Raw genomic sequence first — 54591 nt, 5'->3', positions numbered from 1 at the left:
ATCGGGAAAGCCCTTGAGGCCATCGACGACGGCCAGCATGATATCCTCGACGCCGCGATTGCGCAGTTCGTTCATGACGCGCAGCCAGAATTTGGCGCCTTCATTCTGCTCCAGCCATAGCCCAAGGACCACCTTGGTGCCGTCGGCCATGACGCCCAGGGCAATATGGATCGCCTTATTGCGGACCATCCCCTCGTCGCGGATCTTGACCCGGATCGCATCGAAGAAAACCAACGGATAGGCTGGGTCCAGAGGCCGCTGCTGCCAGGCCGCAACCTCCTCCAGCACAGCGTCGGTGATCGTGCTGATCAGGTCGGGCGAGGCCTCTATGCCGTATAGTTCGCGCAGATGCCCGGTGATCTCACGGGTGCTCATGCCGCGCGCATACATCGAGATGATCTTGTCATCGAAGCCGGGAAAGCGACGCTGATACTTGGCGATCAGTTGAGGATCGAAGCTGCCCGCTCGATCACGCGGAACCTCGATCTCGATCCGTCCACCGTCGGTCGTCACCGTCTTGCGGCCATAGCCGTTCCGGCTGTTGTTCCCTTGCTCCTCCTGGCCAAGATGGTGATCCATCTCCGCGTTGAGGGCGCGTTCGGCAAAGGCCTTCTTCAAAGAATCGAGCAGGCCGCCTTGGCTGAGTGCCGCTGCCGCGTCAGTGCCGGCCAGCAACTGATCGAGAATGGCGTTCGGTATTGAGGGTTCTTTCCGTCGTGACATATTGGGTCTCCTTGTTGCCCATTATGCCTCGCCGCACACGAAATTCCTGACAGTCCCGACTAAGTAGGGTTTCGTTCCGGTCCATCTAGGGCGGCAGGAACAGTCCACGCAGAAGGCAAATCTGAAAAGTTGCCCCACAGGTTCCACTTTCCATTGGCCGGATCAAACGATGCCAGTCCCCATCGGGGCGGATCAGGCCAGCCGAACCAATCCCGATCAATCAAAAACAAAACTTCATTGCTGAATTCGGCAACGAACTCCATTCCCATCTTTCGCGCCCAATCGTGGTCGTCTCCGAGTGCAGATACCGCGGGCCAGTCGTTTAAGCCCGCGCGCCGCCAAGCAAGCGGCCAGCTTGCGCGTTCGCGAAACCCCTTCTTCATGGAATGAGATCGCAAAAAGCCCGACCTCCATGGGTTTGATTCCCAGAACATTATCGAGTTGGTTCCTCGTGCCCAATCGCCTCCTTTATGCTCCGAAAGCCGACAGGCCGCCACCCACCCTTATAGTGCCTTCTCACCCACCCCCAGGCGAATTATGGCCGCCCGCTGGGACCGGCCCGCCGCTTTGGGCGTGGGCGTGGTCGGGGTTGTTGTCCCATTCGATATGATAGAGATCGAAGCGCCGGTCGCGCAGGTTGCGGACGGTGCCTTCGGCGCGGGCCCAGCTGAGGTCAGCCAGGTTGACGTCGGCCATGGTCAGGGTTTCGACATTTTCGGATGATTCCGCCGCAATCCCGTCCCGCGCGAAGGGCAGGTCGCAGGGAGTCAGGATGGCGCTCTGGGCATATTGGATGTCCATATTGTCGACATTGGGCAGGTTGCCGACATTGCCCGACATGACGACATAGCATTGATTTTCGATCGCACGGGCCTGCGCGCAATAGCGCACGCGCATATAGCCGGCGCGGGAATCGGTGCAAAAGGGGACGAAGATGATGCGCGCGCCCTGATCCACCAGGCGGCGGGCGAGTTCGGGAAATTCGCTGTCGTAGCAGATGAGGACGCCGATCGGCCCGCAGTCGGTCTGGATCACGTCCAGCGCGTCACCGCCCTTGATATTCCACCAGAAGGCTTCGTTGGGGGTCGGGTGGATTTTTTCCTGGGTGTGAAGCGATCCGTCGCGGAGCGCGACATAGGCGATATTCTGGATGTCGCCATCATCGGCGCGGGTCGGGTGGGAACCGCCGATGATGTTGATATTATATTCCAGCGCCATGCGGCCCAATTCCTTGGTCAGGCGGGGCGTATAGTTGGTGAGTTTGTCGATCGCTTCCATCGGGTTGAGCTTTTTCGTCTCGAACGACAGGAGGGGCAGGGTGAAGAGTTCGGGAAAGACGATGAAGTCCGAGCGGTAATCGGCGGCGACATCGACGAAATATTCGATGTTGCGGATAAACTCGTCAAAATCCTGCACGGCGCGCGCCTGTAGCTGGCAAGTGGCGAGGCGGACGCTTTCGACGCCGCGCGGGACGCGCATTTCGGGCGCTTCGTCCGGGTCGACATAGGGATTGCGCCACACCAGATGCGCAGCATGGCCGTCCGACTGCTTGTCCTCCGGCAGGTAATTTTCGAGGACGCCGAGCGGTTCGAAGCCGTTTTTAAGCTGGAAGCTGACCACCTGGTCGCGGATCTTGCCCTGCACGACCTTGTCGAGATAATCTTTCGGTCCGTCCACCTTGCGCTTGGTGCGCAGATAGCCGGGCATGCGACCGGCGATGACGATGCCGTGCAGGTCGAGTTGTTCAACCAGTTCCTTGCGCTCGTCATAGATGCGCTGGCCAATGCGCAGGCCGCGCAGCTTGGGATCAACCGCCATTTCGTAGCCATAGAGCCATTCGCCCGCCGCGCTGTGGCGGGTGCCAAAGCCGTTGGCGGTGATTTCGTCCCAGTCATGGGGGGAGAAGGCCATCGACTTGCTGACCCGCATGGTCGCGCAATAGCCCACGACCTTATTGTCGTAGAGCGCGACGAAACAGCCATCGGGGAAATTGTTGATCTGGCCCCGGACTGTCGCGGGGGAATAATTGGGCAGGCCCGGATAGACGCGGGCTATCAGCCGCAGGATGGCGCGCACGTCGGACGGCACGGCGGTGCGGACTTCCAGGCGTTTGCGGGCTGTCGTTGTCATCTGCGCGTCTCCTGTAAGGTCAGTCCCGAACGGAGAGAGGTTTCCTTCCGGTCGGTTGGCCAGTCGTGAAAAAGGCGGCTCCGTTGCACGGCGCCGCCTCGTTCCGTTTGCGAATTGAAAGCCTCAAGCAGCTATCAGTTCCATGTCGCCATTTCGGCTTCCAGATTGACGCGGATCGTTTCGAAAAACTGTTCCGTGGTCATCCATGCCTGTTCCGGGCCGATCAGCAGCGCCAGATCCTTGGTCATCGCGCCATCCTCGACAGTCTTGACGCAGACGCGCTCCAGCGTTTCGGCGAATTTGGTGACGTCGGGCGTGCCGTCGAACTTGCCGCGGAAAGCAAGTCCCTGGGTCCAGGCGAAGATCGAGGCGATCGGGTTGGTCGAGGTCGCCTTGCCCTGCTGGTGCTGGCGATAGTGGCGGGTGACGGTGCCGTGGGCGGCTTCGGCCTCGACCGTCTTGCCATCGGGCGAGAGGAGCACGGAGGTCATCAGGCCGAGCGAGCCGAAGCCCTGCGCAACCGTGTCCGACTGGACGTCGCCGTCATAATTTTTGCAGGCCCAGACGAACTTGCCGCTCCACTTGAGCGCGGAGGCGACCATGTCGTCGATCAGGCGATGTTCGTACACGATGCCCGCCGCCTTGAACCGATCGGCAAATTCTTCGTCGAACACCTGCTGGAACAGATCCTTGAAGCGGCCGTCATAGGCCTTCAGGATGGTGTTCTTGGTCGACAGGTAGAGCGGCCATTTGCGGTCGAGCGCGTAGTTCATGCTCGCCTTGGCAAAGTCGATGATCGACTGGTCGAGATTATACATGCCCATGGCAACGCCGGCGGCCGGGAAGTTGAACACTTCCTTTTCGATCTTTTCGCCATTGTCGCCGTCCCACACCATGGTCAGCTTGCCGGCGCTGGGGACCAGGAAGTCGGTCGCCTTATACTGGTCGCCAAAGGCGTGACGGCCGATGACGATCGGGTCGGTCCAGCCGGGAACGAGGCGGGGGACATTCTTGATGACGATGGGTTCGCGGAACACGACGCCGCCCAGGATGTTGCGGATGGTGCCGTTGGGCGACTTCCACATCTGCTTGAGGTTGAATTCCTCGACCCGCTGTTCGTCAGGGGTGATGGTGGCGCACTTCACGCCGACGCCATATTCCTTGATGGCATTGGCGGCATCGACCGTAATCTGATCATTGGTCTCGTCGCGCTTTTCGACGCTCAGGTCGTAATATTTCAGGTCGATGTCGAGATAGGGGAGGATCAGGCGTTCGCGAATCCATTGCCAGATGATCCTGGTCATTTCGTCGCCGTCAATTTCCACGACCGGGTTTTTCACCTTGATCTTCGCCATGCGCCTGTTCGCCTTCTTCATTCTGGGTGGATTTGCAAAACGCCCTAGGCAAAGCGCGGCCAATGTTCAACCGTTCTGGCGGGGATTCTGGCGTTCCGGGCAGGCAAGGATACATAGCGCGGCATCGGTCGTTGTCAGGGCGAGGGTCTCTCCCTAAAGACGGTGGCTATGGAAAATAACGAGATCACGATTGCCGCCGGCGGCAATGTAAAATGGCGCTTCCCCCAGGTTCATCCGGAAGGCGTGAAATTCGGCCTGATCGCTGCGGCTATCACGGGCGTTTTCTTTCTGATGGGTTGGGAAGTGGTCGGCTGGCTGATGCTGATCGTGACGATGTGGGTGCTGGCCTTCTTCCGCGATCCGGTGCGGGCGGTGCCGCAGGATGAAGGCGCGATCATTGCGCCCGCCGATGGTCTGGTGACGCTGATCCAGAAAGTGCCGCCGCCGCGCGAGATGGCCGGGGCGGCGGGTCTTGGCGATCAGCCGTTGATCCGCGTGTCCATCTTCATGAGCGTGTTCGACGTCCATATCAATCGCACGCCGATCGGCGGGACGATCAAGTCGGTGGTCTATATTTCGGGCAAGTTCCTGAACGCTGACCTGGACAAGGCGAGCGAGGATAATGAACGCCAGCATATATTGGTCGAGCGGCACGACGGGCTGCGGATCGGCTTCACTCAGATTGCGGGTCTGGTCGCGCGGCGGATCGTGCCGTTCGTCAAACCCGGCGACATGGTGGCGGCGGGGCAGCGCATCGGCCTGATCCGCTTTGGCAGCCGGGTGGATGTCTACCTGCCCGCCGGGACGGCGCCGCGCGTGATATTGGGGCAACGAACGGTGGCGGGCGAGACCATATTGGGTCAGGTCGGCGACCGCCGCGTCATTGCGGGCATCCAACAGTGAGGCAGCGCCGCGCCGTGCCACGGGGGTTGCGCCGGGGAATCACCCTGCGGATGGTTGCGCCCAATGCGGTGACGGCAATGGCGCTGTGCTTTGGCCTGACCGGCGTGCGGTATGGCATATCGGGTGAATGGGAGCGGGCGGTCCTGTCCATCCTGTTCGCAGGCGTGCTGGACGGCCTGGACGGGCGAATCGCCCGGTTGCTGCGTGGCGAGAGCCGCTTTGGCGCGGAACTGGATTCGCTGTCCGATTCGATTGCGTTCGGCGTGGCGCCTTCGCTGATCCTGTATCTATGGTCGCTTTATGCGATGCCCAAATTCGGCTGGATTTTCGCTCTGGCCCATGCGCTGTCCTGCGCCCTGCGGCTGGCGCGGTTCAACGCCAATATCGATGTCGATGTGCAGCCGCACAAGTCGGCTGGCTTCCTGACCGGCGTGCCTGCGCCCGCTGGCGCAGGGTTGACCTTCGTGCCGCTCTATCTGTGGCTCGTGACGGGGGAACCGATTTTCCAGGCCTGGTATGTCGTGGCGCCCTGGACCGCGTTCATCGCCTTCCTGATGATTTCCAACATTGCGACCTATAGCTGGTCGGCCTTGCGGTTGCGCAAGCGGATCAGGCTGGAAACGATTGCCCTGGCCGGATTGCTGGCCGCCTCGCTGGTGACCGATCCCTGGCTGACGCTGCTGCTGATCTGCGGCATATATGTGGCGCTGATCCCGTTCGGCATCCTGTCCTACGCCAAGGTCCGCCGTCAGCGCGAGGCCAATCCCGGCCCAGCCTGAATATCGTCAAGCGGCGAGCATGCCGTTTGGCAGGGCGCGGTTGGCGCTGCGCGCGGAGGGGATGACGCGCGGGCGGCGGATACGGACATGATAGACGGGCGCGTCCTGCGGAATGGGCTGGAACAGCAAGGCCGCCACCATTTTGTCATGATAGTGGAGCAGCATCCACGCGATCGTGCCGATGGCCATCATGAAGGCCAGGGTAAACAGGGTCACTGCAACGAATGTGAACATGGAGATCACTTTCTATCTTGCCATTTGCACGGCTTGTCCCACAATGACGGTCCAAACGGCGGCTAAGCCTATTTGTTCCGCTTGTTCACGTTATGTTCCTATCTTTGGGGCAAGTCAACCCCTTGCGCAATGTTTCGCCTGCCGTTAAAGGCGTGCCCTATTCCACATGGGAATCGACATATCCGGTGCCGGCGGGGTCTTTGAGGCTCCTTCCCGGTTCCTGATTCCCAGAGGCACAACCGGAAGGAGAATATCTTATGGCGGCACCTGTCGTCACCATGCACCAATTGATCGACGCTGGCGCGCATTTCGGCCACCAGACGCATCGCTGGAACCCGCGCATGAAGCCGTACATCTTCGGCGAGCGCAACGGCATCCACATTCTTGACCTGTCGCAGACCGTGCCTTTGTTCGGCCGTGCGCTCGACTTCGTGTCGTCGACCGTCGCTGCTGGCGGCAAGGTGCTGTTCGTGGGCACCAAGCGCCAGGCGCAGGACCCGATCGCCGACGCTGCGCGCAAGTCCGGCCAGCATTTCGTCAACCATCGCTGGCTGGGCGGCATGCTCACCAACTGGAAGACGATTTCGGGTTCGATCAAGCGTCTCAAGACCCTTGAGGAAAAGCTGTCGGGCGACACCCATGGCTTCACCAAGAAGGAAGTGCTCCAGATGACTCGCGAGCGCGAGAAGCTGGAACTGTCGCTGGGCGGCATCCGTGACATGAACGGCATTCCCGACGTCATGTTCGTGATCGACGCCAACAAGGAAGAACTGGCGATCAAGGAAGCCAATACGCTGGGTATCCCGGTCGTTGCGATCCTCGATTCCAACGTTTCGCCCGACGGCATCGCTTTCCCGGTTCCCGCGAACGACGACGCCAGCCGCGCCATCCGCCTGTATTGCGAGGCCATTGCCGCCGCCGCCACCAAGGGCAACCGTGGTGCGCAGCAGGCTTCGGGTGTCGACCTGGGCGCGATGGACGAGCCGATGGCTGAAGAGGTTGTCGCCGAAGCCTGAAGGCGTCGCACAACCGTAAGACTGACAGGCTAGGGCGCGCTCTTTGGAGACGCGCCCTAGTGCTTGTTCAAGACCCGCTTGTTTGAACCACAAATATATTAGGAGCCGAAACATGGCCGATATTACCGCCGCCACCGTCAAGGAACTGCGCGACCGTTCGGGCGCCGGCATGATGGATTGCAAGAAGGCGCTGACCGAAACCAACGGCGACATCGAAGCAGCGACCGACTGGCTGCGCGCCAAGGGCCTGGCCGCTGCGCAGAAGAAGTCGAGCCGCACCGCGGCCGAAGGCCTGGTCGGCGTCGCCGTTGCCGGGACGAAGGGCGTTGCCGTCGAAGTGAACAGCGAAACCGATTTCGTCGCCAAGAACGAGCAGTTCCAGGATTTCGTCCGCACCGTGTCGACCATCGCGCTGGAAAGCGGCGTGAGCGATGCTGAAGCGCTGCTGGCGGCATCCTATCCGTCGGGCGGCACCGTGTCCGAAAAGCTGGTCGCCAACATCGCGACCATCGGCGAAAACCAGAATGTCCGTCGCGTCGCGCATGTGTCGGTGAACCAGGGCGTCGTCGTTCCCTATGTTCACAACGCCGCCGCACCGGGCCTGGGCAAGATCGGCGTGCTCGTCGCGCTGGAAGGCGACGCGCCTGCCGACACGATGGAAACGCTGGGCAAGCAGATCGCGATGCACATCGCCGCTGCCTTCCCGCTGGCGCTGTCGGCTGCCGACATCGATCCTGTCCAGTTGGAGCGTGAGCGCGCCATCGCGACCGAGAAGGCCGCCGAATCGGGCAAGCCCGCCGAGATCATCGCCAAGATGGTCGATGGCGCGGTGGCCAAATATGCCAAGGAAAATGCGCTTCTGTCGCAGCTGTTCGTGATGGACAACAAGACCCCGATCGCCGACGTGGTGGCCAAGGCCGCCAAGGAAGCGGGCGCGTCGATCACCCTGACGAGCTATGTCCGCTTCCAGCTGGGCGAAGGCATCGAGAAGGAAGTCAGCGACTTTGCCGCCGAAGTCGCGGCAGCGGCTGGCGTTGCCTGACGCATAGTCGGTTCGCTTTGGCGCGTCGGTCGGGAAACTTCGCTCGACAGACGCGCAGCGAACGGACAAGGGGGTGGCGTGAATCGCCAAAACCCCGCTTCACATACTGGCGCGCACTGCTAAGGTGCGCGCCATTTCCTTGCCCAGAGTTGGGCCCCGACCAGATGGAATTTGCCCCGCATGACCCGGCCATCCTTCAAGCGCATATTGCTGAAATTGTCTGGCGAGGTGCTGATGGGGTCGGGCCAGTTCGGGATAGACCCCGAAACCGTCGATCGGGTCGCAGGGGAGATCGCCGCGGCCAAGGAAGCCGGGTTCGAGCTGTGCGTCGTGGTGGGCGGCGGCAATATCTTCCGTGGTCTTGCCGGAGCGGCCAAGGGCTTTGATCGCACCAGCGCCGACTATATGGGCATGCTGGCAACCGTCATGAACGCGCTGGCGGTACAGAATGCCCTGGAGAAGATGGGGTGCGACACGCGCGTCCAGTCGGCAATTCCGATGGCGTCGGTGTGCGAACCCTATATCCGGCGCAAGGCGGTGCGGCATATGGAAAAGGGCCGGATCGTCATCTTCGCGGCTGGCACGGGCAACCCCTTCTTCACCACCGACACGACCGCCGCCCTGCGCGCGGCCGAAATGAATTGCGACGCGATCTTCAAGGGCACCAGTGTCGATGGCGTCTATAATGCCGATCCCAAGAAGGTGCCCAGTGCCACCCGATATGACGAAATCAGTTTCGACCGGGTGCTGAACGACAATCTCAAGGTCATGGACGCCAGCGCGATTGCGCTGTGCCGTGACAATCATATTCCCATCGTCGTGTTCAACATCCGCGAAACCGGCAATCTGGCGACTGTGCTGGCCGGGCAGGGTGTGGCGACGATCGTACAAAATCAGGAGAGCTGATCACATGGCGCAATATGACAAATCGGACCTGGAACGCCGCATGGCCGGCGCGGTCGAATCGCTCAAGGGTGATCTTTCGGGCCTGCGCACCGGGCGTGCCAACGTGATGCTGCTCGATCCGGTGACCGTCACCGTCTATGGCGCATCGATGCCGCTCAATCAGGTGGCGACCGTATCCGCGCCCGAACCGCGCATGTTGTCGGTGCAGGTGTGGGACAAGACCAATGTGGGGCCGGTGGACAAGGCGATCCGGTCTGCGGGGCTGGGCCTGAACCCCATCGTCGATGGACAGACGCTGCGCCTGCCGATCCCCGACCTGACCGAGGAACGCCGCAAGGAACTGGCCAAGCTGGCGAGCAAATATGCCGAAGCCGCGCGCATCGCGGTGCGCAACGTGCGGCGCGACGGCATGGACAGCCTGAAGGCCGACGAGAAGAAGGGCGAAATCAGCGAGGACGAACGCAAGCGCAAGGAAGCTGAAGTCCAGAAGCTGACCGACGGCGTGATTGCCGAGCTGGATGCGACCTTCGCGGCCAAGGAAAAGGAAATTCTCGGCCAGTAAGCCGGGATGTTCCGCCCATGATCCGCGCAACCCCCACCGACTGATGGCGACGCAAGTCCGGCCCGATCTGTCCCAGGCCGCGCCCGCCCATGGCGCGCGCCATGTCGCCATCATCATGGACGGCAATGGTCGCTGGGCGAAGAAGCGGCTGCTGCCGCGGATCGCCGGTCATCGTGCCGGGGTGGAAGCGGTGCGGCGCGTGTCGCGCGCCGCGCGGGAGATGGGACTGGAGTGTCTGACGCTCTACGCTTTCTCGTCGGAAAACTGGAAGCGGCCCGCCAGCGAAGTCGCGGACCTGATGGGGCTGCTGCGCCATTTCATCAAGGCGGATCTGGACGAATTTCATGCCAATGGCGTGCGGTTGCGGATCATCGGCAATTACAAGGTGCTGGAGCCTTCGCTGGTCGCGCTGATCGATGAGGCGGTGGCGCGCACCGCGGGCAATAGCGGGCCGATCATCGCGATCGCGCTCAACTATGGCGCGCAGGATGAGATGGTGCGTGCGGTCCAAACTATGGCGCAGCGGGTCTCGGCGGGCGAGATTGCCGCCGACGCGATTGGCGTGGGCGATATTGATGCGGCGCTCGACACGGCTGATCTGCCGCCGCTCGACCTGCTGATCCGCACGTCGGGTGAGCAGCGCCTGAGCAATTTCATGCTGTGGCAGGCGGCCTATGCCGAGTTGTATTTCACTGACATGCTGTGGCCCGATTTCGACGCCCAGGCGCTGGCGCAGGCGCTGGATGCTTTCCGTTTGAGGGACCGCCGTTTCGGCGGGCTGTGAGCGGCATGGGCAGTGAATTGCGCACCCGCGCCGTCGTGGGCGTCGTGCTGATTGCGGTGGCGCTGGGTGCGTTGCTGTCTGGCGGACTGCTGTTCTGGGCGCTGCTGTCGGTGGCGGGCGTGCTGATGCAGGCCGAATGGGCCGATTTGAGCGGCGCATCGGCCGATCACAAGAAATTGTCGATGTACGCCGTTTCGGTGCCGCTGGCGATATTATGCCCGCTGGCCGCTGGCCTGTCCTGGTTTGCGATCGGCCTGCTGGTTGCGGCTTTCCTGTTCGTGATCGGGGCGACCCGATCCGTCCGGCTGGCGCTGGGTGTGCTGTATGTCTGCCTGCCGGTCATGGCGCTGCTGTTCCTGCGCGGGCAGGGGCCGAACATCTTTGGCCTGACGCTGGCGCTGTGGGCGCTGGCCCTGGTGTGGGCGACGGATATTGGCGCCTATTTTGCGGGTCGGTCGATTGGCGGGCCAAAGCTGGCGCCGCGGATCAGCCCGTCCAAGACCTGGTCGGGGCTGGGTGGCGGCGTAGTGGCGGCGTTGCTGATCGGGTTTCTGTTGCACCGTTTTGCCGGGCTGCCGATCGAACTGGCGGCGGCAAGTGGCCTGCTGGCGGTGGCGGCACAGGCGGGCGACCTGCTGGAAAGCGCGATGAAGCGGCGGGCGGGGGTCAAGGATAGCGGATCGCTGCTGCCGGGTCATGGCGGCGTGCTGGACCGGCTGGACGGGGTGGTGACCGCCGCGCCGCTGGCCGCCCTGCTCTATCTGATGCTGGTGCTGCGATGACGCGGAAGGTTTCGATTTTCGGGGCGACCGGGTCGGTGGGCCAATCGACTCTGGACCTGATCCGGCGGGATCGCGACGCCTATGACGTGGTGGCGCTGACGGCGAACAGTGACCTGGACAGTCTGGCGGCGCTGGCGCGGGAGGCGGGAGCCAAGGTGGCTGTCATCGGTCAGGAGCGGCTGTACGGCGCGCTGAAGGAGGCGCTGGCCGGGACGGGGATCGAGGCGGCGGCGGGCGAGCAGGCGCTGGTCGATGCCGCTGGGGCCGGGGCGGACTGGACGATGGCGGCGATCGTGGGGTGCGCAGGGTTGCGGCCGACCATGGCGGCGCTGAAGGCGGGCGGTACGGTGGCGCTGGCCAACAAGGAATCGCTGGTGTCGGCGGGCGGGTTGATGATGGCGGCGGCTGGCGTTTCGGGCACGACATTATTGCCCGTGGACAGTGAGCATAATGCGATTTTCCAATGCCTTGCCGGTAGTTCTTTAGAAGATGTCGCGCGCATTACGCTGACCGCCAGCGGCGGGCCGTTCCGCACCCGCAGCCGGGCGGAGATGGCCGACATCACCCCCGCGCAGGCGGTGGCGCATCCCAACTGGTCGATGGGCGCCAAGATCAGCGTCGATAGCGCGACGATGATGAACAAGGGGCTGGAGCTGATCGAGGCGGCGCATCTGTTCCCCGTCGGTCTCGACCGGATCGAGATATTGGTCCACCCGCAATCGGTGATCCATTCGATGGTCGAATATCGCGACCGATCGACGCTGGCGCAGCTGGGATCGCCCGATATGCGGATACCGATCGCCCATGCGCTCGCCTGGCCCCAGCGGATCGCGACGCCGTGCCAGCCGCTCGACCTGGCCCGGATCGGCCGGCTGGATTTCGAAGCGCCCGATCAGGATCGCTTCCCCGCTTTGCGCCTGACGCGCGAAGCGGCGGCGGCTGGCGGGGCGATGCCCGCGATCCTGAACGCAGCCAATGAGGCGGCGGTTGCGGCGTTTCTGGGCGGCAGGATCGGCTTCCTTGATATCGCCATGATTGTGGAGGACGTATTGAACCGCTATAGCGCGCCGACGCCCTCCACGATTGAAGACGTGCTGGCGGCGGACGCCGGTGCGCGTGCCGTGGCGGGCGATGTGATGGAAAGATTGACGGTTTGATCCACAATCCCGGTTTTCTGCTGACTGTTCTGGCATTTGTGGCGGTCATCGGGCCGCTCGTTTTCGTGCATGAACTGGGCCATTATCTGGTCGGGCGCTGGTGCGGGGTGAAGGCGGAGGCGTTTTCGATCGGCTTCGGGCCGGAACTGTTTGCCTGGGTCGACAAGCGCGGCACGCGCTGGCGCGTCGCGGCTCTGCCGCTGGGCGGCTATGTCCGCTTCAAGGGCGACATGAACGCGGCCAGCATGACCGATCCGGCCTGGCTGGAACTGCCCGCCGCCGAGCGGGCGCAGAGCTTTCCGGCCAAGCCGCTGTGGCAGCGCGCGGCGATCGTGGCGGCGGGACCGGCGATCAATTTCCTGTTCGCCATCCTGATATTGGCGACGTTCGCCTTCGTGCATGGCGAAAGCCGGACTCCGGCGGTTGCGGGACAGGTGCAGCCGGGCAGCGCGGCGGCGGCGGCGGGAATATTGCCGGGCGACCGGATCGTGTCGCTGGGTGGGCGCGAGATGACGACCTTCGACGATATTCGCCTCTACGCCCAGATCCGTCCCGGCGAAGCGGTCGCCATGGTGATCGAGCGCGATGGCAGGACGTTCGCCAAGGACGGCAAGATCGGCAGCGTGACCGAGGATGACGGCTTCGGGAACAAGTTCCAGATCGGCCGGTTGGGGCTGGCCCCCGGCGATCCGGTGGTCGAGCCGGTAAGCCTGTTGCGTGCACCGGTGGTCGCGGTGGAGCGGACAGGGCAGATCGTCCGCACCATGGTCGAGACGATGGGGCAGATCATCAGCGGTGGCCGATCGGTCAAGGAACTGGGCGGCCCGTTGAAGATCGCGCAGGTTTCCGGGCAGGCGGCGACGATGGGGCTGGAAAGCTTCATCTTCTTCGTCGCGCTTATCTCGATTAACTTGGGGTTCATCAACTTGTTGCCAATCCCGATGCTGGATGGCGGGCATCTGCTGTTTTACGGGATAGAGGCGGTGCAGCGGCGGCCGGTCAGCGAACGGGTGCAGGAATGGGCCTATAAATCTGGCCTGGCGGCGCTGCTGACCATGATGGTGCTGGTGACTTTCAACGATTTGTCGTCTTTCGGGCTTTGGAAAAGCCTGTCCGGCTTGATCGGCTGACGCGCATGGGGCAGGGAGGCGCGGTTTGGCGTCGTCTGTGTCGGCGGAAACAATTTTATACTGTTTGAGGTGATGCGGGTGACAGCGATGATGAGCAGCAAGAGGCAGCGCCCGGTCGTCACGGCCCTGTTGGCGACGACGATGATCGCCGGGCTGACAGCGGTTCCGGCAAAGGCGCAGCAGGCTGCTCCTCCGGCCGGCGCACCGACGCTGGCGCCGCCCGTTGCCCCGGCACCGGTGGGTACGATCCGCGCAATCAATGTCACCGGCACCCAGCGGCTGGAGCCGGACACGATCCTGTCCTACACCAAGCTGCGCGTCGGCCAGCCCTTCACCCAGGAAACGCTCGATCAGGGTCTGCGTGACCTGTACGAGACCGAACTGTTCGCCGACGTCCAGATCCGCAACGACAATGGCACGCTGACGGTCGAGGTGAAGGAAAACCCGGTCATCAACCGCATCGTGCTGGAAGGCAACAAGCGGCTGAAGGACGACAAGATCCGGCCCGAAATCAAGCTGGCCCCGCGCCAGATCTATACCCGTTCCAAGGTCCGCGCCGATGTGGCCCGCATCATCGAACTTTATCGTCGTCAGGGCCGCTTTGCCGCCAGCGTCGAACCCAAGATGGTGCAGCTCGACCAGAATCGCGTCGACATTGTCTTTGAAATTACCGAAGGGCCAAAGTCCAAGGTCCGCCAGATCAACATCATCGGCAATGACAAGTTCAAGGACGGCGAACTGCGCAGCCAGATGGTGACCAAGCAGTCACGCTGGTTCCGCATCTTTTCGTCGGGCACCAGCTATGATCCCGATCGCCTGGCCTATGACCAGCAGAAGCTGCGCCAATTCTACCTGACCGAAGGCTATGCCGATTTCCGGGTGATTTCGGCCGTTGCGGAACTGACGCCGGACAAGCAGGACTTCATCATCACCTATGTGGTGGAAGAAGGTGATCGCTACAAATTTGGCGATGTGAAGGTCGAATCCGACATTCGCGACCTGTCGGGCGATGGGCTGACCAAGCGCCTGCCGATGAAGAAGGGCGACTGGTATAACGCCAAGCTGGTCGAGGATACGGTCGATACGCTAAGCGAGACTGCCGGCCTGTTCGGCTATGCCTTTGCCGATGTGTCGCCCGATTTCCAGCGCGACAAGGATACGCTGACGATGGGGATCAATTTCCGCATCGCCAATGCGCCGCGCGTCTATGTCGAGCGGGTCGACATCAACGGTAATACGTTGACGCAGGACAAGGTGGTACGCCGCGAATTCCGTCTGGCCGAAGGGGACGCCTTCAACAGCTTCCTGGTCAAGCGGTCGAAGGACCGGATCAACTCGCTCGGCTTCTTCCAGGAGAAGCTGGACGTGGAGCAGAAGCCCGGTTCCGCGCCTGACCGGATCATCCTGGAAACCAATGTGCAGGAAAAATCGACCGGCGAATTGTCGCTGTCGGCCGGTTTCTCGTCGCTGGAACGCTTCATCGTGTCCGCATCGATCACCCAGCGCAATTTCCGCGGCAAGGGCCAGGAACTGCGCACGTCCGTCAATTATTCGGCCTATAGCAAGTCGGTCGAAGTCGGGTTCACCGAACCCTATTTCATGGACAAGAATATCGCGCTGGGCGGCGACATCTATCGCCGCGATCTCAACAGCTTCCGGTTCCTGGGCAACGGGACCAACAGTCGCGATACGACCTATGAACAGACGACCACCGGCTTTCAGATCCGGGCCGGCGTACCGATCACCGAATATATGTCGCTGGCGCTGCGTTACAGCCTCAATTTCGACGATGTGACGCTCGACAGGGCGACCTATTATTCCGATCCCGATGGCGCGGGTCCGCTGGCGGAGCGTTGCGATCCGCTGCTCGCCGGTCGCTATCTGTGCGATGCGATTGGCAAGCGCACGACATCGTCGCTGGGCTACTCGCTGATTTATGACACGCGCGACAACCGCATCCGCCCGACGCGGGGCAACAACGTGGTGCTAAGCCAGGATTTCGCGGGCCTGGGCGGCAGCGTGAAATATGTTCGCACGCGCGTCAACGCCTCCAAATTCTGGCCGCTGGGTGCGGGTTTCATCTTCTCCCTGTCGGGTGAGGGCGGCTACATTCATTCGCTGGAAGGTGAGCGGCTCGACCCGGACGGCAACCCGACCGAGCGCATCCGGCTGGTTGATCGGTTCTTCCTTGGCGAACCACAGTTCCGCGGCTTCAACATCCGCGGCGTGGGTCCGCGGGTGAAGCGTTACTTCCTCCAGGCCACGACCGATGAGAACAACAACATCACCGGCTATGACCGGGTCACTGGCCGGAACAACATCACCGACGACGCGCTGGGAGGTCGCATCTATTACCAGGCGCGGGCCGAAGTGGAGATACCGCTGGGATCGGGCGCGCGTGAAATGGGGCTGCGGCCGTCGATCTTTGTCGACGCAGGCGCGGTGGCCGGCATCAAGGATCCGGTGCTGATCAACGGCAATGGCAGCTTCGCCGGCTATTGCGACCCAACGGACAGCGCACCCACCGGATCGACGCGGGTGCGCGCCACCGGCACGGCGCGGTCGCCGGTCTGCGGCACCAATTTCACCTTCTCGGGCGGCAATTTCGAGGAAGAATATCTCGGCGACACGCTCAAGCCGCGCCTGTCGGTCGGCTTTGGCGTCAACTGGAACTCGCCCTTCGGCCCGTTCCGTATCGACATCGCCAAGGCGCTGCTGAAAGAACCAGGGGACGACACCAAGCTCATCACCTTCAACGTAGGGACTCAATTCTGATGAAGACCATTATCAAGGCTGCGGCGCTCGTTTTCGCGCCGATGACCGCCATTGCGCTGACCGCCGTTCCGGCCGCAGCCCAGTCCAAGATGGGCATTGCCGTCGCTGACCTGCAGCGCGCGGTCGGCACCAGCGCCGCCTATACCGTCGCCCGCACCCAGATGCAGACGACCTACAAGCCGCAGATCGATGCGTTCAACGCGCGCAAGACTGCGATCGACGCCGACCTCAAGACGAAGGGCGACGCGATCCAGAAGGCGCTGACCGCAGCGGGCAACAAGCCGACCCCGGCGATCGAAACCCAGTATCAGGCGTTCCAGCAGTCGCAGCAGAGCGCCCAGGCCGAACTGCAGCGCATGGGCCAGCCGATCGCGCTGGCCAATGCCTATGTCGAAGAACAGATCACGGCCAAGCTGTCCGACGCGCTGAAGGCTGCGATGGCGAAGGCGAAGGTCGATCTGGTGCTGGCCCCCGATGCGACCGTGTCCTATCAGCCGACCGTCGACATTACCGATGCCGTCGTGACCGAAATCAACGCGCTGGTGCCCAGCGTGTCGATCACGCCGCCGGCCGGCTGGCAGCCGGGCCGTCAGGGTCAGGCCGCAGCCCCGGCTGCCGCGCCTGCCAACCCGGCGCAGGCCCCCAAGTCGCGCTGATAGATAATGGCGGGAGAGGTTGAAACGATCAGCGCGCGTGGCCCGATGGATGTCCGTCGGGTCATGGCCGCGCTGCCGCATCGTTACCCGATGCTGCTGATCGACCGCGTGGTGTCGCTGGTGCCCAACCAGTCGATCCACGCGATCAAGGCGGTGTCGGTGAACGAACCCTTTTTTCAGGGCCATTTCCCGACCCGGCCGATCATGCCGGGCGTGCTGATCGTCGAAGCGATGGCGCAGGCGGCGGGCGTGCTGGCGGTGGAATCGATGAACCTGGCCGATTCGGGCAAGCTCGTCTATTTCATGAGCATCGACGGCGCGAAATTCCGGTCGCCGGTGGAGCCGGGCTGTCTGCTCGACCTGCATGTCGAAGTGACCCAGAATCGCGGCGCGATCTGCAAGTTTGCGGGCAAGGCGATGCTGGGCGACAAGCTGGCCGCAGAAGCACAGTTCGTCGCGATGATCAGCGACCCGCCCAAGGATTGAACTATTCCTGTCACCCCAGCGAAAGCTGGGGTCTCGCTTCCTCTGTTGCATGCGAAGAAAAGTGAGATCCCGGCTTCGCCGGGATGACGGACTATTGCCACAAGGCGTCAAACCCGCTAACGGCGCGCCTTCGCACTTTTCCCGCATCCACAGCCGGTCGGAACCGGCACATTACGGAGCACGACGCCATGAAGGCCGATATTCACCCCGACTACCACATGATCACCGTCCAGATGACCGACGGTACGACGTTCCAGACCCGTTCGACCTGGGGCAAGGAAGGCGACAAGATGGCGCTCGACATCGACCCCAAGTCGCATCCGGCATGGATCGGTGGCCAGCGTCAGCTGGATCAGGGCGGCCAGGTGGCGCGCTTCAACAAGCGCTTTGGCGGCCTGACGCTGAAGAAGTAATCGGCCTTACAAAGGCAGGAATGAAAAGGGCGCCCGCGAGGCGCCCTTTTTGTTGGTGGCGGAGATGGGTGGGTTGGGGACGGGCGGCTTTACAGGTGCAAGCACCGTATAGGAGGCATGAATCTCACCGTCACCCCAGCGAAGGCTGGGGTCTCAGGCGTAGATGCGCCACAGTCGGATAGGGCGCGGGGCGGCTACGCAATAAGCCAAGGGCGTTATCTCTATCGGCCTCCCAGCCGCCAACGCAGCGCGCGCCGAATATAATCGAAACGACACTGGCTCCGCTTTGAGGAAGAAGCCAATCCAGATTGGCGTGATATGTCAGACGTTATCTTCTGACGCCTGAGACCCCAGCCTTCGCTGGGGTGACGATCAAGGAAATGGCCGATTCCAAGTCACGGCGCAGCATATTCCGGCGGCAATTTCTGGTCGCTCCCGATCATCCCCCCCTGCAAGGGGAGGTGGATGGCCGTAGGCCAGACGGAGGGGTATCCGCCTCTCGATAGGGTGACACCCCTCCACCACTTCGTGGTCCCCCTCCCCTTGCAGGGGAGGAATGTGCGGGCGCTTCTGGTCGCCTCCTGTCCATCCGCTCTGCGCCCTCTAAGAGCGCGGCTTTTTCAGGCTGATCGATCCGCGTCCAGAAACGCCGCCACGTCGTCCAGCACGACATCTTTTGACAGGAAGGTCTGGCCGATGCCGCGGGCGAGGAGGAAGGGGAGGGTGCCGGCCGCCATTTTCTTGTCGTGGAGCATATGGCCGACCAGCGCCGCGCCGTTGGCGGTGACGTGGGCGGTGGCGAGATTGTGGGGCAGGCCGACGGCTTTGAGATGCGCGGTGACGCGATCGGCATCGGATTGGGGGCAAAGGCCGAGATGCGCGGAATAGCGGAAGGCGAGCGCCATGCCGGCCGCTACGCCCTCACCATGCAGCAGCGTGTCGCAAAAGCCTGTGTCGGCCTCCAGCGCGTGACCGAATGTGTGGCCAAGGTTGAGCAGGGCGCGGCGGCCAGACGTCTCGCGCTCGTCATCGGCGACGATCGCCGCTTTGGCGCGGACGCTGCGTTCGATCGCGATGGTGCGGGCTTCGGGATCTCCGGCCAGCAGCGCCTGCGCATTGGCTTCGCACCAGCCGAAGAAATCGGGATCGTCGATCAGGCCATATTTGACGACTTCGGCATAGCCCGCGCGGGTTTCGCGTTGGGGCAGGCTGTCGAGCGTCGACGGGTCGATCAGGACGAGGGCGGGCTGGTAGAAGCTGCCGATCAGATTCTTGCCTGCCGCCGTGTTGATCGCGGTCTTGCCGCCGACCGACGAATCGACCTGAGCCAGCAGCGTGGTGGGCACCTGGATGAAGTGGCAGCCGCGCTTGAGGATGGAGGCGGCAAAGCCCACGAGATCGCCGATCACGCCGCCGCCAAGCGCCACGACATGATCGCCGCGCTCAATCTCCAGCGCCAGCAGCGCGTCGAGCAATTGTTCCAGATGCCGCCAGCTTTTCGTCTGTTCGCCCGGCGGCAGGATGATCGGTTCCAGCGTCACATTTGCGGCGCGCAGGCTGGCGTCAAGCCGGGGAAGCTGGGCGGCGGCGACATGGGCGTCAGTGACGACGACGATCCGCCCCTTGCGCGCATAAGGGGCCAGGATGGCGCCAGCGCGGTCGAGCGCGCCCTGTTCCACGATGATGTCATAGCTGCGCGCGCCGAGCGCGACCGGGACTATTGCCATGCCGTCAGATGCTCCATGATGCGGTCGACCGTGATGTCGTGGGGTGCCGCGATACTCTTCACATGAATGGGGGCGAGCGCGTAAACCGGATTGCGGACCGCTGCCAGATCCGTCAGCACCGTGCGGGGATCGCGATCCTTGAGCAGGGGGCGGCCTTCGCGGCGCGACACGCGATCGACCAGCACGTCGATGTCGGCGTCCAGCCATATCGCGGTCGCCTGATCCAGGATCAGCGCGCGCGTGTCATCCTGCATGAAAGCGCCGCCGCCGGTCGCGATCACCTTGGGCGCGCCGTCCATCAGCCGGGCTATCACACGGCGTTCGCCGTCGCGGAAATGGGGTTCGCCATAGCGGGCGAAAATCTCCGTAATGGAAAGCCCGGCGGCTTTTTCAATCTCTTCATCGGCATCGACGAAAGCGACGCCAAGCCGCGCGGCAAGCCGCCGTCCGACGGTGGATTTGCCCACGCCCATCATGCCTACCAGGACGATGGGACCGCGCTTGGCGTGAGTAGCGGGGAATTTGCTGTTTCGCTGCATGGCGACCGGGGCTATACAGCCAGCCGTCACAGAGGCAAATCGCATCTTTCCCTGTCGTTTCGCATGATGGCGGGACCAGCCGTAGCAAGGACTCATGAAGAACAACCGCAATTTGAGCAGTTTTGAGGGCGCTGGCCGCCGTCGTGGTACGCGCCTGCCGATCCTGCCCATCATCCTGGTGGTGCTGGTCGTCGCGCTGCTGGCCTTCCTGTGGTCGCGCGGTGGCGAGCAGCCGCAGCAGCGTGTCGAGAAAGTCATCCCCGCCGAGAAGCTGGGCCAGTAACGCCCATGCGCAGGTCCGGGGGTAAGGCGAAATGGGCGTTCGGCAGCTTTGCGCTGGCATTGGCGCTGCCCGTCGTGGCGCAGCAGGCGCCCGAATCGCTGTTGCCGCCCGGTTTTGGCGACGCGCCCGAAACACCAGCGCCAGCCCCCGCGCGCCCCGCGCCCGCGCCAACGCCCGGCGGCGTGCCAGCCCCCGCGCTCAATCCCGCGACCCCGCCCGACCTGGCGCTGCTGCCGGATGAGGCGGCCAATGCCGCCGAAGAGGAACTGACGCCGGAAGAACTGGCGGCGCAGAAGGCCAAATATGACCTGCCCGAAACGGCGCGCCGCTCGCTGGACCGCATCGGCCCGCTGACGCCCGCGACGCGCGGGATGGAGCCGAACGCCTTTGGCAACCAGTCGGGCAAATTCCTCGCCACGCTGATGCAGCAGACCCATGCGCCGATCATGTCGCGCTGGGCCGCGATCCTGCTGCGGCGGGCGCTGTTGTCGGCGGTGGATACGCCGCGCGATATTGACGGGGCGGACTGGGTGGCCGAGCGCGCCTGGCTGCTGCTGCGCATGGGGGAGGCGGACAGCGCCCGGCTGTTGGTGCAGAGCGTCGATCCCGACCGCTATTCCCCGCGCCTCTATGCCATCGCGATGCAGACCTATCTGGCCAGCGCGGACCCGGCCGGTCTATGCCCGCTGTCGGAAGGGGCGCTGCGTTTCAGCAAGGAGCCGGGCTGGGACATGACGCGGGCGATCTGCCCGGCCTTGTCGGGCGATCAGGGGTCAGCCAGCGGTGCGCTCAACCAGGCGCAGCGGCGCGGCGTGGTGCGCGGCGTCGACTATCGGCTGGCGGAAAAGCTGGTCGGCACCGGCTTCAATGCGCGCCGTTCGGTGAAGATAGAATGGGACGGGGTCGATCGGCTGACCGCCTGGCGCTTTGGTCTGGCGACTGCGCTGAATGTCGAGATTCCCGACGCGCTATATGGCACGGTCGGAACGCATGTGCGGGCGTGGGAAGCGCGTGCGCCCGCGCTGGCGCCGGTGCAGCGCCAGCCGGCGGTCGACATCGCGGCGCGGCTTGGCGTGTTTTCCAACGCGGCGCTGGTTGATTTCTACAGTCAGTTGGCGGCCGATGGCGATGCGCCGACGGAGATTGCCGACCGGATCGACGCGCTGCGCACCGCCTATACCGGTGCGACGGTGGGCGCGCGGATCGGCGCGATGCAGACTTGGTGGCAGGATGGCGCACGGCCTGACTATGTCGGGCTGATCGCGACGGCGCGGGCAGCGGCGGCCCTGCCGGTCGCGCAGGCCGACGCGCGCGATGCCGCCAATCTGGTCGCGGCGATGATGACCGCCGGCTATGATCGCAATGCGGCGCGCTGGGCGCGGGCGCTGGGCCAAATCAATGGCGATGGCGCGGCGCAATTCTGGGGGCTGCTCGCCGTTGGTGCGCCAAGCCCGGTGGTCGACATCAACGAAGGCCGGATAACCGGCTATATTGGCGAAGCGGGGCCGCAGAAGGGCCGGATGCTGATCGCGGCGCTGGCGGGTCTGGCGCGGCTGTCGGCCAATGACATGGCGAGCCTGGCGCGTGATAATGGCGTCAATCTGGCCGCCAACAGCCGCTGGGCGCGCGCGATTGGCGCGGCGGCCCAGCGCGGCGAAAAGGGTACGGTCGCGCTGTTGGCGGCGGTGGGGATGCAGGGGAGCGACTGGAACCGCCTGTCGCCGGAGCATCTCTATCATATCGTCGCCGCGCTTCATCGCGTCGGGCTGGACCCTGAAGCGCGGATGATCGCGGCGGAGGCGATCACGCGGCTTTGATGGGTGACGATGATGCCCTGATCGACCGTTTTCTGGAAATGATGGCGGCGGAGCGGGGCGCGTCGCGCAACACCTTGCTGGCCTATCGCGCCGACCTGAACGGCGCGGGTGCACTGATTGGCGGCCTGGCCGGGGCAAGCAAGGAGGCGCTGGGCAGGCTGGCGGGCGAATGGGCGACGCTGGCGGCATCGTCCGTGGCGCGCAAGGCATCCGCGCTGCGGGCCTTTTACGGGTTTCTGGAAGAAGAAGGGCTGCGCGCGGATAATCCCGCCAGCGCGCTGCCGCGCCCGGTGATGCGGCGTCCATTGCCCAAGATTTTGTCGGGGGCCGAAGTCGATATGCTGTTCGCGCTGATCGCCGAGCGGCTGGCGGTGGCACATCCGGCGCCGGGCGATCTGCGGCTGTCGGCATTGATCGAGCTGCTGTACGGGTCGGGGCTGCGCGCGACCGAGCTCGTCTCCCTGTCGCGCCGGGCGCTGGCGGCGGATCGACCCTTCCTGATTTTGAAGGGGAAGGGCGGGCGCGAGCGGCTGGTGCCGATTTCCGACCGGGCGCGGGCCGCGGTTGCAAGCTGGCTGACGCATGTGCCGTCCGAAAGCGCCTGGCTGTTTCCGTCGGGGAAAAGCTATTTGAGCCGTATCCGCCTGTACCAGATCGTCAAGGCGCTGGCGGCGGCGGCGGGGATAGCGCCCGAACGGGTCAGCCCGCATGTGCTGCGCCACGCTTTCGCCACCCATTTGCTGGAGGGCGGGGCGGATTTGCGCGCGCTCCAGTCGATGCTGGGCCATGCGGACATCGGCACGACGCAAATCTATACCCATGTGGACAGCCGCCGCCTCGTCGAACTGGTCAACAGCCGCCACCCATTGGGGCAGATGGTGCCGAAAATGCCGCAGCCGCGCGTTGACGACGACGCTTCATCGCCCTAACGCCATGCGCCATGGTCAGCTTTCTGGAATTTGAAAAGCCCGTTGCCCAACTGGAAGCGCGCATTGTCGAACTGCGCGCCACTGCCAGCGTCGGCGACATCAATATCGACGGCGAAATCGCGACGCTGGAGCAGCGCGCGGCCAAAATGCTGGCCGATACCTATGCCAAATTGACGCCCTGGCAGAAGACGCAGGTGGCGCGTCATCCCGAACGTCCGCATTTCAAGGATTATGTCGCGGGCATGTTCGACAATTTCCTGCCGTTGGCGGGCGATCGCGCCTTTGCCGACGATCAGGCGATACTGGGCGGCTTTGCCACGCTGGGCGAGCGGCGGGTGATGGTGATCGGCCATGAGAAGGGCGACGATACCGCCAGCCGGGTGCGGCACAATTTCGGCATGGCCAAGCCCGAAGGCTATCGCAAGGCGATCCGCCTGATGGAACTGGCGGATCGGTTCGGCCTGCCGGTGGTCACGCTGGTGGATACGTCGGGCGCTTTCCCCGGCGTGCAGGCGGAAGAGCGCGGGCAGGCCGAAGCGATTGCGCGGTCGACCGAGGCGTGCCTGAAGCTGGGGGTGCCGATGGTGTCGGCCGTGGTGGGCGAAGGCGGTTCTGGCGGCGCGATCGCGCTGGCGGCGGCCAATCGCGTGCTGATGTTCGAACATGCCGTCTATTCCGTGATTTCCCCCGAAGGCTGCGCGTCGATCCTGTGGCGCACCGCCGACAAGGCGAGCGACGCGGCCACGGCGATGCAGGTGACGGCGCAGCATCTGAAAAATCTGGGCGTGATCGACACGATCGTGCCCGAACCAGTGGGCGGCGCGCATCGCGATCCGGTCGAGGCGATTGCCAGCCTGGGCGCGGCGATCGAGGCGGAACTGGCGGCGCTCGACGGGATGGATGCGTCGGCGCTGCGCACCGACAGGGCGGACAAATTTCTCGCCATCGGCGCTTGAACGACGCTTGACGGGGAACGCTCCGGCCTTTCTTCTCGTTACGATGCGGTAATTGAGGAGGAATTCAGGGGATGAACTGGAAGTTGTCTCTGGCATGCGCCGGAGTGGGCATGGCCGCGCTGGCGGCTGCGCCTGCCGTCGTGGGCCAGCAGCGTGCCATACGCACCACGTCGTCGATCAGCGCGCAGGATAAGGCGAGCGGGGCCAAGCAGCATCCTGAACTGCTCAAGGAATTTGGCGGCGCCTATGCAGGGCCGCAGGCGCGCTATGTCGAGAGCGTGGGGCGTCGCATCGCGGTGCAATCCGGCCTGTCCAACGCGCAGAGCGATTTTACCGTCACGCTGCTCAATTCGCCGGTCAACAACGCCTTCGCGATTCCTGGCGGCTATGTCTATGTCACGCGCCAGTTGATGGCGCTGATGAATGATGAGGCGGAACTGGCCGGGGTGCTGGGGCATGAAGTCGGCCATGTCGCGGCCCGCCATGGCCAGCGGCGGCAACAGGCGGCGCAGCGCAATGCGATCGGCGGCGCCTTGCTGGGCGTTCTGACTGGTGCGTTGCTGGGCGATTCGGGCTTTGCCGGGCTGATTCAGAAAGGGATCGGCACGGGCAGCCAGTTGCTGACGCTGCGATTTTCACGCACGCAGGAATATGAGGCCGACGATCTGGGCATTCGTTACCTGGCGTCGGGCGGCTATGATCCGCGCGCTTTATCGGGGATGCTGGCGTCACTGGCGGCGCAGAGCAATCTGGATGCGCGGGTTACGGGCAGTGCGCGGACCATGCCGGAATGGGCGAGCACCCATCCCGACCCCGCATCGCGCGTCGCGCGCGCGTCCAAAGGCGCAGCGAACAGCGGATCGAAGAGCGTGGTGCGTAACCGGGAAGCCTTCCTCAATGCGCTTGACGGCCTGCTCTATGGCGATGATCCCCGGCAGGGCGTGATAGAGGGTAACCGCTTTCGCCATCCCGACCTCCGCCTGAGCTTCACCGCGCCGACCGGATTTGGCATGGAAAATAGCGCGGATGCGGTTTCGGTGACGGGATCTGGCGGGCAAGCGCAATTTGGCGCGGCGCCCTATTCCGGCAATCTGGCGGCCTATATCGACAATGTCTTTGCGAAACTGGGCGGCGCCAATGGCAGCGTGCCGGAAGGTGAGGCGCGCCGCACGACGATCAACGGTCTGCCTGCCGCGTGGCGCACCGTGCGTGCCAACAGCCAGTCGGGTGCAGTCGATGCGACTGTTTTCGCTTATGATTTTGGCGATGGGAAGGCCTACCACTTTCTGTTGTTGACAGCAGCGGGACAGGGCATCGGCCCGTTCAACACCATGGTCCAGTCGGTCCAGCGCCTGTCACCGCAGGAAGCTGCTGCCATCAAGCCCCGCCGGGTCGATGTCTTGACGGTCAAGGCGGGCGATACTGTCCAGTCGCTCAGCCGGCGCATGGCCTATAGCGATTATCAGCTGGAGCGTTTTCTGACGATCAACGCGCTGGCAGCGAATGCATCGCTGCGACCAGGGCAGCGCGTGAAGATCGTCACCTGGTAAAGTCAAACGAAAAGGGGCGGCGAAGTTGCCTTCGCCGCCCCCTGTTTCGACAATGTGTCGGGCTTACTTCAGGTTGCCCGAAACGTTGTTGAAGGTGCCGCTGAGCTTCGTGCCCAGGCTGGTCATCGCGCCAATGGCAGCGACGGCGATCAGAGCCGCGATCAGGCCATATTCAATGGCGGTCGCGCCCTTTTCGTTCTTCAGCATCTTACGGATGAACTGCATGTGATGTCTCCTTGTCTTGAAACTGCGTTTAACTACCCGGCCGCCCCGCTCAAATTGATGTGGTCAGCAAGGAATGAATTAGAGAAGGTCAGTTGAAAAACGGTTAATGGGGATCGAACGGCTGTCAGATATTGATGGTTAACGGGACGTTACTTCATGGGCCACGTTGTTCCACATGCCTGTCGTCTTATTTGCGACGTTCGTCAGAGCAGTGATCATGGCGAGCACAACCATGGCGATAATCAGGCCATATTCGACCGCGGTCGCCCCACGTTCGCATCGTATGAGCCCCAAGCGGGCGATGATTTCGATGAACCCGCGCATATGGCTTCCAGTTCGCTACAGACAGTCCCGCATAGACCTGTAAAAGACGCGCGGTTAACAAAGCCCTTTCATCGGACCTTTATGGACAGTTTTTCGCCTTTATGGGTGGTGGCCGCCGCCCTGATCGACGCGGACGGCCGCGTTCTTGTGCAGCAAAGACCGCCTGGTCGGGCGATGGCAGGGCTATGGGAGTTTCCCGGCGGCAAGCTGGAACCCGGTGAAACGCCCGAAGCGGCGCTGATCCGCGAGTTGGAGGAGGAACTGGGTATCCGCACCCATGCCAGTTGCCTGGCGCCCGCAACCTTTGCGAGCGAGCCGCTGGGCGACAGGCATTTGCTGCTGCTGCTCTATGTCTGCCGGAAATGGGAAGGTGTGGCGCAGGCGCGCCATGCCACCGCGCTGCAATGGGTGCGCCCCGCGCAGATGTACGGACTGGATATGCCACCCGCCGACCTGCCGCTGATCGGGATATTGGAGGCTTTGCTCTAAGGGGGAGGGGACGGCGCCCCCTCCCGGCGACATAAGTCAGCCCTCGGCCGGCTTGCTCTGTAGCTGGACGTAATTCTGGATGCCCATGCGCTCGATCATTTCGAACTGGGTTTCCAGCGTATCGATATGCTCCTCCTCGCTTTCGAGGATATATTGGAACAGGTCGCGGGTCACATAATCGCGAATCGATTCGCAATAGGCGATCCCATCCTTGAGCGGGGGCAGCGCTTCATATTCCAGCGCCAGGTCGGCCTTCAATATTTCCTCGACCGTTTCGCCGATCTTGAGGCGGCCAAGCAGCTGAAAATTGGGCAGACCGTCGAGGAAGAGGATGCGCTCCGCCAGCTTGTCGGCGTGCTTCATCTCGTCGATCGATTCCTCATATTCAAACTTGGCGAGCTTTTCGACGCCCCAGTGATTGAGGATGCGATAGTGCAGGAAATATTGATTGATCGCGGTCAGCTCATTTTTGAGGACCTCGTTCAGATAGTCGATGACCTTCGGGTCGCCTTTCATGGCGGATACTCCGGCTTGGGGGGGGATTAAGGCCGGACTATAGGCGTCGGGTTCGTTGCTGTTAAGCCAAAAAACCTTGATATTCCGCCATTTTATCGTCCGCTATTGCGCCGGCTTCGCGATCGGCAAGTGCGGATGATTTGCAATGCTATCAGGCCGAGGCGCGTTCCGCGGCGATGATCGTGCGGGCGAAGGGAACGCACTGGCCGCATTTGGGGCGACGGCCAAAGCGCGCATAGGCGCTGCAGGGCGTGTCGGCGCCATCGCGCACAGCTTCCTTCAAGTCCTTTTCACGAATGGCATTGCAAACACAGACGACCATCGAGACACTCTCCTGATAGGGAGAGAGATAGCGCAGATGATAATAGGTCGCAATAGTAATCAGCTGCTCTTGCGAATCTTTTGCGGTTGGCCGCGGATCAGGCTGCGCCAGAGCCATTCCACCGGGCCAACGGCGAATCGCGACAGCCAAAGCGGCGACCAGAGCAGCATCAACGCCCAGGCGCCCAGCACGAAGGGCAGGAGCAGGGCGGGGCGGACATGGCCGAACAAGCCCAGCCCCCAGCCATAGAAGAGCGAGGTCATGAGCAGGGTGGATCCCAGATAATTGCTGAGCGTCATTCGCCCGGTGGCAGCCAGGCGGGCGACCAGCGGGTGATTGCGATGACGGGCAAGCAGCCACAGGATGAGCGCGGCCCAGCCCACGGCAAGCGGTATGCGGAAGGGGAAGGACCAGAGCAGGACGGTGCCGAAAGCAGGTAACGGGGCAAAGCCACTGGCGATGATCCAGATGGCAAGGCCGATCATCGGTGGCAGGCCGATGAGAAAGCAATGGCGCGCGGTGCGCCAATATTGATCGGCAGGCCAGCGGCCCGTGAGAAAGCCGCCCTTGAGCATCGCCATGCCCAGCAGCATGAAGCCCAGCACGTCCAGGGCGGTGAACATGAAACCCCAGAACCATTCGCCGGGGAAAGAAGCGAGCTTGTGCGACAGGATCGTACCGAAGCCGCTGCGATAGGTGGCGATGTCCGCGCGGACGCCGGGGCTGGCCGGGTCCGCCAGCGATGCCATGAAGGTCGCAAAGCCGTTGCGCGTGGCCGTTCCCGCGCCGGGCAAGGCGGCGGCATGGCCCCAGGCATAGAGGGTGGCGAGAAAGGCGGCACAGATCAGGAAGTGAAAAAGGAAGATCAGGAAAGCGCTTTTGACGAGCGCCATGGGTTCCTGTCGCACGAAGCCGAGCGCCACCAGACTGACGACCGCATAGATCGCCAATATGTCCCCCCACCAGAGCAGCAGATAATGGGCCATGCCTATGACGAACAGCCAGCCTGCGCGGATCATCTGGCTGCGGCGGCCGTCACGCCCGGCCATTTCCTCCCGGTCGATCAGCAACAGCATCGACGCGCCGAACAGCATGGCGAACAGCGCGCGCATCTTGCCGTCGAACAGAATCAGGCTGCTCATCCAGAAAGCGATGTCGCCAATGCCGAGCGGCCCCGATGCCGCCGGGTTGAAATAGGCGGATTGGGGCTGGGCGAAGGCCGTGATGTTCATCCACAGGATGCCCATCACCGCGCAACCGCGCAGCACGTCCATGGCGGGGATACGGGGGGATGTCATGACGCTTCCTTGAAGGGGACTGGTCAGCGGCGCAAGCCTCTGCCAAGGCGCGTAGCCATGATTGATGGCTCCAGGCAATGGCGCAAGCAACGGATCAGCGACGCCTTCGGCGCGGCGGCGGCGCATTATGATGACCATGCCGGGCCGCAGCGGCTGGCGGCGGCGCTGGTGGCAGAGTTGGCCCAGCGGCAAAAGCCCGATGGGATCACGCGGATATTGGAAATTGGTTGCGGCACCGGGTTCCTGACGCGCGACATTCAGGCGCGCTGGCCGGGCGCAGAGATGGTCGTGACCGACCTGTCGCCAGGGATGCTGGAACAGGCCGCGTCCGCAGGCCATGTCGCGGGGCGGTTCCTGACGATGGACGGGGAAGCGCCGATCTTCGACGGGCCATGGTTCGACCTGATCGTGTCCAGCCTGGCGTTCCAATGGTTCGATGATCTGGCGAGCGGCATTGCGCGGCTGGCGGAGCTGTTGCGGCCGGGCGGGAGCCTGATTTTCTCGACCATGGGGCAGGGCAGCTTTGCCCGCTGGCGGGCCGCGCACGCGCGGTGCGGACTGGTGGCTGGCGTGCCGGATTATCCGACGCTGGACGACTTGCGCGCTATGCTGGCGCGCTTTGGCGACGCCTTCGCCTTTGACGAGGAGTATGCGCTGGATTGCGGCGGCGCGCGGGGGCTGATCGCCCATTTGCGCGGGATTGGCGCGGTGGTGCCGGGCGAAGGGCGCGCGCCGCTATCGCCGGGCGATTTGCGGCGGGTGATGGCCGCATTCGAGGCTGAAGGCAGCAATGATAGCTATCAGGTTCTGTTTGGACGGGTGACGCGAGGCGTGGCGTGATCCGGCAGGCGTTCAAAACCTAATCCGATAGCGAGATCGTCCCAGTGCGGGTTCAATTCCTCAATCATGCTGATTTTCCAGGCGCGGTTCCATTTTTTCAAGCGTTTCTCGCGGAGGATAGCTTCATCCATCGTGCCGTGCTGCTCGAACCACATGAGGCGGTTTACGCCGTAATCACGGGTGAAGCCGGGGACTGCACTGGTGCGATGCTGGTGGAGGCGGGCGATGAGGTCTGATGTAACGCCGATATAGAGGGTGCCGTTGCGTTGGCTGGCCAGGATATAGACGCAAGGCTGGCGGATTCGCATGGCGTGATTTTAACAATAGCCGTCGTTCCCACGGAAGTGGGAACCCATGTTGCACCGAACGGTAGGCGCGGGGGTACGCTACGGGCGGGCGCGTTGCGCGCCGATTGTATCCAGGTGCGTAACGGGCGTTGGGTCCCCGCGTCCGCGGGGACGACGGGGGTTTGGGATTAAAGTTCGCTGTCCATCAGCTTGGGGAAGAAGCCTTCATGCGCGGCGCGCAGGTCGGTGAGGGGGACGCCGGCAACGGTCGATCCGCCGGTGGTGCCGATACGGATTGCGCCCGGAATGTCGATGCCTGGTGATGCGGTGACGACATAGCGGCCCTGATCTTCGCCAAAGGCGGCGGCGGTGGAGAGCGTGTCGTCGAGCTGCGCGCCGATTTTGCCCGCCAGCGCCATTTCGGCGATCGTGACGATCAGGCCGCCATCGGCAATATCATGAACGGCATTGACCGAACCCGATGCGACCAGGGTGCGGATCATGTCGGCATTGGCGCGCTCGGCAGCCAGATCGACCTTGGGTGCTTCACCCGCTTCACGACCGGCGATTTCGCGCAGCCAGATCGACTGGCCCAGATGCGTGCCCAAAGCGCCTTCTGGCCCCCCGATCAGCCAGATGGCGTCGCCTTCATTCTTGAACGCGACCGTCGCCATCACATCGACGTCCGCCAGCAAGCCGATCCCGCCAATTGCGGGCGTAGGCAGAATCGCGCTGCCGCCGCCGGTCGCCTTGCTTTCGTTATAGAGCGACACGTTGCCGCTCACGATCGGGAAGTCCAATGCGCGGCAGGCGTCGCCCATCCCGTCAAGGCAGCCGGTCAGCTGTGCCATGATTTCGGGGCGCTGGGGGTTGGCGAAGTTGAGGCAGTTGGTCACGGCCAGCGGCTTTGCGCCGACCGCGCTCAGGTTGCGATAGCATTCGGCAATCGCCTGCTTGCCGCCTTCATAGGGGTCTGCATAGCAATAGCGCGGGGTGCAATCGGTGCTGATCGCAATGCCTTTGCTGGAGCCGTGGACGCGAACCACGGCCGCATCGCCGCCGGGGCGCTGGACTGTGTCCGCGCCGACCATATGGTCATATTGTTCCCAGATCCAGCGGCGGCTGGCGATGTCGGGGCTGCCCATCAGCGTGATGAGGTCCGCGCCGATGTCGGTGGATTCGGGGATGTCGCCGAGCGGCTGGACGCCCGACCAGGCCTTATAGTCGTCCACCGGCATGGAGGGGCGATCATAGAGCGGGGCGTCGTCCGCCAGCGGAGCCAGCGGAATGTCGCACACGGTTTCGCCATGATGGACCAGGACCATGCGACCCGTGTCGGTGACTTCGCCGATCACCGCGAAATCCAGCTCCCATTTGTGGAAAATGGCCTCTGCAAAGGCTTCGCGGCCCGGCTTCAAGACCATCAACATGCGCTCCTGGCTTTCGGAGAGCATCATTTCATAGGCAGTCATGCCGGTTTCGCGCTGCGGCACGGCATCCATGTTGAGGAGCAGGCCGACGCCGCCCTTCGACGCCATTTCGACGCTGGAGGAGGTGAGGCCCGCCGCGCCCATATCCTGAATAGCGACGATCGCGTCGGACGCCATCAGTTCAAGGCAGGCTTCGATCAGCAGCTTTTCGGTGAAGGGATCGCCGACCTGCACGGTCGGGCGCTTGGCGTCGGCATCGTCGCCGAAATCGGCGCTGGCCATGGTCGCGCCATGGATGCCGTCGCGGCCGGTCTTGGAGCCGACATAGACGATGGAGTTGCCAACGCCGGATGCTGCCGAATAGAAAATCTTGTCGGTGTCCGCGATGCCCACGGTCATGGCGTTGACCAGGATATTGCCGTCATAGGCGGGGTGGAAATTGACTTCGCCGCCCACGGTGGGCACGCCGACGCAATTGCCATAGCCGCCAATGCCGCGCACGACGCCGCTGATCAGGTGGCGCATCTTGGGATGATCGGGCCGACCGAAGCGCAGCGCGTTCATATTGGCGACCGGGCGCGCGCCCATGGTGAACACGTCGCGCAAAATGCCGCCAACGCCGGTCGCTGCACCCTGATAGGGTTCAATATAGCTGGGATGGTTGTGGCTCTCCATCTTGAAGATCGCCGCCTGACCATCGCCAATATCGACCACGCCTGCATTCTCGCCGGGGCCGCAAATGACCTGCGGGCCAGTGGTCGGCAGCTTCATCAGGTGGATCTTGGAGCTTTTATAGCTGCAATGTTCCGACCACATGACCGAGAATATGCCCAGTTCCGTGAGGTTCGGTTCGCGGCCGATCGCTTTCAGGACGCGGTCATATTCTTCCGGGCTGAGGCCATGTTCGGCGACGATTTCCGGGGTGATGTGGGGAGCGGTGCTGGACATGTGCGCGCCTTTAGCGGGGCGGCGCAGGATTCACAATGGTGGGTATGGTGGTGAGTTGGAAGTGAAAAGGTTGCTAATCACACACTCGTGGCGTGATAACTATTTCCACGTCGATTTTCGGCATCCCTTCGTGCGGAGATCTGTCGCGCCCGGTTTGAACGTCAAACTTTATATCGGCGGCCCTTAATGCATTTATTACGGCAGTCTCACAATCTGTCGGATTGGTTGGATCGAGGCATCGTACGCCAATACCACTGAGGGGCGCATTGCTTAACCCCATGAACGACGGATTCTGGACTTGCCATCCTGCATTGCGAAAGGCGGCACTGATTCCGGAGTTCAACGCTGGGGCATCAGCGCAGGCCATGTCCGAACCTATACTTATCGAGCACTTCGTCCCCGCAAGGGCAGTTTGGATCTTGGTTCGTTGGTCTGCCAGAATGCGGCGAGGCATTAATTCTTCGATCTTGGCTTCGAGCAATTCTATTCGTGCTTTAGCTTCATCTGGAGATGCTCCATCGAGTTGGCGGCGATAATCCAAAATCTCATCATCTCGCAACTTAAGCCGTGCTTCTAATGACTCTATTGTATTAGATTTCAAATGGGTAACTACAAGCCAGATGACACATGCAACGACTATTATGGCTGCTAGATATATAATCGGAGCAGCCTTAATTGCGTTCCACTGTAGTTGAATGTCGTTGTTCATTGTGCGGGCATATCAGGGCGCTTTGAGTTCGCAAAACATAGAATACAAGAGCGCAAAAGAAAAAGGCCGGACCTTTGGGGAAAGGTCCGGCCCGGGAATGAGGAAGCTGGACACCTCGAAAAACTCTGGCGTTTGATCGGCGGATTTGATTCACTTCGTCGGCGATGCGTAGGAGGCGATGATGGCAAGTCAGCCTGGTTTCTTCGATCTTTCGGACCGGTACGATGCGCTGAGCGCGGCGGGCGATCCGCTGGAGCGATTAGCGGCAGTTGTGGATTTCGAGGTTTTCCGTGGTCCGCTGGTGGCAGCGCTTCGTCGCTGCGTTCGCGGCAAGGGTGGGCGACCGCCCTTTGATCCGGTGCTGATGTTCAAGATTCTGGTTCTACAGGCGCTCTATTCGCTGTCGGACGAGGCCGCCGAGTTTCAGATCAAAGACCGGTTGTCATTCCAACGGTTCCTGGGCCTTGGGCTCGATGGCACCGTGCCGGATGCGACCACGGTGTGGCTGTTTCGGGAACGCCTGGTAAATGCCAAGGCCATAGACAAACTTTTCGCTCGCTTCGACGCTGCCCTCAAGGATCGGGGCTATCTCGCCATGGGCGGGCAAATCATCGACGCTACGGTCGTGCAGGCACCCAAACAGCGCAATACCGAAGCGGAGAAAGCAGCGATCAAGGAAGGCGGCGTGCCCGAGGGCTGGAAGCCGGCCAAGACCCGGCAAAAGGACCGTGATGCGCGCTGGTCGATCAAGTACAGCAAGGCCAAGATCAAAGAGGGCGCCGATCCCAAGGCGGCTAGGCCGGTCGATCTGGCCATCCCGATGTTCGGGTACAAGAATCATATCGGCATCGACAAAACCCATGGGCTGATCCGCACCTGGGATGCCAGCGCCGCCAATGCCCATGACGGCGCACGGCTGCCGGTTCTGATCAGTAAGGACAACACTGCCTCCGGCGTCTGGGCTGATACCGCCTATCGATCCAAGAAGAACGAGGCGTTCCTGGCCAGTGGCATGTTCACCAGCCACATTCACCAGCGGCGTAAACCGCGGCGAGCGTTGCCTGAGCGGATCGCCAAGGCCAATACCCGGCGTTCCAAGATCCGCGCCCAGGTCGAGCATGTGTTCGCCGGGCAAAAGAACCGCATGGGGCTGGTCGTGCGCACCATCGGCATCGCCCGCGCTACCATCAAGATCGGCATGGCCAACTTGGCCTATAACTTCCAGCGCTTGGCCTGGCTCGAAGGGCGAACTGCGCCTGCTTGATATGAACCAAGCGCTACCGACGGTAAATCCGGCCACTGCGGCACCGGCAATATCGAAATCACCGACAAATACGCTGCAACATCACTCCTTCCACGCCGCCTCAATCCGCACCGTCGACCCTACACGCAAATCCAGCGGTTCTTCGAGGTGTCCAGCTGCGTGCGTCTTAGACGTGGCAGGCCTGTGCGCCTTTGCCGGGCACGGTGATGGTGACTTCGTCGCCCGCGCCGCTGACTTCAAAGCCTTCGGCCGTGAAGGGCTTGCCGACTTCTTCCGCCTTCAGCGTGGTGGCGGGGCCGCCCTTTTCAGTGCGCAGCTGGGCCGTCTTGTCGTCGCTCATATAGTCGACGAAGATCAGGCTGTTGTCCTTGCACCGGAACTGCTTGTTGGCCTTGACCGACGGGGGCAGCTCGACAGGCGCGGCATTGGCCAGTTCGGCAGCCATCGGATCGGCAGGGCCGCCAACGACTTCGGGTTCGTCATTCTTGTTGCAGGCGCTCAGCAGAGTGAGCGAGGCAACGGCGATCAGGGGAATGTAAAATTTCATAGCGGTCCTTCTATGTGCACCTGCAACATCCTGCGTCAACGCAAAACTGCGCTTAATCCCCCATCGCTATCATATGACGTCATGACGACACGATGACAGTCATGAAAGCGGGTACGAAAGCCGGTGTGATGGCTTGACCGGGGCGGCAGTGGCGGTCAATGCAGGGACATGGCAGACGATAGCAGCACGGCCCCTTCCAATTCGGCCCTTGATCCGGCCAGTCTTTCTTTCGAGGATGCGCTGCGCGCGCTCGAAACGATCGTGCGGCGGCTCGAAAGCGGCGACGTGCCGCTCGACGAGTCGATCTCGCTCTATGCGCAGGGCGAGGAGCTGCGCAAACGCTGTACGGAGCGGCTGGCGTCGGCGGAGGCGCGGATCGCCAAGCTGACGACAGACGCCAGCGGCGCCGTAACCGGCGCGCAGCCGTTCGGCGCGGAATGAGCGGCATGATCGGGGGAGAGACGGCCTCCGCCGGGGCATTGGTGAAGGCGCGCGCGGCAGAAGTCGCGGCCGCGATCGACCGGGCGTTCGACCATCTGCTGGGCGTGCCGGACGATCCACGGGCGCGACTGTATGAGGCGATGCGCCACGCCGCGATCGGCGGCGGCAAAAGGTTGCGGCCATTGCTGGTGCAGGCGACCAGCGACCTGTTCCATCTGTCACGCGAATCGGCGCTGCGGGTCGGCCTGGCGATCGAGTGCATCCATGTCTATTCGCTGGTGCATGACGATCTGCCCGCGATGGACAATGACGACATGCGCCGGGGCAAGGCGACCGTCCACAAGGCGTTTGACGAGGCGACGGCCATATTGGCCGGCGATTGCCTGCACGATCTGGCGTTCCAGATCCTGTCCGACGAGGAAACCCATCCCGACCCGTTCGTGCGGATAGAATTGGTGCGCGCGCTGGCGCTGGCCAGCGGTCCTGCTGGCATGGCGGGCGGGCAGATGATGGACCTGGAGGCGGAACATGCCCGGTTCGACCTGGCCACCGTCACCCGGCTGCAAAACCTAAAGACCGGGGCGCTGATCGCCTTTTGCGTCGATGCCGCCGCGATCATGGCCCGCATCCCGGTCGATGCCCGCACCGGCTTGCATGGCTATGCGCGCGACATCGGACTGGCGTTCCAGATTGCCGACGATCTGCTGGATGTAGAGGGCGACGCGACGCTGGCGGGCAAGGCGCTGGGCAAGGATGCGGCGGCGGGCAAGGAAACCTTCGTGTCGCTCCTGGGCGTCGATCGGGCGCGGGCGCAGGCGCACATGCTGGTCGATCAGGCCAAGGCGCATCTGCATGGCTATGGCGCGGAAGCCGACCTGCTGCGCGCCATTGCCGACTATATCGTGGAAAGGGATCGCTAAACGGCATGAGCAAGCAGCGCATAGGTGTCTATCCCGGCACGTTCGACCCGATTACATTGGGGCATATGGACATCATCCGGCGCGGCGCGAAGCTGGTCGACCGGCTGGTGATCGGTGTGACGACCAACATCAGCAAGTCGCCCATGTTCAGCGATGAGGAACGGCTGGAGATGGTCCGGCGCGAATGCGCGGCGATCGACGCCGACATTGTGGTCGTCGGCTTCAACTCGCTGCTGATGGACTTTGCCGAATCGCAGGGCGCAAGCGTCATCATTCGCGGGCTGCGCGCGGTCGCCGACTTTGAATATGAATATCAAATGGCGGGGATGAACCAGCAGATCAACGCCCGCGTCGAAACGGTATTCCTGATGGCGGACGTGTGCCTGCAACCGATCGCGTCGCGACTGGTCAAGGAAATCGCGCTCTATGGCGGGCCGATCCATAAATTTGTGGGGCCGGTGGTGCGCGACGAAGTCGTGGCGCGGGTAGAAAAACTGGGACGCAAGGGCAGCGTATAAGCTCGCTCAGCCTGCGTTCAGTTGCCAATCGCGATCAGCGCGCTATCAGGACGGCCAAGATATTGAGGAAAGTAAGTCCCATGCGTTTCACCTGCGCGCTCAAGACCGTGGCGATCGGCATCGCCCTCACTGCGTCCGGCATGGCCTATGCCCAGGGCGGCGGTAGCAAGGGCGATGAATTGAAGAAGGCGGAGGCTGCGGCGCGGGCGGCGGAGAATGCCAAGTCGCTGGGCGGCGACCTGACCCCCAAGCTGCCGCCTGCGGTGGTGCCGGCCGATCCGCAGAATATCTGGGATCTGGACCTGTCGAGCGGCGGGCGGGTGCGTATCCAGCTGCGCCCCGACATCGCGCCCAACCATGTCGAGCGGATCAAGGAACTGACCCGGCAGGGTTTCTACAATGGCCTGAAATTCCATCGCGTCATTCCCGGCTTCATGGCGCAGGGCGGCGACCCCAAGGGCGACGGCACGGGCGGTTCGACGTTGCCGGACCTGAAGGCCGAGTTCAACCCGATGCCCCATCTGCGCGGTACCGTGTCGATGGCCCGCGCCCAGAGCGAGGATAGCGCCAACAGCCAGTTCTTCATCGTGCTGTTGCCCAGGATGCAGCTCGACAAGAAATATACGGTGTTTGGCCGGGTGATCGAGGGCATGAATTATGTCGATGCGATTGCGCAGGGCGAACCGCCCGCCAACCCGACCGTGATCCTGCAAGCATCGATCGAGAGCGACGGCAAGCCGCCGGTGACCGCGCCGGTCGCCCCGGTTGCGCCGTCGATTATTGGCGCGCCGGCGAAATAAGCGGGAGAAGGGGCTGGTTCGTCCGGCCACCATCCCTTCGCTTTATCATGATTATAGCACCGGGTGTTCCCGCGAAGGCGGGAATCCAGTCCAGAGGGGGACTGGATTCCCGCCTTCGCGGGAACACCGATAAAGGCTGAACAGGGCAGCGTTTAGACCATGCGCGTAGACCTTTTCGATTTCGACCTGCCGCCGGAGAATATTGCGCTGCGGCCTGCGTCGCCGCGCGATAGTGCGCGCTTGCTGCTGGTGCCGGGCGAGGGCGACTTTGCTAACCTGAGCGTGCGTGACCTGCCCTCGCTGTTGCGGGCGGGCGATGTGCTGGTGTTCAACGATACGCGCGTCATTCCGGCCCAGCTGGAGGGGATGCGCGGCAATGCGCGGATCGGCGCGACGCTGCACAAAAGGCTGGGGCTGCGCCAGTGGCAGGCCTTTTTGCGCAATGCCAAGAGGGTGCGTGACGGTGACCGGATCGATTTCGGCGCGGGGGTCACGGCCATCGCCGGGCCGCGCGACGATGATGGTGGGGTGACGCTGAGCTTCGAGGGCGAGGAGCCGGTGGAGATATTGCTGGAGCGGGCAGGGCGGATGCCATTGCCGCCCTATATTGCCAGCAAGCGTCCGACCGACGAGCGCGACCGGGCCGATTACCAGACGATGTTCGCGCGGGAGGATGGTGCGGTGGCAGCGCCCACGGCTGCGCTGCATTTCACCCCGGAATTGATGGCGGCGCTGGCGGAGCGCGGCATCGTGACCGAGACGCTGACGCTGCATGTGGGCGCGGGGACATTCCTGCCGGTCAAGGCGGACGATACCGACGATCATCGGATGCACGCCGAATGGGGCCGGATCGAGGCGGCGACGGCGGAGCGGCTGAATGCCGCACGCGCGGCGGGCGGGCGGCTGATCGCTGTTGGCACCACCAGCCTGCGCCTGCTGGAAAGCGCGGCGGGCGAGGATGGCATCATCCGTGCCTTTGCCGATGAAACCCGGATTTTCATCACGCCGGGCTATCGGTTCCGGGCGGTCGACGGGTTGATGACCAATTTCCATTTGCCCAAATCGACCCTGTTCATGCTGGTCAGCGCGCTGATGGGGACGGAGCGGATGCGGGCGGCTTATGCCCATGCGATCGGGGCGGGCTATCGTTTCTACAGCTATGGCGATTCGTCGCTGCTGCTGCCGTGACGCCGGGATGATCCGGGGCGGCATTTTGTGCTAGGCCAGCGCGCATGAGCAAGCAGGCGGGAAGCGAGGAAGGCGGGCGGTCCCGGCGCGAGGAGATACTCGCGATCGCGGCGCAGCTGTTCGCGCGCAAGGGCTATCGTGGCACGTCGATGCGCGACATTGGCGAGGCGTCCGGGGTGCTGGGCGGATCGCTCTATCACCATATCAAGTCCAAGGACGCGCTGTTCGTCGAATTGCATAATGGCGCCCTCGATGAAGCGGAGGCGCGGATCGCAGCCGCGGTGGCGGACGTCGCCGATCCGTGGGAGCGGCTGGAAGCGGCGTGCGTTGCGCTGCTGGAGGTGCAACTGGCACCCGATTCGCTGACGACGCCGATGATGAATGATTTTCGCGAAGTGCCCGACGATGTGCGTATGCAGCTTGTGGCGCGGCGCGACCGTTTCGAGGGGCTGTTCCGGGCGATCGTGGCCGACCTGCCTTTACCGGCGGGGATCGACAGGTCGATCTATCGTAATCTGCTCCTGTCGCAACTCAACGCGGCGGCGGACTGGTTCCGGCCCGGTCGCCTGACACCCCGCGAGATTGCGGTGCAGGTCGCGCGGATCTTCCGGCACGAGGGTTAGTCCCGCCGGGCCAGCGCCACGGGCAATTCGCTGCGCAACAGGTCGAGCAGGCCGGTAATCTTGGGCAAGAGGTGGCGGCGCTGGGGATAGACGGCCCAGATCGGCTCATCCTCCATCGCGAAATTGGCGAGCAGCGGCACTAGCGCGCCGGACGCGATATGGGGCAGGACGTAGAATTCGGGCAACTGGCATATGCCCATGCCTGCGATGGCGGCCTGCGCCACCGCTTCCCCGCTGTTGCAGCGCCAGCGGCCGCGCGGGCGGATGGTTTCGATCCGGCCCCAGGAGCGAAACTGCCAACTGGTCGTGGTGCCGATCAGGCAGTCATGATGGGCAAGGTCGGCAATGGCGTTGGGCGTGCCGCGCGCCGCGAGATAGGCGGGGGCGGCGCAGGTATAGAGGGTGCGCGAGGCAATGCGCGTGCCGATCAGGCGGCTATCGGCCAGCGTTCCCGTGCGGATCGCCATGTCATACCCTTCGCCGATCAGGTCCACCAGCCGGTTGGTCAGCTCTATCGTGACAGCGAGTTTGACATAGCGTGCGGCGAATGCGCGGACGATGGGGGCGATGAAGCGCTCCCCCATGGCGGTCGAGCAGGTGATGCGCAGGTCGCCCTGCGGTTCCGCCCCTTCGCTGATCAGCGCAATGGCTTCGTCCCGTTCCGTGACGATACGGCTGCAATGGTCGTAGAAGAGGCGGCCCGTGTCGGTCAGCCGGACGGTGCGGGTCGTGCGGTGAAAGAGCGGGCGTTGCACCCGATTTTCCAGCGCGGCGATCGCGCGGCTCATATGGGTGGTGGACAGGCCGAGCGCATCCGCGCCGCCCTTGAAACTGCCCGTGGTCGCCACGGCGACAAATTCGTCTATCCCATCCCAGCCGCGCATGGATTATCCCTGATATGAAATAATGAATTGCAACAATCCCTCCTTATCGCGCGGGTGGGATATTGCTAGGGCGGAGCCATATCAGAACAGGAGCTTTCCCCATGAAAACCCGCGCCGCCGTCGCCTTTGAAGCCAAAAAGCCGCTGGAGATTGTCGAGGTCGATCTGGAGGGGCCAAAAGCGGGTGAAGTGCTGGTCGAGATCATGGCGACCGGCATTTGCCATACCGACGCCTACACGCTGGACGGGTTCGACAGCGAGGGCATTTTCCCGTCGATCCTGGGGCATGAAGGCGCGGGCATCGTGCGCGAGGTGGGACCGGGCGTTACCAGCGTGCAGCCGGGCGATCATGTCATCCCGCTCTACACGCCCGAATGCCGCCAGTGCAAAAGCTGCCTCAGTGGCAAGACCAACCTGTGCACCGCGATCCGCGCGACGCAGGGCAAGGGGCTGATGCCCGACGGCACGACGCGCTTTTCCTACAAGGGCCAGCCGATCTTTCACTATATGGGCTGTTCGACCTTCTCCAACTTCACCGTGCTGCCCGAAATCGCGGTGGCAAAGATCCGTGAGGACGCGCCGTTCGACAAGAGCTGTTATATCGGTTGCGGCGTGACCACGGGCGTGGGCGCGGTGGTGAACAGCGCCAAGGTGACGCCGGGGTCCAACGTCATCATCTTCGGCTTGGGCGGCATTGGCCTGAACGTCATTCAGGGCGCGAAGCTGGTCGGCGCGGACATGATCATCGGCGTCGACATCAATGACAGCAAGGAAGAATGGGGCCGCCGTTTCGGCATGACCCACTTCGTCAATCCCAACAAGGTGGACGGTGACATCGTCCAGCATCTTGTCGCGCTGACCGATGGCGGGGCGGACTATACGTTCGATTGCACCGGCAATACCGGGGTGATGCGCACCGCGCTGGAGGCGTGCCATCGCGGCTGGGGCGAAAGCATCATCATCGGCGTCGCCGAAGCGGGCAAGGAAATCAGCACCCGCCCGTTCCAGCTGGTCACTGGCCGGGTGTGGAAGGGCAGCGCGTTCGGCGGGGCCAAGGGCCGGACCGACGTGCCCAAGATCGTCGACTGGTACATGAACGGCAAGATCGAGATCGACCCGATGATCACCCATATGCTGAGCCTGGAAGAGATCAACAAGGGGTTCGACCTGATGCATGCGGGCGAGAGCATCCGCAGCGTCGTTGTGTTCTGAGCGGAGAGCGATCCATGTTTACCCATGTCTATTTCGGCACCAACGACATTGAAAAGGCGCGCGCCTTCTGGGACGCGACCATGGGGGCGCTGGGCTATGCCGCGGCCCCCTATCCCAATGGCCTGATCTATCCGTCGGCCAGCGGCGCGGTGGTGGTCGCCAAGCCTGCCGATGGCGCGCCAGCGACCTCTGCCAACGGCCATACGCTGGGCTTTGCCGCGAAAAGCTATGCCGAGGTGGACGCCTTTCACGACAATGGCGTTGCGGCAGGTGGGACGAGCGAAGGCGCGCCGGGCTTCCGGCCCAATTCGCCCGGCAATATGTATGGCGCCTATCTGCGTGACCCGGATGGCAACAAGATTTGCGCCTATGCGCCCAATGTCGGCCCGAAGGATTGAACGGCGTGGAGACCGTTTCGGAAAATCGCGCCTTTGGCGGCGTGCAGGGCGTGTATCGCCATGCATCGGCCAGCACGGGGACGGACATGGTCTTTTCCGTGTTCGTGCCGCCGCATGAGGCGGGGGCGAAGCTGCCGGTGGTCTGGTATCTGTCGGGCCTGACCTGCACCCATGCCAATGTGACAGAGAAAGGCGAGTTTCGCGCGATCTGCGCCGAACTGGGGCTGATCTTCGTCGCGCCCGACACGTCGCCGCGGGGCGAAGGCGTGGCTGACGATCCCGATGGCGCCTATGATTTCGGGCTGGGTGCCGGCTTTTACGTCGATGCGACCGAGGCACCCTTTGCGGCGCATTACAAGATGTGGTCCTATGTGACGGAAGAACTGCCCGCGCTGATCGCAGCAGAATTTCCCGCCGACATGGGGCGGCAGTCGATCATGGGCCATTCGATGGGCGGGCATGGCGCGCTGACGATCGGGCTGACGCTGGCGGATCGGTTCAAGGCGGTGTCGGCCTTTGCGCCGATCGTCGCGCCAAGCCAGGTGCCATGGGGTCAGAAGGCGCTGTCAGGCTATCTGGGCGATGACAAGGCGGCGTGGCGCAAGCATGATGCGGTCGCGCTGATCGAGGATGGCGCGCGGGTCGATGCATTGCTGGTCGATCAGGGTGGGGCGGACGGGTTTCTGGACAAGGAACTACGCCCGGACCTGCTGCGCACGGCTTGCGACGCGGCGGGGATCGACCTGACGCTGACGGTGCGGGACGGCTACGACCATAGCTATTATTTCATCTCCACCTTCATGGCGGATCATCTGCGCTGGCATGGGGAAAGATTGGGGCAAGGGGCATGAGCGATAGGGTTTTGAGCGACTATTATGCCGCCTTCAATCGCGGGGACAGCGCCGCGATGCTGGCGCTGCTGACCGACGATGTGGTGCATGAGCCGAGCCAGGGCGCGGTGCGCAACGGCAAGGCGGCCTTTGCCGAATTTCTGGACCATATGAACCGCTGCTATAGCGAGACGGTGATCGAGCCTGTGTTCCTGACATCGGCCGACGGCACGCGGGCGGCGGCGGAGTTCATGCTGGAGGGCGAATATCTGGTGACCGACGGCGATTTGCCAGCGGCAGCCGGGCAGCGATACCGGCTGCGCGTCGGCGCGTTTTTCGAGATACGCGACGGCAGGATCGCGCGGGTGAGCAACCATTATAATCTGGCGGACTGGCTGGCGCAGGTGGGGTGAGGCCCGCCATAACGGGAAGCGATTGATACCCTTTGCAAGTCCTGCACGAAAATCCTCCCCTGTAAGGGGAGGTGTCAGCGCGTAGCGATGACGGAGGGGTGTCACCCTATCGATAGCAGGACACCCCTCCGTCTGGCCTGCGGCCAGCCACCTCCCCTTAAAGGGGAGGATTTTCTGATCATTCGATCTGGCTGACGTCGCGCACTGCGCCCTTGGCGGCGTTGGTGGTCATGGCGGCATAGGCGCGCAGGGCCGGTGAGACGTCGCGCTTGCGGCCAAAGGGTTTCCACGCCTTTGCTCCCATCTTTTCCATTTCGGCGCGGCGTTCGGCCAGCACGGCATCGTCCAGGTCCAGCTTGATCACGCGATTGGGAATGTCGATGACGATCGGATCGCCGGTCTGGACCAGCGCGATCAGGCCGCCTTCGGCTGCTTCGGGCGAGACATGGCCGATCGACAGGCCCGACGTGCCGCCCGAAAAGCGGCCATCGGTGATGAGGGCGCATGCCTTGCCCAGCCCCTTGGATTTCAGATAGCTGGTCGGATAGAGCATTTCCTGCATGCCCGGCCCGCCCTTTGGCCCTTCATAGCGGATGACGACGACGTCGCCGGCCTTGACCTCATTGCCCAAAATGCCCGCGACCGAGGCGTCCTGACTTTCATAGACGCGCGCCGTGCCGTGGAAAGTGAGGATGCTGTCGTCCACGCCCGCCGTCTTGACGATGCAGCCTTCGGGCGCAAGGTTGCCATAGAGGACGGCAAGGCCGCCATCCTTGGAGAAGGGATGGTCTGCGGAGCGGATCACGCCCGTTTCGCGGTCCAGGTCCAGTTCTTCCCAGCGAGCGGACTGGCTGAAGGCGGTCTGGGTCGGGACACCGCCGGGCGCCGCGCGGAAGAAGGCGCGGACTTCATCGCTATTGGTGCGGCCAATATCCCAGCGGGCGAGCGCTGCGGCCATGGTGGGCGCGTGGACGGTCGGCAGGCTGGTGTCGACCAGCCCCGCGCGCTCCAGTTCGCCCAATATCGCCATGATGCCACCGGCGCGGTGCACATCCTCCATATGCACGTCCTGCTTGGCGGGCGCGACCTTGCACAGGCAGGGGACGCGGCGCGACAGGCGGTCGATGTCGGCCATGGTGAAATCGACCCCGCCTTCATGGGCGGCGGCCAAAAGGTGAAGCACGGTGTTGGTCGAGCCGCCCATGGCGATGTCCAGGCTCATCGCATTTTCGAACGCGGCGAAGCTGGCAATCGTGCGCGGCAGGGCGGTGGCGTCATCCTGTTCATACCAGCGCTTGGCGAGATCGACGATGACATGGCCCGCTTCACGGAACAGCCGTTCGCGATCGGAATGGGTGGCGAGCGTCGAACCATTGCCGGGGAGCGAGAGGCCAAGCGCTTCGGTCAGGCAGTTCATCGAATTGGCGGTGAACATGCCAGAGCATGACCCGCAGGTGGGGCAGGCGGAACGTTCGATGGTTTTGACTTCTTCGTCGGTATAGCTTTCGTCGGCAGCGACGACCATGGCGTCGACCAGGTCGAGCGCCACTTCCTTGCCGCGCATCACGACCTTGCCCGCTTCCATCGGCCCGCCGGAAACGAACACGGCGGGGATATTGAGGCGCATCGCGGCCATCAGCATGCCGGGCGTGATCTTGTCGCAATTGGAGATGCAGACCATCGCGTCGGCGCAATGGGCGTTGACCATATATTCGACGCTGTCGGCGATCAGATCACGACTGGGGAGCGAATAGAGCATCCCGCCATGACCCATGGCGATGCCGTCATCGACCGCGATGGTGTTGAATTCCTTGGCGACACCGCCTGCCGCCTCGATCTCGCGAGCGACCAACTGGCCCAGATCCTTGAGGTGGACATGGCCGGGGACGAACTGGGTGAAGCTGTTGACCACGGCGATGATCGGCTTGCCGAAATCCTCATCCTTCATGCCCGTCGCGCGCCACAGCCCGCGCGCGCCCGCCATGTTGCGGCCATGGGTGGTGGTTCTGGAGCGATAGGCAGGCATGGTCGATGTCCCTGAAAAGATAATCCTCGCGGGCGGCTCTATACCCGTTGGGTTTGGGTGTGAAATATATTATTGATGCCCCATTAGGTCGCAGGACATATGAAATATGGACATCCGCCAGTTGCGGCATTTCGTCATGGTCGCCGAAACGCTGCATTTCGGGCAGGCGGCGGAACGGCTGCATATGACCCAGCCACCACTCAGCCAGTCGATCCTGATGCTGGAGCGCGAACTGGGCGCGCCGCTGTTCGCGCGGACCAAGCGGCGGGTCGCGCTGACCCCGTTCGGGGCGCAATGGCTGGAGCAGGTGCGCCCGGCAATCGCCGTGATCGACGCGCTGCCGGATGCGGCGCGGCAGTTGCGCGAGGGGCGGGCCGGGCATCTGGCGCTCTCCTTTGTCAGCACCGCAGACTATAGCGTGCTGCCCGCGCTGGTGCGCCGCTATGCCGCGCTGTTCCCGCAGGTTGAAATCCGCCTGACGGAGGCGACCAGCGACGTGCAGATTCCGGCATTGCTGGCGGGGCAGGCGCATGCGGGCATATTGATCCCGCCCGCTGATGCGCCCTTGCCGCCGGACCTGTGCTATCGCCGCCTGATCCGCGAGCCGCTGGTCGCGGCGCTGCCGGAGCAATGGGTGGAGGCAGGGGCGATCGATGCGGCGGCGATCGTGTCGCTGCCGCTGATCCTGTTCCCGCGCGCGGTGGCGCCCGCCTTTCACGATCTGGTCACCGGCTATTATGCGGCGCGCGGCGCGCAGGCCAATATCGTGCAGCAGGCGATCCAGATGCAGACGATCATCAGCCTGGTGTCGGCGGGGCTGGGGATAGCGCTGGTTCCGGCTTCGCTGCGCAATCTGGCGCGGGCGGGCGTGGTCTATGCCGATCTTGGCGATCCGCCGATGCTGGAAACCGGGCTGGCGTGGCGGCGGGAGGACGAGACGCCGACATTGCGCCAGTTTCTGGAATTGGCACAAGGGGCATGAGAAGATCGCTGGCGCGGGCTTTACCGGCTGGCATCGCCGGGCGTAGAGCAAGGGCATGACAATGGAAGATGATGCAGGTCGCCCCGCAGCGACGGTAGTGATCGTGCGCGATCGACCCGATGGGCTGCCCGACATATTGATGATGGAACGGGCATCGACCATGGCCTTTGCCGCGGGCGCGCTGGTCTTTCCCGGCGGCGGGGTGGACGCGCATGACCATGCGCTGGCGGCACGGATCGATCATGGGCTTGAACAGGATGAGGCCGCGGCGCGGATCGCGGCGATCCGCGAAACGATCGAGGAAAGCGGGCTGGGTGTTGGCCTGATCGGGGGCCTGAACGGGGATCTGGCGGACGCGGTCGACGGGCCGACGGTATTGTCGTTGCGGCAGGGGTTGCTGGCCGGGACGATGCTGGGCGATTTGCTCGACAGCCATGGCCTGACGCTGGCGCTCGATCAGTTGACGCCCTTTGCCCGATGGCATCCGGCACCGTTTGAAAAGGCGATCCGGGTCTATGACACGCGCTTTTACATCGCGCGCGCGCCCGACGCACAGGAAGCCGTCGCCGACGCGACGGAGAATGTGCATCTGTTCTGGAGCAGCGCCACCGCCACGCTGGCGCGATGCGATGCGGGGGATGGGCGTATCATCTTTCCCACCCGGCGCAATCTGGAGCGGTTGGCGCTGGCGGGAAGCCATGCCGAGATGATCGCCCATGCCGCCGCCCACCCGGTTGAAAAAGTGCGGCCATGGGTGGAAGATCGCGACGGCGAACAGCATTTATGCATCCCCGATCATCTGGGCTATCCCGTCACATCGGAACCTTTCTGGCAGGTCCGGCGTGGTTAGGGGATGCGTCAAATCCACATGTTCCTGCGTCACATCCTGTTCTGGGGCGCTTTGCTCTGCCTGATCCTGCTGGCCTATGCCGTGCTGCGGCAGCGGCCGCAGGACCTGCCCTGGACAAAGATCGATCTTGATCAGCCGATTGGCCTGTTTACCGGGCGGAAGCTGGCGGCGCTGACGGGGGAGCGGGCGCAATGTCTGGCGCTGCTGGAACAGGCGGGCGTGTCCTATAGCGCGATGGAGCCGGGCGGGTCGGGGCAGTGCGTCTATGATGATGCCGTACGGCTGAAAGCCGAACGCGGGGCACTGGCCTACGCCCCGGCGGCAGTCGCGCCTTCCTGCCCGGTGGTGGCTGCGCTCAAGTTATGGGAGTGGCAGGTGGTCCAGCCTGCCGCGCAGCGCATCTATGGCCAGCCGGTCGCTTCGCTGCGGCATTTTGGCAGCTATAGCTGTCGGCGGATGTACGGGCGCAGCGCTGGCGATTTCAGCGAGCATGCGACCGCCGATGCGATCGACATTGCTGCCTTTGTCCTGGCGGACGGGCGGCAGATCAGCGTGCTGAACGACTGGGAGGGCAAGGCCAGGGACGCTGAGTTTCTGCGCGCGGTGCGGGACGGGGCGTGCGACCTGTTTTCGACCGTACTGTCGCCCGACTATAACAAGGCGCACCGCGATCATTTCCATCTGGATCAGGCGGAACGCGGCGCGACCGGGTGGCGGGCGTGCCGGTGACATTGCTCCGCTAAATACGTCATGCCAGCGAAGGCTGGCATCCCATTTTTCTTTTCGGCGCTTGAGCAAAAGAAGGGAGATCCCAGCTTTCGCTGGGATGACGTGAGGATTTTATTGGCCGAAGCCGCTTTCGCGCGCCAGCGCCACCGCCTCACGCGCTGCCGCCAGTAGCGCGCCGCTCTTGGCTTCGCATTCGCGCTGTTCATATTCGGGGGTGGAATCCGCAACGATCCCGGCCCCTGCCTGCACATGCATGACGCCGTCTTTCAACACGGCGGTACGCAGGACGATGCAGCTGTCCATATTGCCGTCCGGGCTGAAATAGCCGACGCCACCGGCATAGGCGCCGCGGGTTTCAGGCTCCAGTTCGGCAATGATCTCGCACGCGCGGACTTTGGGTGCGCCCGATACGGTGCCCGCCGGAAATCCTGCAAACAGCGCGTCGATCGCATCCTTGTCCGGCGCCAGCTGGCCAACGACGTTGGAAACGATGTGCATGACATGGCTGTAGAATTCGACGGTGTAGCTGTCGGTCACGGTCACGCTGCCAGCCGTTGCGACGCGGCCGACGTCGTTGCGGCCAAGGTCCAGCAGCATCAGATGTTCGGCCCGTTCCTTTGGATCGGACAACAGGCTTTCGCGGTTGGCGGCGTCCTCCACGGCGTTTTTGCCGCGCGGGCGGGTGCCTGCGATCGGGCGGATCGTGACTTCGCCGTTACGGGCACGAACCAATATTTCCGGCGACGATCCGATCAGCGCAAAGCCTGGCAGATCGAGATAATAAAGGAAGGGCGATGGATTGATCCGCCGCAGCGCGCGATAGAGAGCGATCGGCGGCAGGCTGAACGGGCTGGTGAAACGCTGCGCCAGGACGACCTGAAAAATATCGCCCGCGACGATATAGTCCTTGGCCCTGGTCACCATGGCGGCATAGCGGCCAGGCTCCAGAACCGGGGTCACTGCGATGTCGGCCATGTCCGCCGGGGCGGGGGTGGCGGGCAGCGGGGCGGCGAGGCGCGCGGCGGTCGCGTCGATCCGTTCGAGCGCGGCGTCGATCGCCCGATCAGCAGCGCCTTCGGCATCGGTAAAGCTGCCCTTCCACACCGGCGCGACGAGATAGAGGGCGTCGGCCAGCCGGTCGAATATCAGGATCACGGTCGGGCGCACGAACAGCATGTCGGGCAGGGCGATAGGATTGGGCGCGGGGCGGGGCAGTTTTTCGACCAGCCCGACCGTCTCATAGCCGAAATAGCCGACAAGGCAGGCGAGCGCGGCGGGCAGGGCGGGGTCAAGTTCCGCGCGGCATTCGGCGACCAGCGCCCGCAACGCCGTCAGCGCGTCGGCCTCGATCGGCTCGAACGCAGTGCGGTCGGTCGCCCATTGGCGGTTGATCTGCGCCTTGTCGCCATCGGCGCGGAACAGGAGGTCGGGGGCGAGGCCGATCAGGCTGTGGCGACCGCGCACCGCGCCGCCCTCCACCGATTCAAGCAGGAAGTCGCCGCGATCCGCCTCGAACAATTTGAGCGCGGCGGAAATGGGCGTGTCGGTGTCGGCAATCTGACGCCGCCACACCAGCGCCGATTCGCCCCGCGCCAGCGCCGCGCGCGCGAAAGCGATGCCGTCCCCGCCCGTTGCGCCCATATTATTGGCCGCCGCTATTGGTGGCGGTCAGCGCCGTGCGGGCTTCTGCCACAGATTTGGCATTGCGGGTCACGCCCAACTCTTTTTCGACCGCGCGCTCGAACTGCTGGCCATATTCCTGGCCGACGACTTCGCTCAGCTGATCGCGTACCTGCTTCAGCAGTTCAGGCTGATCCTTGGCATCGCCGCGCTGAATCGCGTTCAACTGGACGACGAACTGACCGCGATCCTGACCGATCGGCAGGGTCTTGACCGTGTTGGGGGCCATCGAGAAGAGAATGGCGACTTCCGCGGGGGGACGCTGTTCACCGCGCATGATGTCGGCGCGGCGGCCGCCCAGCACCTGCGGCGCGGGCAGCTTGACGCCGACAGCGGCGACGGCATCGGCCAGTTTCATGCCCTTGGCGACCTTGGCACGAATCTCCTCGGCCACCTTCTTGGCTTTCTCATTCCCCTGGTTGAGCTGGTACTGCGCCTGCACCAGCGCCTTGACCTTCGCCAGCGGCGGCGGCGCGGCGGCGACGATGTCAGTGGGGGCGATGAGCGCATAGCGTTTGTCCGGGGTGATCGGCACCAGCTGCGCGTCGTCATCCGCGCTCATGGCGAAGGCAGGCGCGATCAGCGGTTGCAGGTCAGGGGAGGGGACATAGGCCGAATCCTCGACCTGCTTGCCGGTGGCGAGTAGCAGCGGGCTGGTTTCGAGTTTCAGGCCATTATCCTTGGCCACTTCATCGAAGGTGCCGCCATCGGCAATCTGATCCTCCAGCTTGCCGGTCAGTTCGGTGAGCAGCGCCTTTTCCTTCTGCGCGCGCAATGTCTCGACAATCTCGCTGCGTACCGCGGCAAGCGGACGGGCCGGGGTTTGCGTGATTGCGGTGACGCGCAGCACGATCCAGCCAAGCGGTCCGCGCACGGGACCGACAATGTCGCCCTGCTTGGCGGCAAAGGCGGCATCGGCAACCGCCTTGCCCGCCGACCCGGTGAGAGCGGCCTGGCTTTGATCGGTCAGCGTCAGCGCTTCAAGGCCGGCGTCCTTTGCGGCGGCGGACAGCGCGGTGCCGCCCTTCACCTTGTCGGCGATCGCCTTGGCACCGGCCTGCGTCGGCAGCACCAGCTGTTCGACGCTGCGGTTTTGCTTGGCGGCATAGGCGGCCTTGTTCTGATTATAGGCGGCGGCGATTTCCGCGTCGCTGGGCTGCGAAGCCTGCGCGAACCGCTGGGCATCGATCACCGCGTAGCGGATGCGGCGCTGTTCGGGGATGGTGAAGCGGTCCGCGTTGCGCTTGTAATAATCGGTCAGTTGCGCGTCGGTCGGCACCTTGTCGTCCAGAAAGGCGACCGCCGGGATCGCGGCGATCGTACCCTGCCGCGCTTCCAGCAGCAGCGATGCGTAAGGCAGTACCAGCGAGTCGGAGAGCTTGACGCCAAGGCCCACCGGACCCAGCAACTGGCGCTCCAGAATTTCGCGGCTGATGTCATCGCGCAGCGCCTGTTCGGTGATGCGTTCGCGGATCAGCAGCGAACGGAAATTATCCTGGCTGAAATTGCCCGCCGCGTCCTGAAAGGCGGGGATCTGCGCAATCTGGGCATCCACCAGCCGCTTGGAAATATGCACGCCCTGATCGTCGGCAAAGGCGCGCAGCGTCAGCGATGCGACCAACTGGTCGAATACCTGTGTCGCGCCGCCCTGTGCGAAGAATTCGCCGATCGTCAAAGCGGGATTGGACCTGCGGGCATTTTCATAGACGCGCTGGATGCGATCCTGCACTTCGCTTTGCGACAGGCTGTGGCCGCCAGCCTTGGCCGCCGTGCCGCCGCTGCCGCGCAGGGTGCTGCCGAACTGGCCGTTGGACAGGTCGCCCAGGATGAAGGCGCCGGCGATGACGGCCAGGAAGAGGATCGCAAAGACCGCGCCGAACCGGGAGCGAGTGAAGCGGCGAAAGACAGCAAGCATGAAAATGTCCGAACAGCGGGCGTGATGGCGGTCGCTTTAAGGCGGTATAGGCGCGGCGGCAAGCGCCCACGGTCATGCAATGTCTGGCGCAGCCAGTCTGGACAAATGCACCCGCCCCGTTCATCGCGACCACGCGTGCAGCAAAAGCAAATATGGGGAAATATAATCCATGAACAGGCGTAAACTTGTCGTCGGCAACTGGAAGATGAACGGCCTTAAGGCGCATCTGGGCGAAGTCGAAGCGATTGGCGGCATCGCGGCCAATCATCAGGGGGTGGATGTTGGACTATGCGTGCCAGCGACTTTGATCGCGGCGGCGGCGCAGGTTCGGGGCGGTGCCTTTATCGGGGCGCAGGATTGCCACATGAACGCCAGCGGCGCCCATACCGGCTGCCTGTCCGGCGCGATGCTGGCCGAAGCGGGGGCAGGCTGGACAATCGTTGGTCATAGCGAGCGGCGGCAGGACCAGGGCGAGAGCGATGCTGATGTGGCGGCCAAGGCGCTGGCGGCAAAGGCGGCGGGCCTGAAGGTGATATTGTGCGTGGGTGAAAGCCTGGACGTGCGCGACGCGGGCGATGCCGAGGCGGTCGTTTCGGCGCAGTTGCTGGCGTCGCTGCCAGAAGGCGCGGCGGCCGACTGGCTGGCGATCGCCTATGAACCGATTTGGGCGATCGGCACCGGGCGGATACCGACAATGGAGGCGGTCGACGCGATGCACCGGGCGTTGCGGGATGCGCTGGCCAGCCGGATCGGCGACGAGGCAGCGGGGATGCGTATTCTCTATGGCGGATCGATGAATGGTGACAATGCCGCGGAATTGATGGGAATCGCCGATGTCGATGGCGGGCTGGTCGGCGGGGCCAGCCTGACGGCGGACAAGTTCGCGCCGATCATCGCGGCTGCTGATTAATCCCAACCTCCGTTCGTTTCGAGCGAAGTCGAGAAACGCTGGCGCTATTTGTGCGGCTTCTCGACTGCGCTCGAAGCGAACGGATGGTGTGTTAAGCCAAAGACGCCACGCGCAATGGTTGCCCCCGCGACGCTTCGTCGCTATGTGCGCGGCAACATATCCCATTTCCGGACAGAACCCGTCGCATGTTCACTTTTCTTCTCGTCGTGCAGGCGATCATCGCCGCCCTGCTGGTTACCGTCATCCTGATGCAGAAGTCGGAAGGCGGCGGGCTGGGCGTTGGCGGTAGCCCGGCGGGCTTCATGTCGGCGCGCGGCGCGGCGGATTTCCTGACGCGATCGACCACGGTGCTGGCGACGATCTTCGTCACTTTGTCCATTGTCATGGCGGTGATCGCGTCGGTGCGTCATGCGCCCAGCGACATCGACACGTCGCTGGTCAAGCAGGCGCCGGTCACGCAGAACGCGCCGGCCACCAGCGCTGACCCGCTGGCGGGTGCGGCGAATGCGGCTGGCAACAGCGCCGTTCCGCTCGCCAACTAACCCGTTCACCGACATTTCCAATATTTTTTGAGCGCGCGTGGATTCGCGCGCTTGCTCTTTGTTGTTCTGAAAGGCTAGGCCTCTTCTCCCATGACGCGGTATATTTTCATCACCGGCGGCGTGGTCTCCTCGCTTGGTAAAGGCCTGATGGCTGCATCCCTGGCAGCGCTGTTGCAGGCGCGGGGCTATCGCGTGCGAATCCGCAAGTTCGATCCCTATCTGAACGTCGATCCGGGCACGATGTCGCCCTATCAGCATGGCGAAGTCTATGTGACCGACGACGGGGCTGAGACTGACCTGGATCTGGGCCATTATGAGCGCTTTACCGGCGTTTCCGCGCGCCAGAGCGACAATGTGACGCAGGGCCGCGTCTATCAGACGATCATCACCAAGGAACGGCGCGGCGACTATCTGGGCGCGACGGTGCAGGTCATTCCGCACGTCACCGACGAGATCAAGGCGTTCGCGCTGGCCGATACCGACGATATTGATTTCGTGCTGTGCGAGATTGGCGGCACGGTGGGCGACATCGAATCGCTGCCTTTCATGGAGGCGATTCGCCAGCTGCATAATGATCTGGACCGCGGCCAGTCGATCTTCGTCCATGTGACGCTGGTGCCCTATATTGCGGCGGCAGGTGAGCTCAAGACCAAGCCGACCCAGCATAGCGTGCGCGAACTGACGTCGCTGGGCATTCAGCCCGACATTTTGCTGTGCCGCTGCGAACAGCCTTTGCCCGAAGGCGAACGGCGCAAGATCGCGCTGTTCTGCAATGTGCGGCCCGAAGCCGTCATCCCCGCGCTCGACGCCACCAGCATCTATGCGGTGCCCGCGCAATATCATGCCGAAGGTCTGGACGCCGAAGTGCTGCGCGCCTTTGGCATCGAAGGGTCGCCGATGCCGTCGCTGGAGCGGTGGGACGACATCATGGACCGGCAGCAGAATCCGGAAGGCGAGGTCACGATCGGCGTGGTCGGCAAATATGTCGGCCTGCCCGACGCCTACAAATCGCTGCACGAGGCGCTGACCCATGGCGGTTTTGCCAATCGGGTGAAGGTGAAGATCAAGTGGATCGACGCCGAACTGTTCGAGAAGGGCGACGATGTCGCCGCGTTCCTGGAGCCGATGCACGGCATTCTGGTCCCCGGCGGCTTTGGCGTGCGCGGGTCGGAAGGCAAGATCGCCAGCGTCAGATTCGCGCGTGAACGCAATGTGCCATTTTTCGGCATTTGCCTGGGAATGCAGATGGCCTGCATCGAGGGTGCGCGCAATACGGCGGGCATAGCGGATGCTTCGACCACCGAATTTGGCGAAACGTCGGAGCCGGTCGTCGGCCTCATCACCGAATGGATGAGCGCGGAAGGCTTGCAGAAGCGCACCGCCGAGACCGATCTGGGCGGCACGATGCGGCTGGGCGCCTATCCCGCGAAACTGACCGGCAACAGCGTGGTCGCGGGCATTTATGGCGCGGACGAGATCAGCGAGCGGCATCGCCATCGCTATGAGGTCAATGCCGGCTATCGCGAGCGGCTGGAAAAGGGCGGGCTGATTTTTTCCGGCATGTCGCCCGACGGCACGCTGCCCGAAATCGTCGAACGCCCCGACCATCCCTGGTTTGTCGGCGTGCAATTCCACCCGGAACTCAAGAGCAAGCCGTTCGACCCGCACCCGCTGTTCGCCAGCTTCATCGAAGCGGCGGTCAAGCAGAGCCGGTTGGTGTAATTATCCGTCGTCATGCCGGGCCTGACCCGGCATCCAGGGCGGGTTTGTGCCGCCCTGGATGCTGACGTTCGTCAGCATGACATGTGGCGTTTCACCCCGCAGGCGTCAGTTTCAGCATCCGGCCCTGCGATCCCCGGTCGCCATCCTCCAGCAGCCAGAGCGCGCCGTCCGGCCCC

Annotated in this window: 59 protein-coding genes (2 of these 59 running past the window's edge); 38 read left to right on the top strand and 21 right to left on the bottom strand. The window is 63.4% G+C overall.

Features of this window, described 5'->3' with window-relative positions; translation table 11 throughout:
* The 4 genes from AC07X9_RS09355 to AC07X9_RS09340 all read right to left on the bottom strand — a co-directional run.
* On the bottom strand, positions 1-723 hold the 5' portion of the coding sequence (locus AC07X9_RS09355; RefSeq protein WP_026002694.1) for an IS256 family transposase. Its footprint begins 501 nt before the window's first position; the window shows 723 of its 1224 coding nt (coding positions 1-723); the start codon lies at positions 721-723; its stop codon lies beyond the left edge, outside the window.
* A 59-nt stretch (positions 724-782) separates the two neighbouring features.
* Positions 783-1106, bottom strand: coding sequence for a hypothetical protein (locus tag AC07X9_RS09350; protein WP_140159585.1), 324 nt, complete (start codon positions 1104-1106; stop codon positions 783-785).
* A gap of 133 nt (positions 1107-1239) precedes the next feature.
* Entirely contained in the window at positions 1240-2853 is a 1614-nt protein-coding gene (locus tag AC07X9_RS09345; protein WP_017182787.1) for a bifunctional GNAT family N-acetyltransferase/carbon-nitrogen hydrolase family protein, read from the bottom strand.
* 134 nt (positions 2854-2987) lie between these two features.
* Entirely contained in the window at positions 2988-4208 is a 1221-nt protein-coding gene (locus AC07X9_RS09340) for an NADP-dependent isocitrate dehydrogenase (protein WP_017182788.1), read from the bottom strand.
* 168 nt (positions 4209-4376) lie between these two features.
* Here AC07X9_RS09340 and AC07X9_RS09335 point away from each other — a divergent pair, with 168 nt between their 5' ends.
* Positions 4377-5111: a phosphatidylserine decarboxylase gene (locus AC07X9_RS09335; RefSeq protein ID WP_017182789.1), complete on the top strand. Its 735-nt coding sequence runs from the start codon at positions 4377-4379 to the stop codon at positions 5109-5111.
* Positions 5112-5161: 50 nt separating this feature from the next.
* Entirely contained in the window at positions 5162-5890 is a 729-nt protein-coding gene (locus AC07X9_RS09330; RefSeq protein WP_017182790.1) for a CDP-alcohol phosphatidyltransferase family protein, read from the top strand.
* A 6-nt stretch (positions 5891-5896) separates the two neighbouring features.
* Here the strand turns inward: AC07X9_RS09330 and AC07X9_RS09325 are convergent, their stop codons facing one another.
* Positions 5897-6124, bottom strand: coding sequence for a hypothetical protein (locus AC07X9_RS09325; RefSeq protein ID WP_017182791.1), 228 nt, complete (start codon positions 6122-6124; stop codon positions 5897-5899).
* A gap of 257 nt (positions 6125-6381) precedes the next feature.
* On the opposite strand from AC07X9_RS09325, the gene rpsB reads away from it, so the two are divergent.
* The 12 genes from rpsB to rpmE all read left to right on the top strand — a co-directional run bounded on the left by rpsB (position 6382) and on the right by rpmE (position 17833).
* On the top strand, positions 6382-7140 hold the full coding sequence (rpsB, locus tag AC07X9_RS09320; protein ID WP_017182792.1) for a 30S ribosomal protein S2: 759 nt from the start codon (positions 6382-6384) through the stop codon (positions 7138-7140).
* Positions 7141-7252: 112 nt separating this feature from the next.
* Positions 7253-8182, top strand: a complete 930-nt coding sequence (tsf, locus tag AC07X9_RS09315) for a translation elongation factor Ts (protein ID WP_017182793.1) — start codon at positions 7253-7255, stop codon at positions 8180-8182.
* 180 nt (positions 8183-8362) lie between these two features.
* Complete coding sequence (gene pyrH, locus AC07X9_RS09310; protein WP_017182794.1) at positions 8363-9088, top strand: UMP kinase; 726 nt, start codon at positions 8363-8365, stop codon at positions 9086-9088.
* A gap of 4 nt (positions 9089-9092) precedes the next feature.
* Positions 9093-9650: a ribosome recycling factor gene (gene frr / locus AC07X9_RS09305; RefSeq protein WP_017182795.1), complete on the top strand. Its 558-nt coding sequence runs from the start codon at positions 9093-9095 to the stop codon at positions 9648-9650.
* A 43-nt stretch (positions 9651-9693) separates the two neighbouring features.
* Complete coding sequence (locus AC07X9_RS09300; protein ID WP_017182796.1) at positions 9694-10434, top strand: isoprenyl transferase; 741 nt, start codon at positions 9694-9696, stop codon at positions 10432-10434.
* Positions 10435-10439: 5 nt separating this feature from the next.
* On the top strand, positions 10440-11216 hold the full coding sequence (locus AC07X9_RS09295) for a phosphatidate cytidylyltransferase (protein WP_017182797.1): 777 nt from the start codon (positions 10440-10442) through the stop codon (positions 11214-11216).
* Positions 11213-12373, top strand: coding sequence for a 1-deoxy-D-xylulose-5-phosphate reductoisomerase (locus tag AC07X9_RS09290; RefSeq protein ID WP_086485751.1), 1161 nt, complete (start codon positions 11213-11215; stop codon positions 12371-12373). The genes AC07X9_RS09295 and AC07X9_RS09290 overlap by 4 nt, the downstream gene beginning before the upstream one ends.
* Positions 12370-13503 carry an RIP metalloprotease RseP gene (gene rseP, locus AC07X9_RS09285; RefSeq protein WP_017182799.1) on the top strand — a complete coding sequence of 378 codons (1134 nt, stop codon included), beginning with the start codon at positions 12370-12372 and terminating at the stop codon, positions 13501-13503. Before AC07X9_RS09290 ends, rseP begins: the two co-directional genes overlap by 4 nt.
* A gap of 87 nt (positions 13504-13590) precedes the next feature.
* Positions 13591-16278 carry an outer membrane protein assembly factor BamA gene (gene bamA / locus AC07X9_RS09280; protein WP_026002325.1) on the top strand — a complete coding sequence of 896 codons (2688 nt, stop codon included), beginning with the start codon at positions 13591-13593 and terminating at the stop codon, positions 16276-16278.
* Complete coding sequence (locus AC07X9_RS09275) at positions 16278-16934, top strand: OmpH family outer membrane protein (protein ID WP_017182801.1); 657 nt, start codon at positions 16278-16280, stop codon at positions 16932-16934. Before bamA ends, AC07X9_RS09275 begins: the two co-directional genes overlap by 1 nt.
* Before the next feature lie 6 nt (positions 16935-16940).
* Positions 16941-17420 carry a 3-hydroxyacyl-ACP dehydratase FabZ gene (gene fabZ / locus AC07X9_RS09270; RefSeq protein ID WP_026002326.1) on the top strand — a complete coding sequence of 160 codons (480 nt, stop codon included), beginning with the start codon at positions 16941-16943 and terminating at the stop codon, positions 17418-17420.
* A gap of 188 nt (positions 17421-17608) precedes the next feature.
* The gene (gene rpmE / locus AC07X9_RS09265) at positions 17609-17833 is read left to right on the top strand and encodes a 50S ribosomal protein L31 (protein ID WP_006954711.1); all 225 of its coding nucleotides are present in this window, start codon (positions 17609-17611) and stop codon (positions 17831-17833) included.
* Between the two features lie 620 nt (positions 17834-18453).
* On the opposite strand, the gene aroB is transcribed toward rpmE, so the two are convergent.
* The gene (gene aroB / locus AC07X9_RS09260; protein WP_017182804.1) at positions 18454-19560 is read right to left on the bottom strand and encodes a 3-dehydroquinate synthase; all 1107 of its coding nucleotides are present in this window, start codon (positions 19558-19560) and stop codon (positions 18454-18456) included.
* Complete coding sequence (locus AC07X9_RS09255; RefSeq protein WP_017182805.1) at positions 19551-20099, bottom strand: shikimate kinase; 549 nt, start codon at positions 20097-20099, stop codon at positions 19551-19553. The genes aroB and AC07X9_RS09255 overlap by 10 nt, the downstream gene beginning before the upstream one ends.
* Positions 20100-20193: 94 nt before the next feature.
* Here AC07X9_RS09255 and AC07X9_RS09250 point away from each other — a divergent pair, with 94 nt between their 5' ends.
* From AC07X9_RS09250 to AC07X9_RS09230, 5 genes are all read left to right on the top strand, one after another.
* Entirely contained in the window at positions 20194-20382 is a 189-nt protein-coding gene (locus AC07X9_RS09250) for a hypothetical protein (protein ID WP_017182806.1), read from the top strand.
* Positions 20383-20387: 5 nt separating this feature from the next.
* Positions 20388-22199 carry a hypothetical protein gene (locus AC07X9_RS09245; protein WP_017182807.1) on the top strand — a complete coding sequence of 604 codons (1812 nt, stop codon included), beginning with the start codon at positions 20388-20390 and terminating at the stop codon, positions 22197-22199.
* The gene (locus AC07X9_RS09240; RefSeq protein ID WP_017182808.1) at positions 22199-23128 is read left to right on the top strand and encodes a tyrosine recombinase; all 930 of its coding nucleotides are present in this window, start codon (positions 22199-22201) and stop codon (positions 23126-23128) included. Before AC07X9_RS09245 ends, AC07X9_RS09240 begins: the two co-directional genes overlap by 1 nt.
* An 11-nt stretch (positions 23129-23139) precedes the next feature.
* Entirely contained in the window at positions 23140-24084 is a 945-nt protein-coding gene (locus tag AC07X9_RS09235; RefSeq protein ID WP_017182809.1) for an acetyl-CoA carboxylase carboxyltransferase subunit alpha, read from the top strand.
* A gap of 71 nt (positions 24085-24155) precedes the next feature.
* Positions 24156-25634, top strand: coding sequence for a M48 family metalloprotease (locus tag AC07X9_RS09230; RefSeq protein WP_026002327.1), 1479 nt, complete (start codon positions 24156-24158; stop codon positions 25632-25634).
* A gap of 63 nt (positions 25635-25697) precedes the next feature.
* Here the strand turns inward: AC07X9_RS09230 and AC07X9_RS09225 are convergent, their stop codons facing one another.
* Both AC07X9_RS09225 and AC07X9_RS09220 read right to left on the bottom strand, forming a co-directional pair.
* Positions 25698-25859, bottom strand: a complete 162-nt coding sequence (locus AC07X9_RS09225; protein ID WP_017182811.1) for a Flp family type IVb pilin — start codon at positions 25857-25859, stop codon at positions 25698-25700.
* A 138-nt stretch (positions 25860-25997) separates the two neighbouring features.
* Complete coding sequence (locus AC07X9_RS09220) at positions 25998-26183, bottom strand: Flp family type IVb pilin (RefSeq protein WP_017182812.1); 186 nt, start codon at positions 26181-26183, stop codon at positions 25998-26000.
* A gap of 81 nt (positions 26184-26264) precedes the next feature.
* Here AC07X9_RS09220 and AC07X9_RS09215 point away from each other — a divergent pair, with 81 nt between their 5' ends.
* A complete protein-coding gene (locus AC07X9_RS09215) occupies positions 26265-26672 on the top strand; it encodes a (deoxy)nucleoside triphosphate pyrophosphohydrolase (protein ID WP_017182813.1) in 408 nt (135 codons plus the stop codon).
* 36 nt (positions 26673-26708) lie between these two features.
* Here the strand turns inward: AC07X9_RS09215 and bfr are convergent, their stop codons facing one another.
* The 3 genes from bfr to AC07X9_RS09200 all read right to left on the bottom strand — a co-directional run bounded on the left by bfr (position 26709) and on the right by AC07X9_RS09200 (position 28808).
* A complete protein-coding gene (gene bfr, locus AC07X9_RS09210; RefSeq protein WP_017182814.1) occupies positions 26709-27188 on the bottom strand; it encodes a bacterioferritin in 480 nt (159 codons plus the stop codon).
* A gap of 151 nt (positions 27189-27339) precedes the next feature.
* On the bottom strand, positions 27340-27510 hold the full coding sequence (locus tag AC07X9_RS09205; protein ID WP_017182815.1) for a (2Fe-2S)-binding protein: 171 nt from the start codon (positions 27508-27510) through the stop codon (positions 27340-27342).
* 59 nt (positions 27511-27569) lie between these two features.
* A complete protein-coding gene (locus tag AC07X9_RS09200) occupies positions 27570-28808 on the bottom strand; it encodes a DUF418 domain-containing protein (protein WP_037514446.1) in 1239 nt (412 codons plus the stop codon).
* 57 nt (positions 28809-28865) lie between these two features.
* On the opposite strand from AC07X9_RS09200, the gene AC07X9_RS09195 reads away from it, so the two are divergent.
* Positions 28866-29648 (top strand): methyltransferase domain-containing protein, encoded by a 783-nt coding sequence (locus AC07X9_RS09195; protein WP_017182817.1) that lies wholly within the window; start codon positions 28866-28868, stop codon positions 29646-29648.
* Here AC07X9_RS09195 and AC07X9_RS09190 read toward each other — a convergent pair.
* The 3 genes from AC07X9_RS09190 to AC07X9_RS09180 all read right to left on the bottom strand — a co-directional run bounded on the left by AC07X9_RS09190 (position 29609) and on the right by AC07X9_RS09180 (position 33022).
* Entirely contained in the window at positions 29609-29956 is a 348-nt protein-coding gene (locus AC07X9_RS09190; protein ID WP_081490909.1) for a GIY-YIG nuclease family protein, read from the bottom strand. The two genes, AC07X9_RS09195 and AC07X9_RS09190, sit on opposite strands and share 40 nt — an antisense overlap.
* A 167-nt stretch (positions 29957-30123) precedes the next feature.
* A complete protein-coding gene (purL, locus tag AC07X9_RS09185; protein WP_017182819.1) occupies positions 30124-32313 on the bottom strand; it encodes a phosphoribosylformylglycinamidine synthase subunit PurL in 2190 nt (729 codons plus the stop codon).
* 73 nt (positions 32314-32386) lie between these two features.
* Positions 32387-33022: a hypothetical protein gene (locus AC07X9_RS09180; RefSeq protein ID WP_140159584.1), complete on the bottom strand. Its 636-nt coding sequence runs from the start codon at positions 33020-33022 to the stop codon at positions 32387-32389.
* Positions 33023-33203: 181 nt separating this feature from the next.
* Here AC07X9_RS09180 and AC07X9_RS09175 point away from each other — a divergent pair, with 181 nt between their 5' ends.
* Positions 33204-34286: an IS5 family transposase gene (locus AC07X9_RS09175; protein ID WP_031309815.1), complete on the top strand. Its 1083-nt coding sequence runs from the start codon at positions 33204-33206 to the stop codon at positions 34284-34286.
* 166 nt (positions 34287-34452) lie between these two features.
* Here the strand turns inward: AC07X9_RS09175 and AC07X9_RS09170 are convergent, their stop codons facing one another.
* Positions 34453-34833 carry a hypothetical protein gene (locus AC07X9_RS09170; RefSeq protein WP_017184150.1) on the bottom strand — a complete coding sequence of 127 codons (381 nt, stop codon included), beginning with the start codon at positions 34831-34833 and terminating at the stop codon, positions 34453-34455.
* A gap of 168 nt (positions 34834-35001) precedes the next feature.
* Between AC07X9_RS09170 and AC07X9_RS09165 the strand changes: the two genes are divergently transcribed.
* The 6 genes from AC07X9_RS09165 (at position 35002) to AC07X9_RS09140 (ending at position 39323) form a co-directional block, all read left to right on the top strand.
* On the top strand, positions 35002-35274 hold the full coding sequence (locus tag AC07X9_RS09165; RefSeq protein WP_017184151.1) for an exodeoxyribonuclease VII small subunit: 273 nt from the start codon (positions 35002-35004) through the stop codon (positions 35272-35274).
* Between the two features lie 5 nt (positions 35275-35279).
* Positions 35280-36194 carry a polyprenyl synthetase family protein gene (locus tag AC07X9_RS09160; RefSeq protein ID WP_380790590.1) on the top strand — a complete coding sequence of 305 codons (915 nt, stop codon included), beginning with the start codon at positions 35280-35282 and terminating at the stop codon, positions 36192-36194.
* Positions 36195-36199: 5 nt separating this feature from the next.
* Entirely contained in the window at positions 36200-36712 is a 513-nt protein-coding gene (gene coaD / locus AC07X9_RS09155) for a pantetheine-phosphate adenylyltransferase (RefSeq protein ID WP_017184153.1), read from the top strand.
* An 80-nt stretch (positions 36713-36792) separates the two neighbouring features.
* Positions 36793-37512 (top strand): peptidylprolyl isomerase, encoded by a 720-nt coding sequence (locus AC07X9_RS09150; protein ID WP_017184154.1) that lies wholly within the window; start codon positions 36793-36795, stop codon positions 37510-37512.
* 159 nt (positions 37513-37671) lie between these two features.
* The gene (gene queA / locus AC07X9_RS09145; protein ID WP_086485750.1) at positions 37672-38700 is read left to right on the top strand and encodes a tRNA preQ1(34) S-adenosylmethionine ribosyltransferase-isomerase QueA; all 1029 of its coding nucleotides are present in this window, start codon (positions 37672-37674) and stop codon (positions 38698-38700) included.
* Between the two features lie 44 nt (positions 38701-38744).
* Positions 38745-39323: a TetR/AcrR family transcriptional regulator gene (locus tag AC07X9_RS09140; RefSeq protein WP_017184156.1), complete on the top strand. Its 579-nt coding sequence runs from the start codon at positions 38745-38747 to the stop codon at positions 39321-39323.
* Here the strand turns inward: AC07X9_RS09140 and AC07X9_RS09135 are convergent.
* Entirely contained in the window at positions 39320-40207 is an 888-nt protein-coding gene (locus tag AC07X9_RS09135) for a LysR family transcriptional regulator (RefSeq protein ID WP_017184157.1), read from the bottom strand. The genes AC07X9_RS09140 and AC07X9_RS09135 overlap by 4 nt on opposite strands.
* Before the next feature lie 101 nt (positions 40208-40308).
* Between AC07X9_RS09135 and AC07X9_RS09130 the strand changes: the two genes are divergently transcribed.
* Genes AC07X9_RS09130 through AC07X9_RS09115 form a run of 4 tightly spaced genes read left to right on the top strand, consistent with a single transcriptional unit; the run spans position 40309 to position 43059 of the window.
* Positions 40309-41418, top strand: coding sequence for an S-(hydroxymethyl)glutathione dehydrogenase/class III alcohol dehydrogenase (locus AC07X9_RS09130; RefSeq protein WP_017184158.1), 1110 nt, complete (start codon positions 40309-40311; stop codon positions 41416-41418).
* Between the two features lie 14 nt (positions 41419-41432).
* Positions 41433-41816, top strand: coding sequence for a VOC family protein (locus tag AC07X9_RS09125; RefSeq protein ID WP_017184159.1), 384 nt, complete (start codon positions 41433-41435; stop codon positions 41814-41816).
* A gap of 5 nt (positions 41817-41821) precedes the next feature.
* Entirely contained in the window at positions 41822-42667 is an 846-nt protein-coding gene (gene fghA, locus AC07X9_RS09120; protein WP_026002577.1) for an S-formylglutathione hydrolase, read from the top strand.
* Entirely contained in the window at positions 42664-43059 is a 396-nt protein-coding gene (locus AC07X9_RS09115) for a ketosteroid isomerase-related protein (protein ID WP_086485749.1), read from the top strand. The genes fghA and AC07X9_RS09115 overlap by 4 nt, the downstream gene beginning before the upstream one ends.
* Before the next feature lie 178 nt (positions 43060-43237).
* Here AC07X9_RS09115 and ilvD read toward each other — a convergent pair whose 3' ends face one another.
* On the bottom strand, positions 43238-45085 hold the full coding sequence (gene ilvD / locus AC07X9_RS09110; protein WP_017184162.1) for a dihydroxy-acid dehydratase: 1848 nt from the start codon (positions 45083-45085) through the stop codon (positions 43238-43240).
* Positions 45086-45191: 106 nt separating this feature from the next.
* Here ilvD and AC07X9_RS09105 point away from each other — a divergent pair, with 106 nt between their 5' ends.
* The 3 genes from AC07X9_RS09105 to AC07X9_RS09095 are packed head-to-tail and all read left to right on the top strand — an operon-like array spanning position 45192 to position 47646.
* Positions 45192-46067, top strand: a complete 876-nt coding sequence (locus tag AC07X9_RS09105) for a LysR family transcriptional regulator (protein ID WP_017184163.1) — start codon at positions 45192-45194, stop codon at positions 46065-46067.
* Between the two features lie 55 nt (positions 46068-46122).
* Positions 46123-46917, top strand: a complete 795-nt coding sequence (locus tag AC07X9_RS09100) for an NUDIX hydrolase (RefSeq protein WP_026002578.1) — start codon at positions 46123-46125, stop codon at positions 46915-46917.
* A 3-nt stretch (positions 46918-46920) separates the two neighbouring features.
* Positions 46921-47646: an extensin-like domain-containing protein gene (locus AC07X9_RS09095; protein ID WP_017184165.1), complete on the top strand. Its 726-nt coding sequence runs from the start codon at positions 46921-46923 to the stop codon at positions 47644-47646.
* A 111-nt stretch (positions 47647-47757) separates the two neighbouring features.
* Here the strand turns inward: AC07X9_RS09095 and trpE are convergent, their stop codons facing one another.
* The gene (gene trpE / locus AC07X9_RS09090; protein ID WP_017184166.1) at positions 47758-49287 is read right to left on the bottom strand and encodes an anthranilate synthase component I; all 1530 of its coding nucleotides are present in this window, start codon (positions 49285-49287) and stop codon (positions 47758-47760) included.
* A 1-nt stretch (position 49288) separates the two neighbouring features.
* A complete protein-coding gene (locus AC07X9_RS09085; protein WP_017184167.1) occupies positions 49289-51241 on the bottom strand; it encodes a peptidylprolyl isomerase in 1953 nt (650 codons plus the stop codon).
* Between the two features lie 169 nt (positions 51242-51410).
* Between AC07X9_RS09085 and tpiA the strand changes: the two genes are divergently transcribed.
* The 3 genes from tpiA to pyrG all read left to right on the top strand — a co-directional run bounded on the left by tpiA (position 51411) and on the right by pyrG (position 54415).
* A complete protein-coding gene (gene tpiA / locus AC07X9_RS09080; RefSeq protein WP_017184168.1) occupies positions 51411-52151 on the top strand; it encodes a triose-phosphate isomerase in 741 nt (246 codons plus the stop codon).
* A gap of 185 nt (positions 52152-52336) precedes the next feature.
* Positions 52337-52693: a preprotein translocase subunit SecG gene (gene secG, locus AC07X9_RS09075; RefSeq protein WP_017184169.1), complete on the top strand. Its 357-nt coding sequence runs from the start codon at positions 52337-52339 to the stop codon at positions 52691-52693.
* Positions 52694-52783: 90 nt separating this feature from the next.
* Positions 52784-54415 (top strand): CTP synthase, encoded by a 1632-nt coding sequence (pyrG, locus tag AC07X9_RS09070; protein ID WP_017184170.1) that lies wholly within the window; start codon positions 52784-52786, stop codon positions 54413-54415.
* Between the two features lie 91 nt (positions 54416-54506).
* Here the strand turns inward: pyrG and AC07X9_RS09065 are convergent, their stop codons facing one another.
* Positions 54507-54591, bottom strand: partial view of a PQQ-dependent sugar dehydrogenase gene (locus AC07X9_RS09065; RefSeq protein WP_017184171.1) — the final stretch only. 1049 nt of this gene lie beyond the right edge of the window; 85 of the gene's 1134 nt are visible here — the last part of the coding sequence; the start codon falls outside the window, past its right edge; its stop codon occupies positions 54507-54509.

This window comes from Sphingobium sp. GW456-12-10-14-TSB1, assembly GCF_059424385.1.
This window is presented reverse-complemented; position numbering and strand designations above follow the sequence as displayed.

What these genes read in the sequence shown, in the direction of transcription:
- tpiA (WP_017184168.1), top strand. Translation starts at nt 51,411, where the DNA reads ATGAACAGGCGTAAACTTGTCGTCGGCAACTGGAAGATGAACGGCCTT.
- aroB (WP_017182804.1), bottom strand. Translation starts at nt 19,560, where the DNA reads ATGGCAATAGTCCCGGTCGCGCTCGGCGCGCGCAGCTATGACATCATC.
- AC07X9_RS09195 (WP_017182817.1), top strand. Translation starts at nt 28,866, where the DNA reads ATGATTGATGGCTCCAGGCAATGGCGCAAGCAACGGATCAGCGACGCC.
- AC07X9_RS09205 (WP_017182815.1), bottom strand. Translation starts at nt 27,510, where the DNA reads ATGGTCGTCTGTGTTTGCAATGCCATTCGTGAAAAGGACTTGAAGGAA.
- coaD (WP_017184153.1), top strand. Translation starts at nt 36,200, where the DNA reads ATGAGCAAGCAGCGCATAGGTGTCTATCCCGGCACGTTCGACCCGATT.
- AC07X9_RS09220 (WP_017182812.1), bottom strand. Translation starts at nt 26,183, where the DNA reads ATGCGCGGGTTCATCGAAATCATCGCCCGCTTGGGGCTCATACGATGC.
- AC07X9_RS09340 (WP_017182788.1), bottom strand. Translation starts at nt 4,208, where the DNA reads ATGGCGAAGATCAAGGTGAAAAACCCGGTCGTGGAAATTGACGGCGAC.
- pyrH (WP_017182794.1), top strand. Translation starts at nt 8,363, where the DNA reads ATGACCCGGCCATCCTTCAAGCGCATATTGCTGAAATTGTCTGGCGAG.
- AC07X9_RS09215 (WP_017182813.1), top strand. Translation starts at nt 26,265, where the DNA reads ATGGACAGTTTTTCGCCTTTATGGGTGGTGGCCGCCGCCCTGATCGAC.
- AC07X9_RS09150 (WP_017184154.1), top strand. Translation starts at nt 36,793, where the DNA reads ATGCGTTTCACCTGCGCGCTCAAGACCGTGGCGATCGGCATCGCCCTC.
- AC07X9_RS09245 (WP_017182807.1), top strand. Translation starts at nt 20,388, where the DNA reads ATGCGCAGGTCCGGGGGTAAGGCGAAATGGGCGTTCGGCAGCTTTGCG.
- AC07X9_RS09325 (WP_017182791.1), bottom strand. Translation starts at nt 6,124, where the DNA reads ATGTTCACATTCGTTGCAGTGACCCTGTTTACCCTGGCCTTCATGATG.
- AC07X9_RS09200 (WP_037514446.1), bottom strand. Translation starts at nt 28,808, where the DNA reads ATGACATCCCCCCGTATCCCCGCCATGGACGTGCTGCGCGGTTGCGCG.
- pyrG (WP_017184170.1), top strand. Translation starts at nt 52,784, where the DNA reads ATGACGCGGTATATTTTCATCACCGGCGGCGTGGTCTCCTCGCTTGGT.
- AC07X9_RS09250 (WP_017182806.1), top strand. Translation starts at nt 20,194, where the DNA reads ATGAAGAACAACCGCAATTTGAGCAGTTTTGAGGGCGCTGGCCGCCGT.
- AC07X9_RS09290 (WP_086485751.1), top strand. Translation starts at nt 11,213, where the DNA reads ATGACGCGGAAGGTTTCGATTTTCGGGGCGACCGGGTCGGTGGGCCAA.
- AC07X9_RS09115 (WP_086485749.1), top strand. Translation starts at nt 42,664, where the DNA reads ATGAGCGATAGGGTTTTGAGCGACTATTATGCCGCCTTCAATCGCGGG.
- AC07X9_RS09295 (WP_017182797.1), top strand. Translation starts at nt 10,440, where the DNA reads ATGGGCAGTGAATTGCGCACCCGCGCCGTCGTGGGCGTCGTGCTGATT.
- AC07X9_RS09240 (WP_017182808.1), top strand. Translation starts at nt 22,199, where the DNA reads ATGGGTGACGATGATGCCCTGATCGACCGTTTTCTGGAAATGATGGCG.
- AC07X9_RS09135 (WP_017184157.1), bottom strand. Translation starts at nt 40,207, where the DNA reads ATGCGCGGCTGGGATGGGATAGACGAATTTGTCGCCGTGGCGACCACG.
- queA (WP_086485750.1), top strand. Translation starts at nt 37,672, where the DNA reads ATGCGCGTAGACCTTTTCGATTTCGACCTGCCGCCGGAGAATATTGCG.
- AC07X9_RS09165 (WP_017184151.1), top strand. Translation starts at nt 35,002, where the DNA reads ATGGCAGACGATAGCAGCACGGCCCCTTCCAATTCGGCCCTTGATCCG.
- AC07X9_RS09125 (WP_017184159.1), top strand. Translation starts at nt 41,433, where the DNA reads ATGTTTACCCATGTCTATTTCGGCACCAACGACATTGAAAAGGCGCGC.
- AC07X9_RS09130 (WP_017184158.1), top strand. Translation starts at nt 40,309, where the DNA reads ATGAAAACCCGCGCCGCCGTCGCCTTTGAAGCCAAAAAGCCGCTGGAG.
- AC07X9_RS09330 (WP_017182790.1), top strand. Translation starts at nt 5,162, where the DNA reads ATGGTTGCGCCCAATGCGGTGACGGCAATGGCGCTGTGCTTTGGCCTG.
- tsf (WP_017182793.1), top strand. Translation starts at nt 7,253, where the DNA reads ATGGCCGATATTACCGCCGCCACCGTCAAGGAACTGCGCGACCGTTCG.
- AC07X9_RS09160 (WP_380790590.1), top strand. Translation starts at nt 35,280, where the DNA reads ATGATCGGGGGAGAGACGGCCTCCGCCGGGGCATTGGTGAAGGCGCGC.
- AC07X9_RS09350 (WP_140159585.1), bottom strand. Translation starts at nt 1,106, where the DNA reads ATGAAGAAGGGGTTTCGCGAACGCGCAAGCTGGCCGCTTGCTTGGCGG.
- purL (WP_017182819.1), bottom strand. Translation starts at nt 32,313, where the DNA reads ATGTCCAGCACCGCTCCCCACATCACCCCGGAAATCGTCGCCGAACAT.
- AC07X9_RS09085 (WP_017184167.1), bottom strand. Translation starts at nt 51,241, where the DNA reads ATGCTTGCTGTCTTTCGCCGCTTCACTCGCTCCCGGTTCGGCGCGGTC.
- rpsB (WP_017182792.1), top strand. Translation starts at nt 6,382, where the DNA reads ATGGCGGCACCTGTCGTCACCATGCACCAATTGATCGACGCTGGCGCG.
- AC07X9_RS09100 (WP_026002578.1), top strand. Translation starts at nt 46,123, where the DNA reads ATGACAATGGAAGATGATGCAGGTCGCCCCGCAGCGACGGTAGTGATC.
- AC07X9_RS09335 (WP_017182789.1), top strand. Translation starts at nt 4,377, where the DNA reads ATGGAAAATAACGAGATCACGATTGCCGCCGGCGGCAATGTAAAATGG.
- fabZ (WP_026002326.1), top strand. Translation starts at nt 16,941, where the DNA reads ATGGCGGGAGAGGTTGAAACGATCAGCGCGCGTGGCCCGATGGATGTC.
- bfr (WP_017182814.1), bottom strand. Translation starts at nt 27,188, where the DNA reads ATGAAAGGCGACCCGAAGGTCATCGACTATCTGAACGAGGTCCTCAAA.
- rpmE (WP_006954711.1), top strand. Translation starts at nt 17,609, where the DNA reads ATGAAGGCCGATATTCACCCCGACTACCACATGATCACCGTCCAGATG.
- AC07X9_RS09140 (WP_017184156.1), top strand. Translation starts at nt 38,745, where the DNA reads ATGAGCAAGCAGGCGGGAAGCGAGGAAGGCGGGCGGTCCCGGCGCGAG.
- AC07X9_RS09175 (WP_031309815.1), top strand. Translation starts at nt 33,204, where the DNA reads ATGGCAAGTCAGCCTGGTTTCTTCGATCTTTCGGACCGGTACGATGCG.
- AC07X9_RS09095 (WP_017184165.1), top strand. Translation starts at nt 46,921, where the DNA reads ATGCGTCAAATCCACATGTTCCTGCGTCACATCCTGTTCTGGGGCGCT.
- AC07X9_RS09225 (WP_017182811.1), bottom strand. Translation starts at nt 25,859, where the DNA reads ATGCAGTTCATCCGTAAGATGCTGAAGAACGAAAAGGGCGCGACCGCC.
- AC07X9_RS09230 (WP_026002327.1), top strand. Translation starts at nt 24,156, where the DNA reads ATGAACTGGAAGTTGTCTCTGGCATGCGCCGGAGTGGGCATGGCCGCG.
- AC07X9_RS09235 (WP_017182809.1), top strand. Translation starts at nt 23,140, where the DNA reads ATGGTCAGCTTTCTGGAATTTGAAAAGCCCGTTGCCCAACTGGAAGCG.
- bamA (WP_026002325.1), top strand. Translation starts at nt 13,591, where the DNA reads ATGATGAGCAGCAAGAGGCAGCGCCCGGTCGTCACGGCCCTGTTGGCG.
- AC07X9_RS09275 (WP_017182801.1), top strand. Translation starts at nt 16,278, where the DNA reads ATGAAGACCATTATCAAGGCTGCGGCGCTCGTTTTCGCGCCGATGACC.
- secG (WP_017184169.1), top strand. Translation starts at nt 52,337, where the DNA reads ATGTTCACTTTTCTTCTCGTCGTGCAGGCGATCATCGCCGCCCTGCTG.
- AC07X9_RS09170 (WP_017184150.1), bottom strand. Translation starts at nt 34,833, where the DNA reads ATGAAATTTTACATTCCCCTGATCGCCGTTGCCTCGCTCACTCTGCTG.
- frr (WP_017182795.1), top strand. Translation starts at nt 9,093, where the DNA reads ATGGCGCAATATGACAAATCGGACCTGGAACGCCGCATGGCCGGCGCG.
- AC07X9_RS09190 (WP_081490909.1), bottom strand. Translation starts at nt 29,956, where the DNA reads ATGCGAATCCGCCAGCCTTGCGTCTATATCCTGGCCAGCCAACGCAAC.
- trpE (WP_017184166.1), bottom strand. Translation starts at nt 49,287, where the DNA reads ATGGGCGCAACGGGCGGGGACGGCATCGCTTTCGCGCGCGCGGCGCTG.
- AC07X9_RS09300 (WP_017182796.1), top strand. Translation starts at nt 9,694, where the DNA reads ATGGCGACGCAAGTCCGGCCCGATCTGTCCCAGGCCGCGCCCGCCCAT.
- AC07X9_RS09105 (WP_017184163.1), top strand. Translation starts at nt 45,192, where the DNA reads ATGGACATCCGCCAGTTGCGGCATTTCGTCATGGTCGCCGAAACGCTG.
- ilvD (WP_017184162.1), bottom strand. Translation starts at nt 45,085, where the DNA reads ATGCCTGCCTATCGCTCCAGAACCACCACCCATGGCCGCAACATGGCG.
- AC07X9_RS09345 (WP_017182787.1), bottom strand. Translation starts at nt 2,853, where the DNA reads ATGACAACGACAGCCCGCAAACGCCTGGAAGTCCGCACCGCCGTGCCG.
- AC07X9_RS09255 (WP_017182805.1), bottom strand. Translation starts at nt 20,099, where the DNA reads ATGCAGCGAAACAGCAAATTCCCCGCTACTCACGCCAAGCGCGGTCCC.
- AC07X9_RS09180 (WP_140159584.1), bottom strand. Translation starts at nt 33,022, where the DNA reads ATGAACAACGACATTCAACTACAGTGGAACGCAATTAAGGCTGCTCCG.